The following is a 57,671-nucleotide window of genomic DNA, read 5'->3' as shown; positions in this document are numbered from 1 at the left end:
CCGACAGCGGCTCCCTCAAGGTTGGCGAGACGGTGCAGTTCAGCTACGTCGACCAGACCCGCGAGGGCCTCGACGACAAGAAGAACGTCTGGGAAGTGGTCTCCGACGGGCTCGACTACATCAAGGTGGCCAACTTCGAGATGCCCTCGCGCGCGTACGTCGCGTCGTTCGGGTTCAAGGGGCCCGACCAGCAGAAGATGTCGGGCGTGCTCTCCGGTGGTGAGCGCAACCGTCTCAACCTCGCGCTCACGCTGAAGCAGGGCGGCAACGTGCTGCTGCTTGACGAGCCCACCAACGACCTTGACGTCGAAACCCTGCAGTCGCTCGAAGACGCACTGCTGGAGTTCCCCGGCTGCGCCGTCGTGATTTCCCACGACCGCTGGTTCCTCGACCGCGTCGCCACCCACATCCTCGCGTGGGAAGGCACCGACGAGAACCCCGCCAAGTGGTTCTGGTTCGAGGGTAACTTCGCCGACTACGAGGCCAACAAGATCGAGCGCCTCGGCCCCGAAGCGAACCGCCCGAAGTCGACCGCGCACCGCAAACTCATGCGCTGACCCGGCGCCCAAACTTCACAATCCATACGCAGATTGAGTGAACCCCCTGATTTTGGGGGCGAGGGCTCATCTGCGTACGGATTTTGAAGTTTTTTGGGTGTGTAACCCTCCCGCAGGAGTTTTCCACAGGTGGCGATGAGGGTCTTCCCTTGCGTTCCATCTTGGGGTGAGGTGGTGCCATGCACCCCGAACTCCAGCGACTGCTCGCGGCCGACGGCGCCGTCTCTCGCCGCGAGCACCCCGAGCTCGCCAATGCCATCCGCCATGCGCTGCGCACCGGCGCGCTGATTGCGCTGTTGCCGGGCACCTACTCCTTCGATCGCTCATTCGAGACACTCGTCGCGGCAGTGAAGCTCTGGGATCCCGACGCGGTGTTCACCGGCGCCACCGCTGCGAAGCTGAGCTGGTGGCCAGAACTCGAGGTTCGGGAGGTGACGGCAGTGGTGCGGCGCGCGAGCGAGCGTGCGGTTCCGGGTTTGCGGCTGAGTCGCGGAGACATAGACCCCGACCTCGTATTTGAGCAGAACGGTTACCGGCTCGTGCATCCTGCCTGGTGCGCACTGGAGCTCACCGACACGCTGGGCGGCGAGGCCATCGACCATGCGCTGCGTCGACGTGCGACCAGCCTGAAGGCGATGCGCTGGGCCATTGGGGTGATGGCCAGGCGAGCGGGCAACGTCGAACGGCGACGGTTACTGCTGGAGTCCCGAGACCAGCCGTGGTCCGAACTGGAGCGTGACGGCCACCGGATGTTGCGTCGCGCCCGAATCAAAGGGTGGAAGGGCAACCAACGGATTGTGCTTCCCGATGGCACGGTGCGCTACGCCGACATCGCGTTTCGTGGGATGAAGCTGGCGGTGGAGCTGGATTCATGGGAGCACCACAAGTCGTATGAGTCGTTCGTCGATGATCGACGCAAGGATGTCCAGCTCATCATGCAGGGCTGAACGGTGCTGCGCTTCACCCATGCGACGCTGCCAGACCTGGTGCCGACGATCCGGGCGATGCTCCAAAAACTTCACAATCCGCACGCAGCTTGAGGTAACCCCCTGTTTTCGGGGGTGAAGATCAATCTGCGTACGTTTTTTGAAGCTTTGGCCGGGTCAAGATGTCAGAACGCGAGCTGGATGGCTGCAAGGACGGCGGTCACGACGGGCACGACGAGGTTGGGCGCCATGGAGCCCAGCAGGTTGGCAGGCTTGGTGATCTCGGTGGGGCGGACGATGGGATCGGCGTCGACGCCGCGCATTGCGCGCTCGATGCCGAGCATCACCCCGATGGCCAGCAGGGCGATCCCAATGCCCAGCACCCACCACCCGGATACGGCGGCGAGTGTCCCAGGGATGAAGCCGGCTCCGATGCACGCCACGAAGAACGCTGCAGCCCAAGCAACTCCGACGACCGGCCGGCTGGTCGCTACGCGCAGGATGGGCGTCGGCCACGTGGCCAACGTCACGAATGCGGCGACCAGCAGCGCTGCCATGACGAGCAATCCGACGGTGAGCTGTACCCCGTCGCCGTGCCGCAGTGGCCACACCGCCTGCAGCACAGCGAGCATGCCGAAGACCTGCAGCGCGGGCGGGAGAATCACCTTTGCAGAGCCGGTCCCGGCTGCCGCGTCTGCGGGGAAATGGTGCGCGTAGGCCTTCGGGTCTCCGAAAGCCTCCTCGGCGCTCTGCCCGGAATCGACGACGTGCGCGTCCACCTCGGCCAGCGCGTCGCCGATGACGGTCCCGAGCACGCCGCGCAGGCGCGCTGCGAGGATGAACGCCTCGCTCCAGGCAGGGTCGACGTGCGGAGCCAGACGCTGCTCGAAGGAGTGATCGGCCATGTCAGTGGTCCTTTCCGATGGGGGAGACGTGGTTGGTGACGGCAGCGGAGAAGCGCCGCCAGACGTCGGCGAGTTCGTCTCGTCGCGCGCGGCCCAGCTCGTTGAGCTCGTAGAACTTGCGCCCGGGCCCGCCCTCACCCGGGCGCCACTCAACGACGACCAGCCCGCCCTGCTCCAGACGCTTGAGCAGCGGGTACAGCGTCCCGCCCTTGACCTCGCCCAGCCCGGCGTCGGCCAGCCTCGAGGCAATGTCGTAGCCATAGGTGGGGCCATCGCCGATGATGCGCAGCACGCACAGCTCGAGAATGCCGCGCTGCCAGTCGGCTGGCCACTGGATTTCTTCCATGACTAGAGCGTAACACACACTAGATAGACAGGCAATATACATGTGCGGCGCAGGGTCCTTGTGGCGGAGATATTCCGACTCGGCGCGCCAGCGCGTCAGTGCGTGGCGAGGAGCTCGGCGAGCGACATCGAGTCGCGGTTCGAGAGGGAACGCATCTGGGTTTGGCAGGAGAATCCGTCGGCGAGGACAATCGCGTCGGGGTTGCTTTCGAGCGCGGGCTGCAGGTTCGACTCGTACACCTTCACGCTCACCTCGTGGTGGCCGCGCTCGACGCCGAAGTTGCCGGCCAATCCGCAGCACCCGCCGACGACGACCAGCTCCGCGCCAGTTGCCTCCAGCAGCTTGCGATCCTCGCGCCAGCCGATCACCGATGCATGGTGGCAGTGCGGCTGCGCGACGATGGTGTGGCCGGAGAGGTCCGGGGGAGTGAAGTCAGGATCGTCGGCAAGGAATTCAGCCAGCGTCCGCACCTTGCCCCGAAGCGCCGCCACATTCTCGTCGTCCGGCAACAGATCAGACGCATCCCCGCGCCACACCGCCGTGCAGCTTGGCTCCACGCCGATGATGGGGGTGCCATCCGCGACGTACGGCGCGAGCACCGCTGCCGCCTTACGCAACTGAGTGCGAGCACCGTCGAGCTGCCCTGTGGAGATCCAGGTGAGCCCGCAACACGCAGTGCGGTCGAGCACGGTGGGTTCGTAGCCCAGCTGGCTCAGCACCTGCACCATCGCGGCGAAGGTGTTCGACTCGAAGCAGTTGGTGAAGGAGTCCACCCACAGCAGCACCCGCCCCTTGTCAGCACGTGATTGTGGCGACGAGGCCTCCTCCAGCGCCGACGTGGCGCGCCGCTTCGCGAACCGCGGAATCTGCCGCCGCCCGTCCACGCCCGCGGCCCACTTCAACGCGTTCCCCACGACGGGTGCCGCGCCGATAGCGTTCACCACACGCCCCAGGCCGGGCACCGACGTGATCAGACGCCCCCACCGTGGCAGCCAGCCCAGCGCGTAGTGATTGCGCGGTCGGAGCCTGCCCTTGTACCGCTCGTGTGTGACCCGCGCCTTATACGCCGCCATGTCGATGCCGGTTGGGCAGTCGCGCGCGCAACCCTTGCATGACAAGCACAAATCCAGCGCCTCGGCAACCTCAGGCGAGCGCCAACCCTGCGTGATGATCGACCCGTTCACCATCTCCTGCAGCACTCGCGCGCGGCCGCGCGTCGAATCCTTCTGCTCGCGCGTGGCGTGGAAACTCGGGCACATCACCCCACCCGACGGCGCATTGTCGGCAAGGCACTTTCCAACGCCCGTGCACTGGTGCACTTCCCGCACGAACTCCGGGTCGCTCAGGTTCAGAGGCGACGAGGCCGCCGCCACCATGCGAGCGTCGGCCTCCACCGGCACTGGGTCGACGAGGATGCCGGGGTTCAGCAGATTCTGTGGATCGAACAGATGCTTGACCTGCGCAAACAGCTCGAGCGCCTCGTCGGAGTACATGTACTTCAGCAGCGCCGAGCGAGCTCGGCCGTCGCCGTGCTCGCCGCTCATCGAGCCACCGAAACCCGCGACGATCTGCGCGGCCTCCTCAACGAACGCGCGGTAGCGCTCCGGGCCATCGGGCTCGTCGAGCGGGAAGTCGATGCGGCAGTGCACGCATCCGTCGCCGAAGTGCCCGTAGGGAAGGCCCTGCAAACCGTGCCGCTCAAGGCACGCGTCGAACGCCCGCAGGTAGTCACCGAGATGCTCCGGAGGCACCGCGGAATCCTCCCAACCGGGGTAGGCGGGCTTCTCCAACGACACTCCCGCCAGGCCCGCACCGTCGGCGCGGATCTGCCACAGCCGGGCAGCCTCGCCGGGGTTGTCGACGATCCAGCCGTCGCAGGCGCGGGCCGTGCCCAGGAGCTGCTGCGCCCGGGTTTGCAGCGCGGCAGGGTCGTCGTCGGTGAGTTCGAGCAGCATCCAGCCGTCGCCTGTGGGCAGCGCGCCCACCGCGTCGGGGCCCTTCTGGCGGATGACCACGTCGACGATGCGTCGGTCGAGACCCTCGCACGCGGTGGGGGAGAATTGGAGCAGATTGGCGATGTCGTCACCAGCGTCCGCCATGGTGGGGTAGCCGAGGGCAACCATCAGCTTGTGCGGCGTATCCGCGACGAGCTTCACCGTCGCCTTCGTGATCACACCGAGCGTGCCCTCGGTGCCGGCGAAGAACTTCGCGACGTCGAAGCGGTGCTCGGGCAGCAGGTGCTCCATCGAATAGCCAGAGACCTGCCGCGTGAACCGGCCGAACTCGGTGCGGATCACACCCAAATTAGCTGCCACGAGGGCCTTGAGTTCGGGGAACTCGTCGCGGCCCAGCGTGCGCAGTTCGCCGGTGCCGTCGATGATTTCCAGTTCGACGACGTTGTCGGCCATGCGCCCATACCCCAGCGCGCGAGGTCCGCAGGCGTTGTTGCCGATCATGCCGCCCACGGTGCATCGCGACGACGTGGACGGGTCGGGACCGAGGCGCAGCCCGTAGGGGGCGGCCTCCCGCTGCAGCTGGTCTTGCACGACGCCAGGCTCGATCACGGCGGTGCGGGCATCCGCGTTGATGGCGTGGATGTGGGTGAGGTGGCGCGACACGTCGATGATCAACCCAGTCCCGACGGCGTTGCCGGCGCACGAGGTACCCGCACCGCGCACGGTGATGGGTAACTGTTCGCGGAGCCCCCAACGCACCGTTTCTATCAGCTCCGCCGTGGTTCGTGGCGTCGCCACAGCGGTGGGCTCAACTCGGTAGAGGGACCCGTCGGAGGTGTAGAGCGCACGCGTGAGCGGCGAAGAATCTAGGTTGGGCACGCACCCCATCCAACCACGCCTTACCGCTTGCCGGTTGCCTCGTCCGCGACCTTGAGGATCGCTTCCATGCATCGTCCGAGCGCCTCCAAGTCTTCGGGGGAAACGGCGTCGATGAGCACTTCGCGCACGGAGTCGACGTGGTGAGGCGCGGCCTCGCGTAGCACGCGGAGACCTTCGTCGGTGAGTATCGCCTGGACGCCGCGCCCGTCGCTGACGGTTGGTTCACGGCGGACGAGGTTGCGTTTCTCCATCCTGGCGATGGTGTGTGTGAGGCGGGAACGGGAGTGGCGCACGCTCTCGGCGAGCTCGCCCATGCGCAATGTCGTGTCGGGGGCTTCGGACAGGCGCACGAGCAGCTCGTATTCGTCGAGACTCAGCCCGTACTGTCTGAGTACGTGGTCGAGATATTCGCTCATCCTGGTCTTGGCAAGGAGCGAACTTCGCCAAATTTTTTGCTGATCTTCTGTCAGCCAGCCACGCTGGGGGGTGCTCATGGACGCCCATACTATGCGGTGGGTAGGCCGCAGAAGCAGGCTGGGGCGGATTAATGTCCCAAGTCGCCCAGTGATGGTCGTATAGGCTGCCAGGTGAGCATTTCGCAGGAGGAATTGATGACCACCTACTCGGACGAATTGGAGCGCGTCTCCAAGAGTTTCGGTGACTACTTTCGCTGGCGTGTAGCGGAGAGCCCGGATTCCTTGGCGTTTAGTTGCCCCGACTACGCTGCGGAGGGCCCGACCACGTGGACGAAATATACGTGGGCGCAGTCACGCGTCATCGTCGACGAGCTCGCCGCCGGTTTCTTGGCGCGCGGCATCAAGCCCGAGGAGCGCATCTCCATCTGCTCGTCCACCCGTCTCGAGTGGATTTTCATCGATTTCGCGATTTCCTGCTCAGCCGCCGCGACGACGACGATCTACCCCAACACGGGCGAAGACGAGATGCGGTACATCATCACCGACTCCGACTCGAAGATCCTCGTCGCTGAGAACGCCACGCATCTCGAGAAAGTGCTGCACGACGACGCCATCACCCAGCAGGTGCACACCGTAGTGATGCTGGACACCGAGGGGGTCACTCTCGATGAGCGCGTGATCAGCTACGCCCAACTGCGGGAAGCCGGCCGCAAGCTACTCGCCGAGCAGCCCACCGCCGTTGACGACGTGCTGGCCACCGTGAAGATCAGCGACCTCTCCACATTGATCTACACCTCCGGCACGACCGGACGCCCCAAGGGCGTGCGCCTGCCGCACCGCTGCTGGTTGGCGGAAGCCGTCGGTTCCATGGAACGGCGTCTGCTGCCTCACGAAAGCACTATGTATCTGTGGCTCCCACTCAGCCACGTCTTCGGCAAGACGTTGCTCGCGTGCTCTATGGCCTACAACATTCACAATGCTGTTGACGGGCGGATCGACCGCATCGTCGACGGACTGCAGGACACCAAACCCGACGTCATGTGCGGCGTGCCGCGTATCTTCGAGAAGGTGCGCGCCGCCGTGATCACCGGCAAGGGAATTAAGGGCCGTATTTCGCACTGGGCCTTCGCCGTCGGCCGCGATGCCATGGCGGCGCGCGAGAAGGGCGAATTGAAGGGCCTGCTGAAGTGGAAGCATTCGCTGGCTGACAAGCTGGTCTATTCCAAACTCAAGGAACGCCTCGGCGGAAATATCCGATACATGATCTCCGGCTCCGCAAAGCTGAACCCGCAGGTGCAGAGCTGGTTTGAATCGGCTGGCATCCGCATCATCGAGGGCTACGGCTCGACAGAAACCTCAGCCATCGCCACCGTGGATGACCCGAACGATCCACGACTAGGCACCGTCGGGCTGCCTCTGCCGCGCGTGGAGACGCGGCTTGCGGAGGACGGCGAACTCCTGCTGCGCGGGCCGTCGCTGTTCGACGGGTACCACAATCTCCCTGAGAAGACTGCCGAGGTGCTCGAAGCGGACGGCTGGTATCACACCGGCGATATCGCGGAGATCGACGAGACTGGGCGCGTGCGCATCACCGACCGTAAGAAGGACCTCTTCAAGACTTCCGGCGGTAAGTACGTCGCGCCACAGAAGGTCGAGGCAGCGATCACCACGAACATCCCGTACGTGTCGCAGGCCATCGCGGTGGGTGAGGGGCGTAAGTATGTGACGGCGCTGGTCGTCATGGAGCCTGCCCTGCTGCGCGCCTGGGCGGACAAGCGCGGAATGGGTGGGCTGAGCTACGCAGAGCTCACGCAGCGCCCCGAGATTTATGCGTCGGTGGAGAAGCAGATGGCGAAGGCCAACGCGCGCTTGGAGCACTGGGAGACGGTGAAGAAGTTCGCCATCCTCGACCACGAACTCACCGTCGAAAACGGTGGAACCACGGCGAACATGAAGATTCGACGAAGCATCGTCGCGCAGGAATACCAAGATATCGTCGACGGGCTGTACCCGAAGGAAGACTGAGCGTGCACGCGCCCATCCAACTGCGCTGGTCGGACATGGATGCGCAGCGTCACGTGAACAACGCGCGCATCGTCGACTATCTGCAGGAGGCGCGCGTGCACCTGTTGCGCGACTCCGGCATTCTCGAACATGGCGTGGTGGTCGTGGGGCAGCAGGTGATGTTCCGACGGTCAGTTGAGTACTCACCCGAGCCGCTCGACGTCGAGCTCGTCATCACCGACGTCGGCGCGGCACGCGTGCAGATTGGCTACCTGCTTCGACAATTCGACGAAGTGGTCGCCGAGGCACGTACCGTACTGGCGTCGTTTGATTTCGATGAGCAGCGCCCCGTGCGCCTCACCCCGGATATGCGCGCCTACTTTGAACAGCACCGGGCTTCGTGGGAGCCGTTTCCGGAGCTCACGGCACCGGCCATCGCCGGGCGTGGCATCGCGACGCGACACCACACCAGGTGGACCGACCTCGACCGCTACGGACACGTCAACAACATGCTCGTGTTCGAGTACTTGCAGCAGGCGCGCATCGAGGTATCACCACGGTGGAGCCCGACGTTGGCTCGCCCTGGCAGCGGCGAGGCCGAGTATTACTGGCTCGTTGTTCGGCAAGATGTCGACTACCTGGCTCAGATTCACCACAGCTTCGAGCCACTTACCGTGCACACAGCGCTCACCCATCTTGGGCGCACCTCGCTGACATCGGCCGCTGAGGTGTGCTCGCCGGATGGAACCTTGTTGGCGCGCGGGCGCACCGTCGTGGTGTGTACGGACGCAGAATTCCGTCCGTGTGCGTTGCCGGATCGGGAATCGTTGGAGCGGCACCTGGTGGCGTGATCCGTGCCAGGATGAAGGCATGGCACGGATCGTCATTCTCACCGGTGCAGGCATTTCGGCGGAGTCAGGCATCAGTACCTTTCGCGACGCGAACGGGCTGTGGGAGAACCACGACATCGCTGACGTGGCTACTCCCGAAGGGTTTGAGGCGGATCCCGTGTTGGTGAACGAGTTCTACAATCAGCGCCGCCGTCAGCTGTGCTCGGATGCGGTACGACCGAATGCCGCCCACGAGGCGCTCGCGCGGCTGCAGCGCGAACTTCCAGGCGAGGTGTTCATTGTCACGCAAAACATTGATGACCTGCACGAACGCGCCGGTGCCACCGATGTCGTGCACATGCACGGCGAGTTGCTCAGCCAATGGTGCCTGGCTCGCGGCGAGCGCACGCGTACCCGCGACGACATCGTCGAACGCACCTCGTGTCCTGCCTGCGGGGCACGGGGGAGGCTGCGCCCCGACGTGGTCTGGTTTGGTGAGGTGCCCTACGAGATGGATCGCATCAGCAACGAGCTCGAGAGCTGTACGCTGTTCGCTGCCATCGGCACCTCAGGGGAGGTGTATCCCGCTGCTGCGTTCGTGCAATACGCGATTAGTGTGGGCGCCCACACCGTCGAGTTGAATCTCGACGCGTCGCGAGTGTTCAGTTACTTCCACGACGTTCGCCAGGGCCTGGCGTCGGTGGAGGTGCCGAAGTGGGTTGACGAGGTGCTAGCCGCCAGCTGACCGGTCAGCACAGCACCTGACGTGTACGTGAGAGCCCGAGTTCCGCAATCAGCGCGAGGTAGAGCTCCGCGCACGCGAGCGCATCCGCCAACGCATGATGGGCCTTATACGTAGGCAGCCCGAAGCGTCCGCGCAACGCCCACAGCCGCAACGAACCGCGCGGCACGGCCGCCTGTTGGTGCAGCACGAGGTCGTGGCCGAGTTGCATCGTGTCCGCGACGGCGAACACCGGCGCAGCGCCAAACACCTGTTGACAAGCCCGAGTGATGAACTCCACCTCCATCCGAGCGTAGTGAGCGAGCAGCACCCGACCTTGAAGCGCCGCGAGGATGATGGTGAGCGCTTCCCGCAGGCTGACGCCGGCGGTGAGGGCATCGTCGGTGATGCCGTGGAGCGTGGCGGAGGCTCCTACCGACGTCGCCTCGTCGCGGCGTATCACCACGTGTTGCGCGCCACCCAGGGTGATCGCCTGGCCGTCGACGGGGACGAACCCGATGCTGAGGACGCGGTCATCGACGGGGTGCAGACCGGTGGTTTCCAGATCGATGGCCAGCAGCGGTAGGGCTGCCAGCGGGAGGTCCGCCGTCGGGAATGGCGTAGAGAGGAAATCCCGCACCGGACCCTCGGGGGTTCGGGCGAGGCGACGGCGACGTCTCGCGTCGGGGGACCTGCGGAAGAGATTCAGCTCCATGTCACTGCATCAGGTGGGTGTGGAACTGGTAGGCAAGGGTTTGCTGGGCCTGTTTCACGACGGCGAACGCTTCGCGCAGGTTACGGCGCTCGGCGGGGGTGAGCGCGTCGGGCGCGATGAAATTATCGGGCTGCTCGTCGCGCGTGGCTAGCTCGATGTGGCGGCGCAGACGGAGCAACTGCATGAAGCAGAAGGCGTCGGTGAGCTCGGTGGCATGGTCGACGCTGAGCTGGCTGGCTGCTTGGATGGCCTCGATGCGGGCGAGCGTGGTGGTGGCAGTGATCCCCTGCGCCAAGGCCAACACACGCACCAGCTCGATCACAGCGTGGATGCCGCCCGTCTTGATGTCGAGTCGATCCGCGTGCTGGCCGGAACGTTCCACCACGAATCCTCGAAAGAACCCCAGGGGAGGCTCGCGACGCACAGCCATCGTCGCGAGATGCCCCAGGAAACGTTTCGACGCCGCGGCCTGCGGCCACACAACCTCCCGCAGCGCGGTGTAGAGGGCCTCGTCACCGTGCACCGGATGCATATCGAAGAAGATCTGCGAGTGCAGCACGGCCTCCGAGGTGGGTTGTAATACCCATTCCCGCATCTGCTGCTTCCACTCATCGAGCGGCATGCACCAGCGGGTTGCCATGGTGTTGCCGGGGCAACGAGGGTAGCCGCAACGCTCCAACCCGGCGGTGACGCGCTCGGCGAGGGCACGGTACCAGTCGAGATCGGTAGCGGTATCAGCGACGATGATGGCGTGGTCTTGATCCGACCCCAGCGCCAGCTCCCGACGCGCTTGCGACCCGAGGCTCACCCAGCACCACGCATGCGGGGCGGGGCCGAGCTCATCTTCTGCCAGCTCGATGAGCCTGGTGGTTGCTGCATCGGCGACGGTGGTCAGCACGGCGGAGATCTCGTCGGCTGTTGCGCCCCTGGCAAGGAGTTGTGCCGCCAGCCTTGTTCGGCGGTCGGTGACGTCAGTGAGCCCATCGACGGTGGTTTGTTTGGAAATATCGCCAACGAGATACACCGGGTTGGAGGTCTCCAGGCGCATGATGTCGCCCGCCGAAACCAGCCCGAGCACCTCGCCGTCGCGGATCACGGGCAGATGGTGCACGTGCTGTTGGGTCATCACCATGAGCAGCTCGAAGGCTTTCGCATCGGGTGCGACAGTGGCTGGGCGGGTGGTCATGACGGTCTCGATGGGCTGGCAGACATCGGTGCCGGTGAGCACGACGCGGGAGCGAAGATCACGGTCGGTGACGATGCCGCGCAGGCGCTGGCGCTCGTCGGTGAGGAGCAGCGCCGAGACGCGCGCTGAGGTCATCGTCTGCGCTGCCTCTTGGATGCTGATCGTGGGCGGAGCCGTGACGGGTGGCCGCGTGATGAGATCCTTCGCGCGCAGCGTCACGATGGGGGAGACGCCGGTGAGGAGGGCCTCCGTGGCGCGGCGAAGCCGGCCACGTTGGCGCGGGGTGAAGTGATCGGCCACCTGCTGATGGGCTTGGAATAGCTCGACGAATTGCTCGCCGGGCAGGATCAACGCCAGGGTGTCTTCGATGGCCGTGGCGGAGTACGTCGACGGCTGCCCACCCATCACCGACAACGAGCCGAAGGTATCGCCTGGGGCATTGCGGTCGATGAGGAGCCCGTCGCGGTCGGTGAGGTCGACGGCGCCCGAACGGATGAGAAACAGGCCCGGAGCCACCGCATCAAAGGCGAGCAGAACGCTGCCTCGTCGGAAATACTGCATGCGCATGCCGCGAGCCAGCGCGGCGCGATCGGCGTCGGGAAGCGCGTCAAAGGGTGCATGCTGGGCGAGGAAGTCGACGACCTCAAAGACTTCGATGTCCATAGGCACCATGGTGGCGGACAAGCAGCAACCGCACGGCACCTTTCACAGAAAATCATGGACCGTGCACAGCTTGGCAACCCGTAGCAACGGGCGTATGCGCTTCGTTCTTCGGGTACGATGCAGCCATGATCCTCCTCGAAACTCTTCCGGGTTGGCCTGAAGCCGAGCCGTTGTCTGCGCTGTTTTACTGGATGCTGCTCGTGATTGGGCCGCTGGCCTTCGGTGCCCTCATCACGCTGCTGGTGTTCGCCAAAGACTGGGGCAAGTCGGAGTAACGCACATGGCCCAGGGCATTGCACCCAGGGCCATGTCGTTCAGCGTTTCGTCACTCAGCGTTTGCTCGCTTCCTGTGCTCGCAGTGCGCGCTTCGCATCGTCGAGCTGTTCCACCACCAGACGCAGCACCTGCTGCGCGGGCTGATGCTCATCAACCCACTGCTGAATGCGGTTGATGACCTCCTGGGTGGCGACCGGCGTCGGGAACAGCCACCTCACCGCGGCAGCGATGGCCGCGTAGCCGCGCTGCTCCCACGAGCCGGTACGGTTCGACACCACGTCCAACAGCTCGAGGTAGCGGTCGGTGTAGTCGATATCTTGGCCGTACTGCCAGAATCCCGCGCACACCTGGCGGTGCGTCTCATTCGGGATGTCCGGTTCATCGGTGGCCCGCTTCCACGCGAGCTCCTTCTCCTCTGCGCTCGGCAACGCTGCACGCGCACCGGCGGCCTGTTCGGCGCCGGCAGAGGTGTCGTCGTGTTCCGCCTTCTCGCGCTCGATGTCGTCGGCGGAAATCTTGCCGAGGCTGGCCAGCGACTTCACAATCGACCAGCGCATCGCCGTGTCGATGTCGAGCCCAGCGGGCACCTCTTCCCCGGCGAGCCAGCCCTCGATCAGAGTGACGGCGTCGTCGGATTCAACGCTCGCGATCAGCGCCTTGGCGAATAGGACCTGCTTGTCGGAGCCCGGTTCACTGTTGCGGAGTAGTCGGGCCAGACCCGCGACGAGATGCTGGTTGAGATCCTCGCGCAGCTCCGGCGCCGTGTACGCCGACCCAGCGGTACGCGCCTGGTTGAGCAGCGTCGAGGTGGCGGCCATGTCCGTCTCTACAGGGAGCCCGGCGAGCACTAGGTCGATGTAATCGCGCGAGGGCAACTCGCCGTCGCGAGTCATGTCCCACAGCGCGGTCCAGCTGACGGCACGAGCCAGCGGATCGCTCAGCGGCGTGCGCAGCGCGGCGAGGGTGGCCTCGTCGAGGCGCACCTTCGCGAACGTGAGGTCGCCGTCGTTGACGAGCACCACCTCTTCGCGCGGCTTGCCGACGAGCGCCTCCACTGGGGTGCGTTCGTCGCGGACGTCAACCTCGACGTACTCCTTGCGTTGATCGCTTGAGTACAGGCCGATGCCGACGCGGTGCGTGCGCAGCGTTGGCCACTGTTCGGGAGCGCTCTGCACGATCTCGAAACGAGTGAAGCGGCCCTCGTCGTCGACATCGAAGTCGGCGCGTAGGGTGTTGACTCCCGAGGTTTCTAGCCACTGTGAAGTGAACCATGAGAGGTCCTTGCCCGAGGCGGCTTCGAGCTCGGCGAGGAGATCGCCCAGCACCGTGTTACCGAAGGCGTGCTTCTTGAAGTACTCGCTCACTCCGGCGATAAACGCCTCCTGACCGACGAAGCTGACGAGCAGCTTCAGCACCGACGCGCCCTTCGCGTAGGTGATGCCGTCGAAGTTCTGCTCCACCTTCTCGATATCTGAGGAATCGGAGGCGATGGGATGCGTGGTGGGGTACTGATCCTGGCGGTAGGCCCATGCTTTGCGCTCGTTGGAGAACGTCACCCAGGGGTTGGCGTCGCCGCCGTGGCGCTTCTGGATTTCTACCTGCGCGAAATGCGACGCCCACTCGGCAAACGACTCGTTCAACCACAGGTCGTCCCACCACTGCATCGTGACGAGGTCGCCGAACCACATGTGGGCGAGCTCGTGAAGGATCGTGTTGTCGCGAGACTCCATTTCACGCGCCGTCACCCGCGAACGGTAGAGATACTCGTCGCGGAACGTGATGCAGCCGGCATTCTCCATGGCGCCGAAGTTGTACTCGGGCACGAAGATCTGGTCGTAGGTGCCGAAGGCGTAGGGGACGCCGAAGGTCTCTTCGAACACCTCGAACCCACGCTGCGTGGTTGCCAGGATGCGCTCGTGGTCGAGGTACTGCGCGAGCGACTGGCGGCAGGCCACCTGTGCGGGCACCTCGCCGGCCGCCGAGCGGATGGTGGAGGACACGACGTGGTACTCGCCGGCCACCACCGCGGTGATGTAGGTGGCGAGGGGCTTCGTCGGCTCGTGCGTCCAGCGTGAGAATCCGTCGCCGATCTCCTCGGGCTGCGCCGCCGGGGCGTTGCTGAAGACCGTCCAGTGCGACGGTGCGTCGACGGTGAACTGGAACGTCGCCTTCTGATCAGGCTGCTCGAAGTTGGCGTAGACGCGGCGAGCGTCGGGCGCCTCGAACTGCGAGTAGAGATAGATGCGGTTATCGGTGGGGTCAACGAAGCGGTGCAGACCCTCGCCGGAGCGCGAGTATCGCATCACGGAGGTGACCTTCAGCACGTGCTCACCCGCGCTGACACTGAGCGGGAGGCGGTAGCCATCGAAGCGAGAGATATCGACGGCCGTGCCGTCGAGCGTGGCGTGGCGCACCTCGTCGCCAATGAGGTCGACGTGGAGCTCGCCGTCCTTCGAATCGAATGAAAAGGTGGTGTGGGTGATGAACTGTCGCTCGGCATCGGCGACGTCGCGTCCGGTGAGGTCGATATGCACCTGATACGAACGTGCGGTGGCCAGCTCGGAGCGTGCGCGAGCCTCGTCGCGGGTGATATTGGCTGTGGACATAAGGCCCAGCCTAGTGCAGTGGGCATGATTCGGGCATGCCATAGTTGATCCATGCGCGTACACATTGCTACAGACCATGCTGCTTTTGAGATGAAGAACTACCTCGCCGGGCGTCTGCGAGACGCGGGGTACGAGGTGGTCGACCACGGCGCCACTACCTACGATGCCCTCGATGATTACCCCACCTTCATCATTCCCTGCGCTGAGGCGGTAGCCGCTTCCGGCGAATTGGGCATCGTGCTGGGTGGCTCCGGAAACGGTGAGCAAATCGCCGCTAACAAGGTGAAGGGCGTGCGCGCGGCGCTCGCTTACAACCCTGAGATTGCTCGGCTCTCGCGTCAACACAACAACGCCAACGTGCTGTCCATTGGAGGACGGTTCCACGAGGAGGAAGAGGCCTGGCAGATCGTGCGAGCCTTCCTCGAAACCCCATTCTCCCGCGACGAACGTCACCAGCGTCGCATCGACGCCGTTGGGGCATACGAAGCCTGAGCTAACCCAATATCCACACGCGTTGGCTGATAGGGGCCGTTTTGGGCCTCGTTCGCGAACGCGTGTGAATATTGGGTTGGTTGCTCGAGGTACCCATGCCCGAAGGTCACGTCATCCATCGCCTGGCGCGCGACTTCACCGACGCGTTCGGCGGACGCGAAGTGCGTGTTAGTTCCCCGCAGGGGCGATTCGCCGACGAAGCAGCGGCCCTCGACGGGTCAGAGCTCATCCGCGCCGAAGCGGTGGGCAAGCACTTGTTCCTGCAGTTCGACGTGCCTGGGCCGCAGTACGTACACATTCATCTGGGGCTCATCGGCAAGCTGCGGCTGCACCCCGTCGCACCGCCGCAGGGGATGGTGCGGTTGCGCATCTCCGACGACACCACCGCCGCAGATCTACACGGACCGCAATGGTGCCGGCGCATCGACGAGGAACAGTACCTGGGCGTGCTGGCGAAATCGGGCCCAGACCCCATCCGGGACGACGCGGATCCCGAGGTCGGGTTTGCGCGACTGCACCGCTCAGGGAAGTCGCTTGCCGCGCTGCTGATGGACCAGCGGATAGCGGCGGGTGTCGGGAACATTTTTCGTGCGGAAGTGCTGTTTCGCCTGGGGCTCACGCCGACGACGCCGGGGCGCGAGGTGCCTCGTCGAACGTGGGATGCGGTGTGGGCCGACCTGGTGGAGTTGATGCAGGCGGCGGTGGTCGTCGGGCGTATCGATACGGTGCGGCCCGAGCACTCGCCCGAGGCGCAAGAGCGGGCCCCGCGGGTGGATGCGCATGGCGGTGAGGTATACGTCTACCGGCGCGCCGGCCAGCCATGCCTGGTGTGCGGCTCTGAGGTGCGCACCCGGGTGCTCGAAGGCCGCAAGCTGTACTGGTGCCCGCGCTGTCAGCGTCGCAAGACTCCCCGCTGATCGGCACAGGCCCCGGCTAGTGGTCGCCGTTCTCCCTTGCTGCCGGGCAGACGTAACCTGTGCGGCTCAGTTCCGGAACATGTGTCACCTGCCTAGCTGCGACGAGGCGCCGTCGGGAGGCAGGTGACACTTGATCCGCTCAGTTGCCGCACAGGTTGCACGTGCCTGCGCGACGGGCGCCCCCCCCAGACGGTACGGCGAACCGGTCGGGTTGCAGGGAGGAGCCACTAGGCTTGCGGTATGGATTGGAGCGCACACGAAGCTGCACTGTTCGACCTCGACGGGGTTATCACCCCCACCGCTGAAATTCACATGCGAGCGTGGAACGAAATGTTCAACGCATTCCTCGACGCTGACCAACCTCGATACACCGACGATGACTACTTCCGTTACGTCGACGGCAAGCCCCGCTACGACGGGGTCCGCGACTTCCTCGCCTCGCGCGGCATCATCCTCCCCGACGGCGACCCCTCCGACGAACCCGACGCGCGCACGGTCTGCGGCTTGGGTAACCGCAAGAACCAGCAATTCAACCTCATCATCGAACGCGACGGCATCGCCCCGTACCCCGGCTCCAAGCGGCTCATCGAGGCCCTGGCCGAGCGAGGCCTCAAGCTGGCTGTCGTGTCTAGCTCGAAGAACGCCCCGGCCGTGCTGCGGGCGGCGAAGATGGACCACTTCTTCAAGGTGATCGTCGACGGCAACGTCGCCGCTCGCCAGCACATCCCAGGCAAACCGGCCCCCGACATGTTCCGGCACGCCGCTGAGCTCGTGCAGGCAAACGAGCGCCGCTGCGTCGTGCTCGAGGATGCCATCTCCGGCGTGCAAGCAGGCGCGGCGGGAGATTTCGCGCTCGTCGTCGGCGTCAACCGCGGGGTCGGCCCCGACGAGTTGCGCCAGGCCGGCGCTGACATCGTCGTGGAAGACCTGGAGGAGCTGCTGTGATCCGGGGAATTAGCACCGATCCTCTGAACCGCACGCGCTTCCCGGTCGAACCGTGGCGCTTCGTCGAGCGTGAATATAACTCCGCCGACCTCGGCACCACAGAAACGCTATTCGCCATCGGCAACGGGTTCCTGGGCATGCGCGGCAACCCGGGGGAGGGTCGCCCGTCGTATGCGCACGGCACCTTCGTCAACGCCTTTCATGAAACCTGGCCCATCCACCACGCCGAGGCCGCGTTTGGGTTTGCTGAAACCGGCCAGACCATCATCAACGCCCCGGATGCGAAGGTCATCAAGATTTATGTCGACGGCGAGCCCCTCACGCTGAGCATCTCCGACCTGGAGTATTACGAGCGCGCGCTTGACTTCCGCGCCGGTCGGCTCACTCGCGACATCATCTGGCGCACGCCCGCGGGTAAGCGGGTGCGCATCCGCTCGTCGCGGATGGTGTCGTTCACTGATCGTTCCATCGCGCTGTTCGATCTGGAAGTGGAGATGCTCGACGGCGACGCGCCCATCGTGCTGAGCTCCCAGATCGTGAATCGCCAAGACGGTGGCTCCGACTATTACTCGCCTTCCGAAGCGAAGGAGGGGTTCGACCCTCGCCGCTCCTCGGGCTTTGGCTGGCGGGTGCTGGAGCCGCAGCTGCAATGGTCAGAAGACACCCGAATGCTGCTCGGCTTCCGCGCGGCGCATTCAGGGATGACGTGCCTCGTCGGCGCCGACCACCACTTCGAGACGGACAACCCATTCGAGGTCGACACACACATCGACCCCGACGTCGCTAAGGCGGTGTTCCGCATCGAAGCCAAGCAGGGCACCCCTGTTCGGCTGCGGAAGGCAGTGGCTTACCACACGTCCAGGGGCGTCATCGTGCCGGAACTGGCCGACCGCGCGAACCGCAACCTCGACCGCGTCCGCGACCTCGGTTTCGAGCACTTCGAGCAACAGCAGCGCGCCTGGCTCGACGAGTTTTGGGCCAACTCCGATGTCGAAATCGGCGGGCGCCCAGCCATCCAGCAGGCCGTGCGTTGGTGCCTGTTCCAGCTCGCGCAGGCCACCGCCCGCAGCGACCAACTCGGCATCGCGGCTAAGGGTGTCACCGGCTCTGGCTACGAAGGGCACTATTTCTGGGACACCGAGATCTATCTCGTCCCGTTCCTCATCTACACCAACCCCAACGTCGCAAGGAACGCCCTGCGCATGCGCGTCAACATGCTCCCGCAGGCGCGTGAGCGCGCATCGGTGATGTCGTTGCGCGGCGCGCTGTTCCCGTGGCGCACCATCAACGGTGAGGAAGCTTCCGCCTACTACGCGGCTGGCACGGCGCAGTTCCACATCGACGCTGATGTTGCCTACGCCTTCACCAAGTACGGGGCCATGACCGGCGACAGCCAGTTCCTGTACCGCGACGGTGTGTCCGTCCTTGTGGAAACCGCACGCATGTGGGCCGATCTCGGCTTTTGGCGCACCGACGCCGACGGCACCGAGCGTTTCCACATCCACGGCGTGACGGGCCCCGACGAGTACACCGCCGTCGTGAACAACAACTTCTTCACCAACGTGATGGCGAGGGCGAACCTGCGCAACGCGGTGCAGCTGCTCGAGGAGATGGCCGCCACCGACCAGGCTGCGTTCGAGCGCGCGGCGGAGGCGTTGGAGTTCACACAAGACGAGGTCGACTCCTGGCGTCGCGCTGCGGATGGCATGGTGATTCTCTACGACGAGAACCTCGGCATCCACCCACAGGACGAGAAATTCCTCCAATCGGAGATGTGGGACCTCGAGAACACTCCCGACGAGAAGCGCCCGCTGCTCCTGCACTTCCATCCGCTCGTCATCTACCGCTACCAGGTGCTGAAGCAAGCCGACGCGGTGCTCGCCCTGTTCCTGCAAGGCGACGAGTTCACCGACGAGGAGAAGCGCTCCGACTTCGAGTACTACGACCCGATCACGACGGGCGATTCGACGCTGTCGGGCGTGGTGCAGTCGGTGATGGCTGCCGAGGTAGGCTACCAAGAGATGGCCATGGACTACTTCCTCTCGGGCCTCTACGTCGACCTCGCGGACCTCCACTCGAACGCCCGCGACGGCGTGCACATTGCGTCCACCGGCGGGGTATGGAACGCGCTGATCTACGGTTTCGGAGGCCTGCGCGACCACGGCGGCAACCTCACCTTCGACCCCCGTCTGCCGAAGGGCTGGCAGTCGCTTAGCTTCCAGTTACAGGTGCGTGGATCGAAGATGAAGGTCAACCTGACTAGGGCGAGCATCGCCTTCGAGGTGGTTGCGGGCGGCCCGGTGGAACTGTCGGTGCGCGGCAAAGCCGTCACGGTGCAGCCGGGTGAAGTCAGCTCCGTCGTGCTGGATGGGCAAGGGCCTGAGCTGCCGACGTTGCACGGCACGCACCCCGTCGTCGGGCACCGTCGCGCGGATGGCTCCGTCATCCAGGCGGTGTTGCCGGAGGCGGGCGAAGATTGATTCGCGTCCACGGCCTCGACGCCGAGCTGCTCGTCCCCGACGAGTGGCGTGAGGTGCCCGCGGAGATCGGGCGACGGTGGGAGCATCCGTCGGGGCTGGCGCTCGTCGCGAAACTCCACGACGGTGACCGCGCGCGCATTGAGGTGTCGGTGCTGCCTGCCGACACCGTCGCGATGGCCCCCGCGCCGCGGGCCAAGGTGACCTCCGGGCACCATCTCATCGGCTGGCTGGGCGGTGCCAGCGCGGAGATCACTGCCCCGACGGCCAAGGGCCCCGTCTTCGCGCAGCAGCGCCGCGGGTTTGCCGTCGGGAATCTGGAATCCATGGGCCTGTTTCCCGAGCCGCTCGTGGTGGCACCGGGGCATCCGCAGACGTCGGTGTGGGTGGTCGAACAGCTAGCCGGCGACATGTTCCAGCTTCCTCCCGAGCCCGACTGGTTGCCCGCCCGCAGGCACGTGCCCTACGGCGATGAGTTGATGCTTAGGCTGCCCGACGCTGTGGTCACGGGGGTGGACGCCGTCGCTCACGACGATAGGCACGAGCTCGCGGGGGAGCCGGGGCTGCACACCGTCGAGGTGGGCGACATGGCGGGGATTTCGCGCCTCGAGGTGGGCTGGCACAGTGATTGGGACGATTTGGTGGCCGGCGCCAGAAACGGGGCGCCCGACGACCTGTGGTGCTACCTCACCACGCTCACCCGCGAACCCGACCCCGACGATATGGCACCCCGGCTTGCGCGAGCCCTCGAGACGCCGACGCTGTGGGCAGCGCTCGCCGCCGCGCACACCGTCGATATGGGGCTGGCAAGCCTCGACGACGCCCGCGCGGCAGCGGAAGCGGTGCTGCCCACCGCGGATGTAGCCACGGCGGTGGCGCTGGTCAGCCGAGGGCTCGCGACAGTGGACTCACTCGTCGGCCTCAAGCTCGGCCAGGTGGCCTACGACGGGTTGCTGCGTTTCGGGCTTGGGCGCGTGATGTCCGACTACCCCGACGGTGCCGAGCGGCATCTGGTGCCGGTGTGGCTGTGGCTGGCAGGCATGGGGGAGAGCGAGGCGGCGGCGCGGATCGGCGGCATGGTCGGGCTGGCGCAGGCGCGCGCGCTGTGCCGGGCCTCGGAAACGCTCGACGCTGAAGCGGTGGCGTGGTTGTCGCTCAGCGGCTGACGAGCACCGGTTGCTTCTCCCGAGATAATTAGAACGCCGGCGTAGGATGGCCAGCATGGTGAAACCGCTTGTCGTGATGGTGCACGGCACGCACGAATCGAAGGCGGAGTGGGACGGCTACGACGCGCTTCTCCCCGACGCGGAGATCCTCGCGATCGACCTTCCCGGTCACGGCGATGCCGCACACCAACGATGCACCCGCAGCAACGTCGTCGCTGCCTTCGACGGAGCCTTCGCGCGAGCCGCACCGGGTCAGCCCGTGGTGCTGGTGGGGCACAGTCTGGGCGGATACTTCTCGGCGCTGTATGCCAACCACCTCGCCGACGAAGGCCGCGACGATCTCGCCGCGCTCGTGCTCGTGGGTACCACCGCCGACCCGTCGAGCCTTGTCGCGCTCGGCTACAAGGGGTTTTTGTGGTTGATCTCCGTCCTCGGGGTGCAGCGCATGACCACCATCTCGAACGCCTTCTACCGACTGATCGGCAACAGGGGTGATCTGCCCGGCCCGGAGTCGTACCAAGCGCTCGCCGACGGGTGGCGCGTGGTGTTCGATGAGTGTGGCCCGGCCAATCTGCGCGATGTTCAATGCCCCGTCGTGCTCGTGAACGGGCAGTTCGACCAGATGCGCGTGCACGCCAAGCGGTTCGCCAGTAACGCATCGCATGTGTCGGCTCACGTGGTGCGCGGGGCTACGCACCAACTGCCCAAGACGAACCCGTCGAAGCTGGCGGCGATCATCGACGGCGCCCTCGCCGGGCTGCGCAGCTGAGCTGCGCTACGTCACCAGCAGCAGTACCAGCGCAATCGCTAGGAGCACGGCGCCTGGGTGCTGCTACGCCGCCTGAGCTAACCCGATATCCACATTCGTTTTGAGAAATGGCCTGATCTGCGAGGAACTGGCAAACGAATGTGGATATCGGGTTAGCCACCCGCCGTATGCTGGGCGAGCATGGAGCTCTACTTGATTCGCCACGGTGAATCCACCTGGAACGTGGAGGGGAGGTTGCAGGGTCAGGCGATGCACGTGCCGCTGACCGCGCTCGGCGAGTTGCAGGCCGCTCAGGCGGCGGAAGAGCTCGCTGGGGAGGGCATCGTCGCGCTGTGGTCGAGCGACCAGCTTCGTGCCGAACAGACCGCGCGCATCATCGGCGAGCGGCTGGGCATTTCGCCGCGCTGCACAGCGCTCTTGCGCGAGCAGGGTTTGGGGGAGCTGGAAGGGAGGCTCGCGAGTGAGCTACAGCCAGAGCCAACGCCACCTGGGAAGCACATTTCCGAGGTGGCGTGGGGTGGGGGAGAGTCGATCTGCGACGTGCATCGTCGGCTCCAAGGGTTGTGTGCCGTACTTCGCGAAGAGCACGGGCCTGACGAGCGCGTCGCGCTCGTCTCGCATGGGGACACGCTTCGTGTGCTGCTCGCCGTGTTGCAGGGGAGGGGGCATCGAGACGTGGATTGGGTGCCGATTGCGAACGGCAGCGTGACGCAGGTGCGCTGGGCGGGGCGGGGGACGGTTAGTCGACGAAGTGGTCCTCGTCGATGGTGGCCTCGAGCGGCTCGGCGTCGTGGGCGCGGCGGGTGACGAAACGTCGTGGTACGCGATCACGTTTGTAGGTGACGGTTGAGTAACCGTGTGGCTTGGGCTCGCCGTTTTCGTCGAGGGCCACCATGACTATTTTGTCGATCGTGATGATCTTCTCGCCGGTGAACACGTTGCGCACCACGGCTTTGAGGGTGAGGCTGGTGGTGCCCCAGTGCACGACGGCCAGTCCCATTTCGATGATGTCGCCTTCGCGGGCAGAGGAGACGAAATTAATCTCGCTCATGAATTTCGTGACCGTGCGCTCATTGCCCAGCTGGATGATGGCATAGATGGCGGCTTCCTCGTCGATCCAACGCAGCAAGCTGCCCCCGAAAAGGCTCTGGTTGGCGTTGAGATCTTCAGGCTTCACCCATTTGCGGGAGTGGAAATTCATATTCGGCACGCCCTGATCGTAGCCGCAGCGGCTGGTTGAAAAGCGCCGGAAGGGCGGTAGTGAAGGAGCTGCTGTTCTCGGTGGTTGAGCAGCCCATATAGCGGGCGCATTGAAAGCGGCAATGCATCTCGCTACTACTCGATGATCAGGCTCAACGCCAGGTGGGAGTGGTCGGGGCGACAGGACTCGAACCTGCGGTCTCCTGCTCCCAAAGCAGGCGCGCTAGCCACTACGCTACGCCCCGTTCCCTTGAAGGGACCAAGGCAGTCTACTGCATTTCCTGCCCGGGCGCTTCGCGTCGTGCCGCACACTCCTCCATCGTGGCCACTATCGTAATCGGCAACGTCGGAGGAAGGACGCTGCGCATGACATCCAAAGACAGGAATCGCACGGGCGTGGAGAAACGAGCTGCCCGGCAAGCCTTGATTGCGCAGACAGTCATCCGCAATGGGCGAGCCACAATCGATGAATTGCAAAAAGCTACAGGTGTCTCGACGATGACCGTCTACCGTGACATTGCCACCCTCGAGCGGCGCGGGATTCTGCAGCGGCATCGAGGCATCGTCGTGGCAATTGCAAGCGGTGTGCATGAAGCTGATGCCGAATATCGGCTTGAGCGCAGCAACGCGCACAAACTTGCGGTGGCCAAGGCAGCGGCAGATTTGGTGCGCCCGGCCACCTCGGTGATGGTGGATGACTCCACCTCGGCGGTATGGCTTCTGCGCGCGTTAGAGGGGCTCGATGCCATTACTATCGTCACGAACTCATTGCTCGTAGCCAGAGAAGTCACTGGCGAGCGGCGGGCAGCAAAGCTCATCGTCGTGGGCGGTGACTACCAGGCTTGGGCGCAGGCCTTGACAGGCCCAGTTGCGCTCGCACAGATCCGAACCATGAGTGTGGGGCAGTGCATCCTGTCAGCGTCGGGCATTGATGGGTTGGGGTGCTATCACCCTGATGCAGGAGTCGCCGCTGTAAAGCAGGCCATGATCGCACAAGCAGAGGAGCCCATCTTGCTGCTGGAACATGAGAAGTTTCAGCGTCGCGCGTTGCATCAGTTCGCGACGCTCACCGACTTCGCACATGTAGTGGTCGACAGCGGCATACCCGACGCCTTGCGCACGCATCTGCTTGACGCCGGGGTGCCGCTCACTGTGGTTGGCGTGGGAGACTAGCCCCATATAACAGGGCCCCTGTTTGAAGTAACACGTTCTGTGTTACATTGATGCTCAGTTCACAGTGCCGTGCAACTACGGCACCCCAGCAAAGGAGCAATGGAGAAGACATGGGTTTGAAGATCGTTGTCGCCGCCGACCCGGCAGGCGTGAATTACAAGGAAGCAATCAAGGCCGACCTTGAGCAGGACCCGCGCGTCGACGAAGTGATTGACGCAGGCATCACCCCGGGTGAAGACACTGCGTACCCACATGTCGGATTTGCGGCGGCGAAGAAGATTGCCGCAGGCGAGGCAGATCGAGGCATCTTCGTCTGCGGAACGGGCATGGGCATGGCCATCTCGGCGAACAAGGTGCCGGGCGTGCGGGCGAGCACCGCACACGATTCCTTCTCCGTGGAACGTCTCATCATGTCGAACGATGCGCAGGTGCTCTGCTTGGGCGAGCGCGTGATCGGACGCGAGCTTGCCCGTCGACTGGCGAAGGAGTTCCTCAGCTACGAGTTCGACCCCTCTTCACACTCGAAGGGCAACGTCGATCTGATTTGCGGCTACGAACAAGAAACCCTCGGCTGCTAAAGGTAAAGTACATCACACTATCTCTCGCAAGGAACGACGATGTTCACTAGCTCACTCGGAGTTTTCCTCTTCGGCTTAATGGCTGCCATAGCAGGCGGCGCGGTGGGTGCCGCAATTGGCGGTAACTACGCCTTCGTGCTCACCGGCTTCTGCGTACTCGCCTCATGGGGCGTCTTCGCCGCCACGGGCTCGACCTTCGGATTCGACTACCTGGCGTTCGGCCCGTTCATGGGACCGCACATCACCTTTGCCGCAGGCGTCGGAGCAGCCACCTTCGCTCGATACCGGCGCTACTTCGCCGACGCCAAGGACGTCAATACACCCCTGGCCGGCCTAGGTCACCCTTCTGTGCTGCTGTGCGGTTCGGCTTTCGGTATCTTCGGCTACCTCGTGCAGATTGGGATCAGTAACATTCCCTGGTTCGGTTCCCACACCGACTCTGTGGCACTCACCGTCCTGATCTCTGGTATCACCGCACGCCTCATGTTCGGCGGTGAGCCGGGGAAGGGCCTGTTCAAGGGTTCGCTGCATAATCCCGAACTGTTTCATAAGGACAGCAACAAGCTGTTGGACCGAATCAAGCCCGGTCCCAATGGCCGCTGGCTAGAATGGCAAGAGAAGCCGAGCCAGCTGCTCACCATCGGTTCACTGTTCGGCATCCTGGCGGGCGGCGCCTCCCTGTTCCTGGCGGCCAACGTCGGAGCCCGCTTCACCGAACTGGGCATTCCAAACCAGCTTGCTGCCGCGAACGCCCAATCGTTCACGTTCGGTATCTCAGCGGTCATCATCTTGTTCTTGATTACCAACCGCAACATGCCCGTGCAGCACCACGTGACCATTACCTCGGGGCTTGCCGCAGTGCAGTTCTACCCCCTGTTGATGGGCTCCACCTTCGCCGAGTTCACCTGGGTGGCAACCAGCGCCTGGGATTCGCATGCATGGCTGATGGCTTCGGTTGCGCTCATCCTCGCGGCCATGTTCGGCGTGATGGCAGCAGCGTTCGGCGAGTTTTTCGCGCGGCTGTGGTACGCCCGCGGCGTCAGCCACATTGACCCCCCGGCCGCTGCGATCTGGATTTCAAACACCATCGTTGTCAGCCTGGCAGCACTGCTGTCGTAAGTCGTAAGGAGTGAGAGTGTCCACACCCACCACTAGCCGTCCGGAAGAGTTCTGCCAAGCCTACGTCTTCGACCTCGACGGCACGATCTATCTCGGCGACGAGCTACTGCCCGGTGCACAGCGCATGCTGGGAGAGCTTCGCCGTCGGGATATCCCCGTCAGGTTCTTGTCGAACAACCCCACCAAAGATCCCGAGATGTATCTGGAGAAGCTTCAGCGCTTGGGGATCCCCGCCAAGATCGAAGAAATCTCGAACACAGTGGTCACGACGGTGAACTGGCTGAAGCACCATCACCCGGATTCCACGTTGTTCGTGGTGGGTGAGGAACCGCTCCAAAACGCCCTGCGCGCCAATGGTTTCACCTTGAGTGAAGACCCGGAGAAGATCGACGTGGTCGTCGCCTCGTACGACCGCTCCTTCGACTACCGCAAACTCCAGATCGCTTTCGACGCCATCTGGTACCACAAGCGCGCGATCCTGATTCAGACGAACCCCGACCGATTCTGTCCATTCCCGGAAGGCCGCGGCGAACCCGACTGTGCAGCCATGACTGCCGCTATCGAAGCCTGCACGGGGGTGCAGTGCTCGGCCAGCATGGGCAAACCGTCGCCCATTATGCTCGAGGAAGCCCTCGCCGGTCTCGACGTGAACCCGGCGAGGTGCGTCATGGTGGGCGACCGCCTTCAAACGGACATCAAGATGGCCGTCGACGGTGGCATGCGCTCGGCATGCGTGCTGACGGGTGAAGCGAAGGCTGGCGACGCCGAACGTCTCCCCGAGTCTGAGCGCCCCACGTGGGTTCTCGAACGTATCGACCAGTTGATTCCGGCAAGCGTCTGGGACGAACTGGGTTGGACGGAATAGGCACCTCGGTTCCCACACCACTTTTCAATACCTCAAAGGAGAGCACCATGATTCCTGAAGGCCCGTACCTCTTGGGCATCGATTACGGCACCGAATCCTGCCGTGTCGCCATCTTCGACGTGCAGGGGCGCCCGTTGACGTTCGCCGCGACGCCGTACAAGACCACGCACCCGCGTCCCGGCTATGCCGAGCAAGACCCGGACGAATGGTGGAAGGCACTGCAGGCCTCCTGCCGCAAGGCGCTGGAACTCTCTGGCGTGTCGCCCGCAGAAATTGCAGGCATCTCCTATGACGCCACCACCCTCACGATGGTCGCGATGAATGAGAAGGGCGACGCGCTACGTCCGGCCATCATGTGGATGGACGTGCGCGCCACCGAGCAGGCAGCTAGGGCCGAGCAATCTGACTCAGTGGCACGCCTCTACAACGGGGCAGGCACAGCCCCGGCCATCGCTGAGTGGTACCCCTTCAAAGCAGCATGGTTGCGCGAGCATGAGCCCGAAACCTATAAGCATGCATCACGCCTCGTCGACGCTCCGGACTGGCTCACTTTCAAGCTCACTGGTGAGTGGACGACGAACATCAACTCGGCGGCGCTGCGGATGTACTACAACCGCAACAAAGGTGGTTGGCCAGTCGACTTCTACGAGACCATCGGCTGTGGTGACGTGTTCGACAAGATTCCCGAGCGGGTGCTCGACATCGGAGAGCCCGTCGGGACGCTTGGCACCATTGCTGCACAGTTGTTGGGATTGCGCCCTGGCATCCCAGTTGCGCAGGGCCTTGCCGATGCCTGGGCGGGTCAGATTGGCTTGGGTGTGCTCGCGCCCGGATCGATGGCGCTCATCACCGGCTCGTCGCACGTGCTCACCGGTCAGTCCGCCGAAGAGATTCACGGAAAGGGATTCTTCGGTGCCTACACCGACGGTGTAGTGCCTGGCCAGTACACTGTCGAAGGCGGTCAGGTGTCGACGGGTTCCGTCATCAAGTGGTTCCGAGACAACTTTGCGGGCGACACGGTGCACGCGGCCGAGAAGATCGGCCTGAATCCATACGACGTGCTGAACGAGCAAGCTGCGCATATTCCACCCGGCTCTGACGGTCTCGTCGTCAACGAGTATTTCCAGGGCAACCGCACGCCGTACTCGGATTCGAAGGCGCGGGGCACCATCACGGGGCTTTCGCTGATGCACACGCAGGCGCACGTGTACCACGCGCTGCAGGAGGCGGTCTGTTACGGCACAGCCCACAACCTGCGCGCGATGACTGCTGCCGGCTTCGACGTGACACGAATGGTTGCGTGCGGCGGCGCCACGAAGAGCCGTAACTGGATGCAGATGCACGCAGACGTAACCGGCGTGCCGATCTCAGTCACTGAGGTGGGAGACGCGGTGGTACTCGGCACCTGCATGATCGCGGCTGTCGGTGCAGGGATCTACAAGGACCTGCCCGAAGCTGCGAAGCACATGGTGCACGAGATCGACGTGTACGAGCCGAATCAGGAAATTCATGAGGAATACCAGTTCTATGTTGATCGCTACTGCGAGACCTACCCGCAGTTGCAGCCGACGATCCACCAGATCGTTGACCACGAGTCCGCACGGTAAGCACACGAAAGTACAAGGAGTGACAAGGCATGTCTGACTTGATTGAACGAGCCCTTGGAGACTGCGACGACACCGATGTCGTAGTGATGGGACACGATGTTCTCGACGAGACCGGACGGGTGTTCGTCGAAAACTTCCCCGGTGCGCGCGGAGTGCTTATCTACGATGGCAACACGTGGGCCGCAGCTGGCGAACCCGTGAAGGCCTCGCTTGAGGCGGCAGGCGTGGATCTGGCAGACCCGCTGGAATTCCCGGCAACGCCGACTGTGTACGCGTCGTATGACAACGTCGGGGTAATTCGCGAGTTTCTCGCCAAGGAAGAAACCATCGCCGTAGTCATCGGTTCTGGCACGCTCAACGACATGGTGAAGCTCGCCAGCCACGAGCTCGGCCGCCGCTACATGGTGGTGTGCACCGCAGCATCTATGGATGGTTACGCGGCCTTCGGGTCCTCGATCACCGAAAACGGCTTCAAGCACACCATGGCCTGCCGCGCACCCAAGGCCATCATCGGTGACCTTCCGACGATGGCCGCCGCCCCCCAGCGTTGCACTGCAACCGGTGTGGGTGACCTGATTGAAAAAGTTCCGGCGGGTGCGGACTGGATCATCGCCGACGAACTGGGTGTTGAGGCCATTGACCAGGAGGTGTGGGACCTCGTCCAGGGGCCGCTGCAGTCTGCCATCAGCGATCCGGAGGGCCTCGTCGAGGGCAAGCCTGAATCATTCCGCGGGCTGGTCGAGGGCCTCATCATGTCGGGTCTGGCCATGCAGAAATACCGCGTCAGCTCCCGCCCAGCATCCGGTGCGGGGCACCAGTTCTCCCACCTGTGGGAAATGGAGCACCTCGGAATGGAGCTCGATCCGCCGCTCACGCACGGGTTCAAGGTGGGGCTCGGTACCATCGCGATGCTTGCGATGTGGGCCAAGGTTCTTGAGACTGACTTCACCAAGCTCGACATTGACGCTGCCGTCGCGAAATGGCCCACCGCTGAGCAGATGGAGGCTCGTGTACGTGCGAACTTCACAGGGGACCAGGTAGAACCCGCTGTGAAGCAAACCATGGGCAAGTACATCGACGACGACCAACTGCGTGCCCGCCTCGAGCTGGTGGCCGAGAAATGGCCGACGATCCGTGAGCGGTGCGCCGCGCAGGTCATGCCCGCTGAGGAAGTGGAAACTCTGCTGAAGAAGGTGGGCGGCATCTACCACCCGTCGCAGATTGGCGTGACGCGTGAGCGGTTCTACGAAACGTACTTCCGTGCCCAGATGATTCGATCCCGCTACACGCTGCTCGACTTCGTGTACGAGGCGGGTCTGCTGGAGGAATTCGTTGACGTGCTCTTCCAGGACGATGGCTTCTGGGGTCAGCGCCCCTGGACCGAGTGACAGCGCAACGTGGAAGGAAGAAATTAACGTGGCCGACGAGCAATACGTCATCGGTATCGACTTCGGAACCCTCTCGAGCCGTGCGCTCGTGGTTCGCGCTTCCGACGGTGCAGAACTGGGTACCGCTGTCTCGGAGTATGCACACGGCGTGATGGACGATGTGCTCACCGCTGCCGACGGGCAGAAGCTGCCCGCTGAGTTCGCGCTGCAAGATCCGAATGATTATCGGATGGCTACCGTGGAAGCAGTGCGCGGTGCGGTGAAAGACGCAGGCGTTGATCCCGCACAAATTGTCGGAATCGGCATCGACTTCACATCAGCGACAGTGCTTGCTTGCAAGAACGACGGCACTCCGCTGTGTGAGCTTGACGAGTACCGCAATAACCCGCATGCCTGGGTGAAACTGTGGAAGCATCACGGTGGTGTTGCCGAGGCAAATCGCATTGTGGAAGTCGCGCGCGAACGTGGTGAAGATTGGCTCGGGCGTTACGGAGGTATTCTCAACTCTGAGATGGGTCTGCCTAAGGCCTTGGAAACCTTCAACAAGGCGCCGGAAGTCTACGAAGCTACTGAGGTGTTCTGTAACGCACTGGATTGGATCATCTGGTGGCTTACCGGGAAGCTTCAGTACTCGGCGGCCAACGCGGGATACAAGTTTAACTGGCAAGATGGCAAGTATCCGTCGGATGATTTCCTTCGCGAAGTTGCCCCTGGATTCGAAGGTATCTTCGAGGAGAAGCTGAATGCCCCGATCATCCCCCTTGGTGCTCGAGCTGGCAGCTTGACCGAGCAAACAGCAGAACTCCTTGGGTTGCGCCCGGGCATTGCTGTCGCCACCGGAAACATCGATGCCCACGTTGCCGCTGCGGCGGTGCAGGGTCTCGAACCTGGCCAAATGACGGCAATTATGGGCACCTCGAATTGCTACGTCATCTCCGACGAGCAACTCGTCGAAGTACCGGGCGTATTCGGGGTGGTCGATGGCGGGATCATCGATGGGCTGTGGGGCTACGAGGCGGGTCAGTCTGCGGTCGGTGATATTTTCGCTTGGTTTATTGATAACTGCGTTCCTGCCTCCTACTTCGAGGAAGCAGATCGTCGAGGTATCAGTATTCATGAGTTGCTGTCTGACCTTGGTGCGAAGCAAGTTGTGGGTGAGCATGGGCTCGTGGGATTGGATTGGCACAACGGCAACCGCTCCGTGCTGTCCGACGCGGGCCTCACCGGGCTGCTCGTTGGGCAGACTCTGGCCACGAAGCCGGAGGAGCAGTACCGTGCGCTCGTCGAGTCTACGGCGTTTGGTGCCAGAACCATCATCGAGTCGTTCCGTAAGGCTGGCATTGCAGTGAACGAGCTCATCGCCTGTGGCGGTGTTACCAAGAACCGCTGGATTATGCAGCTGTACTGCGACATCTGCCGAGTGCCGCTGTCCGTCGCGGAGACCGAGCAGACCGGAAGCCTCGGCTCCGCAGTATTCGCGGCGGTAGCTGCTGGTGTGTACACCGACGCTAGAGCGGCCTCACAGGCTATGGGTGCCAAGAATCCCAACGCGTACACCGTCGATGAGGAACGCGCGGCGAAGTACGACAAGCTGTTCGCGATCTACCAGCAACTGCACGACTATTTCGGGCGAGAGCACAAGGAGATTATGCACACGCTGCGGGGCATGCGCCGCGAAGCACGCGCGTAACCCATCGCAGCCCGCACAGCGCAGGTGGCGGCCAGTTCCGGATAAGGACATGGCCGCCACCTGTGTGTTCGAGCGGATGACGGGAATCGAACCCGCGTAGCTAGTTTGGAAGACTAGGGCTCTACCATTGAGCTACATCCGCAACGCGGATTGATCATAGCAGCGACGAACGTCCTGCGCGATCCACGCGATAAGATCTGCGCATGCGTGAACGGCCGCCACTCGATGCCGAACTGCTCGACTTCCACGCCAAAGCGGCATCGTTCGACGGCAGCATCGCGGTCCAGTACGACGACGGGACGGTCGTCGTCATCACGCTGTCTGGGCCCGAAGTGGGCCCGAAGACCGCCAGAATCGTGGGAACCAAAGGGTTCAATATCAAGACTCTCCACATCGATGAGTTCCCGGAGCTCGGCGACCTTGCTGTCGCCGCTCACACGCGACGCCCAGTCGGGGCGTACAAGCTGCCGCCAGGCAAGCTGATCACGATGTTCAATCCCGCCTATGTTCTTTCGATGTTGGCGGGGTTATCGGCAGGCGGGCTGTTCGGGTTGTGGGCCAGCTACCACATGGGTGTCTCGATACCCCCTCTCGTCTTCATTATGGTCGTGCTCTGCGCGCTCGTCCCTGTTGCGCTCATCCACCCGCATTTCGTCGCAGCACCGCACGTCTATCTCTCTGGTGGCCACGAGTATCAGCTGCACGGGTTCCTGGACGATGCAGGAGCGCGGAAGGACATCGTCGGGAAGGTCAATGCGCTGAAGGCGGATTACGGGCGGTTGGCCTCTGACGTCATCACGCGAATCGAGTACCCGGCACTGTTCGACGCCACGTTGCCGGAGACCCGCCGGTTCACCGAACTTATGGTGCGCTGGGACGCGGAGCACACCCGGTTGTCCAACCCTGAGCGGGCCACGCTGGCGGGGGAGTTGGCCGTTGCGTTTGAAGCAGTGAAAGCGCACGCTGAAGCAGTGGGCATGCAGCACTACCCCGACGATGCCCGCGGCCCGGCAGACACCGCGCTGAAAGCGATGCGACTCGCACAAGACTCTCGGGCGACGCGCGCGGAGCGGCAGGCCGCCCTCGAGCGGGCGGTGGCGATCCTGGAGTCGTTGGCGCTGCACTACCTCCCAACCGTCAGGGAGGCGAAGGAACTAGTCGCGGGCCGACCGCTACGCGCGTTGCCAGGGAGGCTGGAGCTGTGAGCAGCGAAACGTACTGGACACAGGCCAACCTCGACGCTGAACTCGTCGACCTGTCTGGACAGGCCTTCCTGTGGCTTGGCGAACGACGCTCAGTCGCCATGCAAGTGACGGTCCTGCAACACAGTCACTTTCCCTCTGTCACCGCGCGTTGCGTGAACCCGGACGAGCGCCCGCTACGGATATGGACTAGAAGCTTCGTCCTCCGTGGGCAGACGCTCGGCGACGCCAACCCCGACGATGCCACGCCACTCGAGGTGCTGCGCATGCCCCCGTGGGAGCTGGAGGGCAACAACCTGACCGTCGTCCAGGTCCGTCGCTGGAGCCTTCTTCCGATATTAGCGATCATCGTATCGGCGACGGTGTTAGCGCAGCCGCTCGTGCTGCTGGCGCTGTTCCTGGTCCCGCTGCTGGTATGGGCGCGCAAGGCAGTGAACCGAGCCGGTGGCCTCACGGTGCGCTCGCTCGAGGGAATGCCGCTCAATGAGCACAACCTCGTCGACTACGCGTTGGCGCGGCAGCGCGGTGAGAACCCGCGCGGCCTGCGCGGCATCCCACGCATCGAAGAGGCGAGAGAGCGCGTCGAGAAAGTGCGCTCCGACTACGGTGAGCGCAAGAGCGATATCGTTTACCGCATTGAACAGCCTGCCCTGTTTGACGCGTCGGCGCCAACGACCGAGGCGTTCCTCGTCGCGTTGTGGGAATTCGACCAGATTCCCGACGACGCCCCGCCCCGTGAGGCAGAAGAGGCCGCCGCTCGAGTAGAAGTGACCTACGGGCTCGCGCGCCGCCATGCTGAGACCGTCGGGATTAGGCACGTCGCACCAGAGAAAGCCGACGATGTTCGTCGCGCCGCGAAAGTGGCGAGGCTGGCAGTCGCCAGTGGTAGCGAGGGGGAGCGCGCCGCAGCGCGAGCGCAGCTCAGCGCCCTGCTCGCATCCCTCTCACTGCACTTCCTACCCGATGCCGCAGAGCTGCGCGCACTCGACGCCCCCGAAACCGAACCTGGCGGGAATGACCCGATTGACGCGGACCGCTAGGATTGCACAGTCAGAATCGTCCATTTCAGGAGACAAGTTCGTGCCTAGCACTATCGAGCAGCTCAACCCCACCCGGGTCAAGCTCACTGTTGAGATTCCCTTTACCGATCTCAAGCCCCACCTTGACAAGGCTTACAAGGACATCGCCGGCCAGGTGAATATTCCCGGCTTCCGCAAGGGCAAGGTGCCGGCTCAGGTGATCGACCAGCGTTTCGGCCGCGGCGTCGTGCTGCAGGAGGCCATCAACGACGCCATGCCTGGCGCCTACGGTGCCGCTGTCGAGGAGCACAAGCTCTTCCCGCTCAGCCAGCCTGACATCGAGGTCACCAAGCTCGAAGACAACGAACTGGTCGAATTCACCGCTGAGCTCGATGTTCGCCCCGACTTCGATCTGCCTGATTTCAAGAAGATCGACGTCGAGGTCAGCGCCGCGCAGAGTAGCGACGAGGAGCTCGACGAACGCATCGAGCTGCTCCGTAAGCGCTTCGCCACTACGAAGGAAGTGGGTCGCAAGGCCAAGAAGGGCGACCTCCTCACCATCGACCTCAAGGCCAGCCAGGACGGCAAAGAGCTGGAGGAGGCCATCGCTGAAGATCTCGAGTACGAGATCGGCGACGACAAAAACATGCTCGAAGGGCTCAAGAAGGCCGTCACTGGTACCAAGGCCGGTGACGTCGTTACCTTCACCTCGACGCTGCTGGGCGGCAGCCACCGTGGCGAAGAGGCCGAGATTGAGGTCACCGTGAAGAAGGTGCAGCAGCAGGATCTGCCCGAGGTGGACGACGAGTTTGCTCAGATGGTCTCTGAGTTCGACACCGTCGAGGAGATGAAGGACGACCTCCGCAAGGCCGTCGAACAGCAGGCCAAGCAGGAGCAGATCGCCGACGCCCGCGACAAGATCATCGAGGCCGTCGTCGAAGCCACCTCCTTCGAGCTGCCCGAGAAGACGCTTGCCGACGATCTCGCAGCCCGCCGCCAGGGAGTCGAGCAGCAGCTCGCTCGCGCTGGGCTTACCCTGCAGCAGTACCTCGAGGAAGCCGAAGACGAAGAAGCCGAGGATGAGGAATCCTTCTGGGCTGAGCTCAACCGTCGCGGTGAAGAGGCGCTTCGCGCCCAGATCATCCTCGACAAGTACGCCGAGGAGAACACCGTCGACGTCTCGCAGCAGGACCTCACGGAACTCATCTTCCAGAAGGCCCAAATGAACGGCACCTCGCCGCAGGACGAGATTCAGCACATGATGGAGCACAATCACATGGCTGAGTGGATGTCTGAGGTGCGCCGAGGCAAGGCGCTCGCCGCCATCTGCGCCGCGGCGACGGTGAAGGACGGCGAGGGTAACGTCGTCGAGATGCCGAAGCCCGTCGAGCCCGACGAAGCCGCTTCCGACGATGCCTCCGAGGCCACTCCAGCGCAGATTGTCACCGAAGTGGACGGCGAGGAGATCGCCGTCGACACCGAGGCCAAGTAACGCGCAACGCTCAGCAAACGAAGGGCGGTTCCGCACATGCAGGGGCCGCCCTTCGTCGCACGAATTTGCTCTGCCGACGGCGAACAGTTCGGTCAAGTGTTGGGTCGGGCGCCTGGTGCCGGTAGGTTGGGGTCCGTGACTGAACGAATGAACCCCACCGCAGTGGCGGCCGCCGGGGGCCTGGGCATGAACGACAACGTGTATCAATCGTTGCTCGCGAATCGCATCATCTTCCTGGGCTCCGAGGTGCGCGACGAGAACGCGAACGCCATCTGCGCTCAGATGCTGTTACTGAATGCAGAGGATCCGCATAAGGACATCTTCCTCTACATCAACTCGCCCGGTGGCTCCGTTGATTCCGGGATGGCCATCTTCGACACCATGCAGTGGATCAGCAACGACGTCGCCACGGTGGCGATGGGCCTCGCTGCGTCGATGGGGCAGTTCCTGCTGTCTGCGGGCACGCCCGGAAAGCGCTACGCGCTACCGCACAGCCGCATCATGATGCACCAGCCCTCAGGCGGGCTCGGCGGCACGGCATCGGACATCCGCATCCAGGCGGAGCAGTCGCTGCACATCAAGAAGACCATGGCCGAGCTCATCGCGAAGCACACCGGCCAGCCGCTCGAGCAGATCGAAGCCGACTCCGACCGTGACCGCTGGTTCACTGCTGAGCAGGCACTCGAATACGGTTTCATCGACCACGTCTACGAGCGCGCGTCGCAGATCAACACGGAGGCACCGAACCAGTGAGTGAATTCACCCTGCCCGGCGGAATGGCTCCGGCGAGCCCGTCAATGGACTACTACATCCCCCAGTGGGAAGAGCGCACCAGCTACGGCGTGCGTCGCGTTGACCCCTACACGAAGCTGTTCGAGGACCGCATCATCTTCCTCGGCACCCCCATCAGCGACGACATCGCTAACGCTGTGATGGCGCAGCTGCTTTGCCTGCAGTCGATGGATGCCGAGCGCCCCATCTCGATCTACATCAACTCTCCGGGCGGCTCCTTCACTGCGCTCACGGCCATCTACGACACGATGCGCTACATCAAGCCTGAGGTACAGACGGTGTGCCTGGGGCAGGCTGCCTCGGCAGCCGCGGTGGTCCTGGCTGCGGGCACGAAGGGTAAGCGTTTCGCCCTGCCGAACTCACGCATCCTCATCCACCAGCCGGCCACCGAGGGAGGTCGCGGACAGTCGTCGGACCTTGAAATCCAGGCGAAAGAGATCCTGCGCATTCGTGCGCTCATGGAACAGATGCTTGCTGACGACACCGGGCAGCCAATCGAGAAGATCTCGAAGGACATCGAGCGCGACAAGTTCCTCACCGCCGAAGAAGCGAAGGAATACGGCATCATTGACGACATCTTCACGACGATGAAGCAGGTGTGAGGCAGCGCTGATGCGTTGGGGCCTTGGGGAACGTAAGCCTCCCAGGCCCCGGTACGTTGAGGGTGCGCTTGTACACGCAGTCACCATCTGCGAGTGAGCCGCACGCCGGCCGTGCGGCGAGCCATCTGGAGTTGCACGGATGAATCGGTAGGCTTACCTGGAGAAACTACTATGGGAGGAGGCCCGCCGATGGCGCCAGCGAGTGATGTCCGCGAAGTGTTCAAATGCAACTTCTGCGGCAAGTCGCAAAAGCAAGTGCGACGCCTCATCGCCGGCCCCGGCGTCTACATCTGCGACGAGTGCATCGATCTGTGTCGGGAGATGATCGAGGAAGAGTTCCCCGACGGGGGTGACACGCCGGCGCTGTCCGAGCTGCCTAAACCCAGAGAAATCCGCGATTTCCTCGACACCTACGTCATTGGTCAAGATGATGCGAAGAAAACCCTCGCCGTCGCTGTCTACAACCACTACAAGCGCCTCCGAGCCGAGCAGAAACGCCCCCGCCGCGCGAACGCGGAAATCGTCGAGGTTGCCAAATCCAACATCCTCATGCTCGGCCCCACCGGCTGCGGGAAAACCTACCTCGCCCAGACCCTAGCGCGCATGCTCAACGTGCCCTTCGCGATGTGCGACGCAACGGCACTCACCGAGGCCGGCTACGTCGGTGAAGACGTCGAGAACATCCTCCTGAAGCTCATCCAAGCCGCCGACTTCGACATCAAGAAGGCAGAAACGGGCATCATCTACATCGACGAAATCGACAAGGTGGCCCGAAAATCGGAGAACCCGTCCATCACCCGCGATGTGTCAGGCGAGGGCGTTCAGCAAGCGCTGCTGAAGATCATCGAGGGCACCGTCGCCTCGGTGCCGCCGCAGGGCGGGCGCAAGCACCCGCACCAGGAGTTCCTTGAGATCGATACGACGAAGGTGCTGTTCATCGTCGGCGGAGCCTTCGCGGGCCTAGACGAGATCATCCGAGAGCGCGTCGGCAAACGCGCGCTCGGGTTCAGCACTGCCGCAGACGAGGAGCGTGAGCTCGTCGATACCTTCGCGCGGGTGCGGCAAGAGGATCTGCAAAAGTTCGGGCTCATCCCGGAGTTCATCGGACGCCTGCCGGTGGTCACGTCGGTGTCCCCACTCGACCGCGACTCCCTCGCCCGCGTCCTCAGCGAACCCAAGAATGCGTTGATCAAGCAGTATCAGAAGCTGTTCGACCTCGACGGGGTGGAACTCGAGTTCTCCGAAGACGCCATCGATGCCATCGCGGAGAGCGCACTCGAGCGCAACACCGGGGCTCGTGGGCTGCGTTCTATCTTGGAAGCGCTGCTGCTCGACGTCATGTTCGAGGTGCCGAGCAATGACGACATCACCACGGTGCGCATCACCGCAGCCACGGTGCGTGGCGAAGAACGACCTGAGTTGATATCGCGGGCCGAGATCGAGGCTCATCGGGGCCTGTCAGCCTGATTTTCTAGGTTCGCGCGGGTGGTTGTCGCCCCCAGTGCGTGACTAAGCTGGGGCCTTATGACTTATGGCTACCGGCGTTACCCGCATGTTCACGACAAACACATTGTGTTCGTCGCCGATAATGATGTCTGGCTAGGGGAAACATGCGGTGGTACGGCGGCCCGATTGACGCGCGGAGAAGACACGCCACGCACTCCGAGATTCGCTCCCAACGGGCGCGATATCGCGTTCGTTTCCACCACCGGCGGTGGTTGGGATCTCTACCTCACGGGTGCCGACGGTGGCGCGCGCAGACTCACCTGGCTCAGCGCGTCGAAGATGCAAGTATCCGGATGGATCGACGACGCGCACGTCATGATTGCCTCGTCGCACGAGACGGTGGCGCGCGGGCTGACGTACCTATACTCCGTCTCACTCGACGGGCGCATCACCCGACTGCCCTACGGCCTCGCCATGGATGCGGCTGTCGGAAGAGCGGGTACCGTCGTCGCGAGCCCGAACTTCCACGGCCCGCACGATTGGAAGCGCTACCGCGGCGGCATGGCGATCAGGCTGTGGATTTCCGCCGACGGCCGCTCCGACTGGAAGCGGGTGTTGCCCGACACTACGGCGAGCCTCGCAGGCCCTTGTTGGTTCGGCGACCGCATCATTTTTACCTCTGACCGCGGCGACGCCGTCCGCGGCCAGGCACAGCTGTGGTCAGTCACCGCCACCGGCGGAAACCTGAAACAGCACACCAAGCACGGCTTTGAGCAGGGTTACGTCCGTGACGCCACCACCGACGGCAAGAGCATCGTCTACCACGCTCGCGGCCAGCTGTACCTCATCACCTCGCTCGAGGGCCGCCCGGAACGCCTCGACCTGCGTACGGCCACCGGACGCCCACAGCCCGTCTCCATCACCCCTAGCGAGCGTCTCGAGGCCGTCGTGCCCGATTACGGCGGCGACGGTTCCTTGCTCGAGTGGCGGGGGGCGGCATACTTCCTCACCCACCGTTCCGGCCCCGCGCGCGCACTCTCGGATGCCCCAGGCGTGCGCATCCGTGAACCCCGACTGCTCGGGCGCACAGGCAAAGCCATCTGGGTATCCGACGTCGAAGGCGAAGACTGCCTAGAGATCAGGGGCGTCGACGGTGACGGGCCGGCGCGCCGCCTCGCGCAAGGCCGCGTCGGGCGAGTGGTGGCGCTGCAGCCCAATGCGCAGGGCTCGAAGGTTGCCGTCGGATCGCACGACGGCACGATCTATCTGCTTGACGTAACCCGTGGGTCGTTGAAGAAAATCGGGCGCTCTCCCAATGGTGAGCCCAGCGGATTCACCTTCTCTCCGGATGGGTGTTACCTGGTGTGGCGCGAGGCGATTGCCAACGAAGGCATGCTCGGCAGACTCGTCGGCTACAACCTCACCGAGGATGCTGCCTTCACACTCACCAGGGGCCAGTTCAACGACTATTCGCCGCAGTTTTCCACCTGCGGCAAGTACCTCATCTTCTTGTCTTCACGCACCATCGACCCCAGCTACGATGAGCTCACGTTCGACCTGTCGTTCACCAACACCGTGCGCCCATGGCTGGTGCCACTGAGCGCCGAGGAGCCTTCGCCGTTTGGTGTGAGCGCCGATGGCTGGCAGATCAGCGAGCCCGACGATGAATCCAGCGCCGACGGTGACGCCAAGAAGGGCGACCAAGACAGCAATGAACTCCCGCAGGTCATGCTCGATGAAGCTGGATTCGAGGACCGCCTCTCAGTATTTCCCGTACCCAGCGGGCAGTTTCGTGGTGTATTTCCCGTCGCCGACGGCGTCATTTGGACGCGTTCCACCGCCGGCAGTGCGGTGCTGGGCGACGGGCGCGTCGGCACCGAAGACACCAAAGACCTCGCCGAGCACTTCTCGTTCAAACAGCGCAAGACGACGGTGGTCGTCGACGCCTGCGACTCCGTGGCCGTCTCTGGGGACGGCGAGCACCTCGTCGTGCGTTCCGGCGACGAGGTGTGGGTGCAACCGTCTGGCTCGAAACCGGATGATGACGGCAGGATTAGTGTGGACCTCAGCAGACTCCGCCGCGAGATCGACCCCGTCGCTGACTGGCGGCAGATGTTCGACGAGACCACGCGCCTCATGGCCAGCCACTTCTGGCGTGAAGACATGGACGGCGTCGACTGGGAATCGGTCGTGGCCCAGTACCGCCCGCTCGTGGCTCGGCTCGCCACCTACGACGACCTCGTCGATCTGCTGTGGGAAGTTGTCGGCGAACTGAACACGTCGCACTGCTACGTGATTCCGCCGGATTCCGGCGAGCAGTCGCCCGTCGGCTGGCTTGGTGCTGAGTTCCGGCGCAACTCTAAGCAGGAGATCGTTATCGATCGCATCCTGCCTGGCGAGGCTTCCGATCCCCGCGCGCGCTCCCCGCTGCTGGCGGCGGGCGTCGGCGCAGCGCCCGGCGACGTGATCCTCTCCATCGATGGGCACCCCACCGCGGAGGCGAAGCACATCGGCGAGCTGCTCGTGGGGACCGCCGAGAAGGCTATTGAGTTGACGCTTGCTCGTGGCCGTATGAAGCGCCGCGTTGCGGTGGTGCCGGTTGCCTCCGAGGTGCCGCTGCGCTACCACGAGTGGGTGAAGCACAATGTGCAATACGTCGACCAAGGGTCTAACGGCGCGCTCGGCTACGTGCACGTACCCGACATGACCGCCTTTGGCTGGGCTGAGTTCCACCGGCTCATCGGCGAGGCCACGGGGCGCGACGGCATCGTCGTCGACGTGCGGTACAACGGCGGCGGCCATACCTCCGAGCTCATACTCGAGCGGCTCATGCGCAAGGTGGTTGCGTTCACAGGCGCGCGCCACCTCGACGGCTTCGGCACTTACCCTGCTCAAGGTATGCGAGGGCCCGTAGTGTTCGTCACCAACCCGTTCGCTGGCTCCGACGGCGACATCGTCACTCTCGCAGCCCAGGAGCATGGACTCGGGCCGGTGGTGGGGGAACGTTCCTGGGGTGGAGTGATCGGCATTGACGGCCGCTTCCAGCTCGTCGACGGCACCGAGGTTACCCAGCCGCGCTACTGGATCCAGTTCGAGCGCTCCGGGATGCGCGTCGAGAATCACGGCGTCGACCCCGACATCGAGGTGGAAATGACGCCCGATGTCTGGGAATCCCACAAAGACCCTCAGCTCGACGCAGCCATTGAGGAGGCGCTGCGGTGGCTCCAGCGCGTTCCGGCCAAGGAGCCAAAGCCGCTGGGCGCACCGCGCTTCGCCTGACCCGACGATCTGGGCGCGAGCACTCTAGGCTCCCGACAAGTGGGGCGGGTTCGGTTGTAGCGCCTACTGTGAATCCTGTGGCGCGTCTTGTGCCCTGGACTCCACCACGAGATTGTACAACTCGCGTGCCCGCTCGTCGATGGCGGTGAGCGCCTGGAACTGCCGGTCGTTGAGCTTCGATTTCGCGTCCCGCATGAGACGGGTGGCGTGCCCGCGGGCGTGTCCTGCCAGCTCGGGGTGCTGGTTAGCACCCTCGATCTGCCACGCCATCTGCACGAGCGCGCCGTAGACCGTGTGGTCAGCCGATAGGTAAGGATCGAGCTGGAGGAACGGTGCGTCGATGAGCTCCTTGTGGGATGGAGGGCGCCAGAACACGTGCACGGCCCCGTCCTCCTCGCGGATCGCGCCGTGAAGCAGCGGGGCGCGCACCAGTTCGACGAACGCCGATGTGAGCTCGTCGATAGCATTCACCGCCGTCGCTGGGTCGTTGGTGCCGGGCGACAGAGCCCTGACGGCTACTTCGATCACATCGCCCAGTGCCCGGTGCACGTCCGCGTCGGACTGGCGGCTGGAATCGAGATCCAGTGCCGCCCGGACGGCGTCTGCGCCTGCCTGCGAAGCATGGGAAATGCGCGCGATCACGCCACCTGGGTAGACCCTGTCGCCGATGGCCGCTTCCAACACCACCCACACGTGCTCGTCGCGGGCACAAGATACCAGCGTGTCCAGGTCCACCGCGCCGACGTAGCCCCCGCGCTCCGCGAGGACGACGTGCCCTCCCACCGGACGCGTGGTGTCACAGTCTGTGTCAGCATGCCGGCGCAATTCGGTTTCGATCACGGTGTCGAGCCGACGTACCGCGGCGTCGGTCATGGCGCTCACCCGCGTCGAGGCCGCCATGTGATGCAGAAACGAGATGAGCAGGAAGACATTGACCACGCCCAGCATCAGCGCGACCAGCACAGCTAGCCGGGGCACGAACGTGTTGCCGTCGTCGCTGCCGGAACGCAGCCAGCGGGAGACGAGGATGGTGTAGACGAACGTGGATACGAGGATGCCCAGGGTGAGCTGATTGCGACGGTCGGCCATGAAGTTGCCGACGAGCCTGGGCCCGTAGCTGGTGGATGCGGTGACGATCACCGAAATGGTGATGGAGAATGCTGTCGCGGCCGCGCCGAAGGTGCCGCCGCCGATCGCGGTAAGCAGTCCGCGTGAGCCGTCGACACCAAAAGCAAGCGCCGAACTGGCCCACCACGCGGGCTCATGGGCGCGCAGCCAATGGTCAACGGCAACGAGCGTCTCCGCGGAGACGATGGCCACCAGCACGCACATCGCGGGGATGAACCAGAAGCTGGCCATCATGTGCTGCGCCCGGCGGCGCATGCGACGCAAGGTCGTCACTGCTGCGCGGCGAGTTGCACGTCGACGCTGAGCTCGTCGCCCCCGTCGGTCCACGTCACCTCACCGACGATGCGCCCGACGGCGCGCAGGTCGCTTTCGATGGCGCGCAGGCGCTCCAGCACGTCGGCGGGGCCACTGAACGCGGCCTTCACCACCTCCGTGCGCATCGACACCTTCGCATTCGACTTCGCGCCACGCACCGCGATCAGCGCCGAGGCCACGTCGTCCATGAGCTCGGTGTCTGCCTCCGGCAATTCCTCGACGGTGGGCCACACCGAGCGGTGAATGGACCCGTCGCGGAACCAGCTCCACGCCTCCTCCGTCACGTACGGCAAGAACGGGGCCAGCAGGCGCAGCTGCACGTCGAGAGCAAGCTGCAACGCAGCCTTCGCGGAACGCGAACCCTCGCCGTCGGAGTACGCACGCTCCTTCACGAGCTCGATGTAGTCGTCGCAGAACGCCCAGAAGAACTGTTCCGCAGCCTCGAGCGCCGACGTGTAGTCGTACGCGTCGAACGCCTGGGTGGCCTGCGCAACCACTTCACGCAGCGAAGCGAGCATCGCGCGGTCGAGCGGGTTGGTGACCTCATCGACGGTGAACTCGCCCTCCGCTCGGGACAGCGCGAACTTCGATGCGTTTAGCACCTTGGTCGCTAGGCGGCGGCCCACCTTCATCTGCGATTCATCGAAGGGGGAGTCGAGCCCCGGGCGCGCCATCGCCGCACGCCAGCGCACCGCGTCGGAGCCGAACCTGTCGAGGATCTCGGTGGGCACCACCACATTGCCCTTCGACTTCGACATCTTCTTGCGGTCGGGGTCGACCACGAAGCCCGAGATCGTGGCGCGCTTCCACGGCAGTGAGTCGAACTCGAAGTGGGAACGCACGACGCGGGAGAACAGCCACGTGCGGATGATGTCATGGGCCTGCGGGGCTACGTCCATCGGGAACGTGAGGTTGAACAACTCCTCGTCGCGCTGCCAGCCGCAGGCGAGTTCGGGGGTGAGCGACGACGTCGCCCACGTGTCCATCACATCCGGGTCCGCTATGAAACCACTTGCCTGACCGCGTTGGGATTCGTCGTAGCTAGCGGGTGCCTGCGACATCGGATCGACGGGGAGCTCGGCCTCATCGGGCACGATTGGGTGGTCGTAGTCGGGCTCGCCCTCGGCGTCGAGCGGGTACCAGACGGGGAACGGTACGCCGAAGAAGCGCTGACGGGAGATCAGCCAGTCGCCGTTCAAGCCCTCCACCCAGTTGTCGTAGCGGTGGCGCATGTGTTCCGGCACCCACTGCAGCTCCTCGCCGCGGGCACGCAGCTTGGCCTTGAGTTCGTCGTCGCGGCCACCGTTGGAGATGTACCACTGCCTCGTGGCGACGATCTCGAGCGGTTTGTCGCCCTTCTCGAAGAAGTTCGCCTTACGGGTGGTGGCCTTCGGTTCCTCGGTCATCGCACCGCTCTCGCGCAGCATCGCGACGGTGGCCTCGCGGGCGGAGAACACCGTCTTGCCGGCGAGCTGCTCGTAGGGCTCGGTGTTGATGACCCACTCGGGCGTCTCGCGCGCGAAGCGGCCGTCGCGGCCAATCACCGTGCGAGTGGGGAGGTTGAGCTCGCGCCACCAGGTGACGTCGGTGAGATCACCGAAGGTGCAGCACATGGCGATACCGGCGCCTTTGTCGGGCTCCGCGTCGCGGTGGGCGAGCACGGGAATCTCCACGCCGAACACCGGCGACGTCACCGTCTGCCCAAACAGGTCCTGGTAACGCTCGTCGTCGGGGTGTGCGATGAGTGCACACACGCTCACCAGCAGCTCGGGGCGGGTGGTTTCGATAAAGACGGGGGAGCCGTCGGCCTTCGTGAAGGCGACGCGGTGGTAGGCGCCGGGGTAGTCGCGGGCTTCGAGCTCGGCCTGCGCGACGGCGGTCTGGAACGTCACGTCCCACAGCGTCGGCGCGTGGTTCAGGTACGCCTCGCCGCGGGATAGGTTGCGCAGGAAGGCCTTCTGGGCGATGCCCTGGGTGTCGCGCCCGATTGTCGTGTAGAGCAGATCCCAGTCCACCGACAGCCCGAGCCGGCGCCACAGCGCCTCGAAGACCTGCTCGTCGATGGCCGTCAGTTCCTCACACAGCTCGATGAAGTTGCGACGAGACACCGCCACCTGGCGCTTCGGGTCAGGTTTGGTGGGAGGCTGGAAATCGGGGTCGTAGGGCAGCGACGGATCGCAGCGCACGCCGTAGTAGTTCTGCACGCGGCGCTCGGTGGGCAGACCGTTATCGTCCCAACCCATCGGGTAGAACACTTCCTTGCCGCGCATGCGCTGGTAGCGCGCCACAACGTCGGTGTGGGTGTAGCTGAATACGTGACCTACGTGCAGCGAGCCGGAGACGGTGGGCGGCGGGGTGTCGATGGAGAACACGGCTTCGCGGGAGGCCGGGCGACGGAATGCGTACGTGGCTTCGTCGCTCCACACCTTGCCCCACTTCTCCTCGAGGCCTTCGAGGGACGGCTTGTCGGGGATGCGGGATTGCAGTTCGGTCATGCCAGCGATCTTAGTGGCAAGCCCCGAGCCACGCAGTTTCGCTCAACCGTGAACGCGCTCGAGAGCCCGCAGCCAAGGTGGCGGACGGGCTCTCAACGGGCGGTGTAGTTACTCTTCTTCGCCGAGTGGCCTGTGGGTGGGGGCCTCCGTGCCCTCCTGTGCCTTGGTGATGGCGTCCAGGAGCGACGCGGCGTCGGGCTGGATAAACCGCTGCTTGGTCTCAGGGTCGCCGAATACCAATCTTTGACCGTTCACCACGTAGGTGGGCGTGCCGGTGGCGCCGGAGTTCAGGAAGTCGTCGTGCGCCTTCTTCGTGAAGTCCTGGTACGCCCGCGTGCGCAGTAATTCCTGGAACTGCTTCAAATCCTCGCCCTCGATGCCTGCCTGCTTCGCGAAGGTTTCACGCAGATCTTTCTCGGGGAAATGCGAGTTCTGGTTCTGGAACAGCACATCCGCGTACTGTCGGTACTTCCCGAAGGCGTCGGCCGTCGCCGCAGCGATCGCGGCGCGGTGCGACGCCCCAGGCTTGTCGCCATCCAAGAAATACGCGGTGCGGTGTTCAACGGTGATCTTGCCCTGCTCAACAAGCTCGGCGAATGCCGGGCCATAGGTGGCTTCGTATTCCGCGCAGTACGGGCACTGGAAATCGGTGTACACGATCACGTTGGGCACCCCATCGGTGGGCATCTTGCCATCTTGCATGATGCCGCCCGCCGCGGTGGCGTTCGGGGGTGTCTTCTGATCCTTCGTCACCTCGATGCCCCGGTTGTTCAGGATCGGTGGGATGGCCACCACCGCAATCACGACAATGAGTGCCAACGCCACGATGCCGGCGCCGATGCCGATAACTCGGTTCCTGCGGCGTCGCTGCTGTTCGAGTTCCTGCTGCTGGCGCAGCATGGCGCGGCGGCTGAGATTTTGGTTATTCGCCATCGTGGTGTCTCTCCAAGCAATCCTGATTCAGGGTTCAATGAAACGCAACGACTCGCGATGCCGTTTTGTTCCGTATCACTCGAGTTGCAGTGTAGTGGAGCTTGCCTCGTGTTCGACCCTTCGATATCGCCGCCTGTGACCGTGTGCCTCGAAAGTGGGCACTTCCAGGTGTCAGGGCATACGATCAAGGCATCATGCACGAGACGTACCGCGAGCTCACCGCTCAACTCACCGCCCGCTGGCCCGAACACCGGGTGGCGCCCAGCCTGAAGCGTATCGCTGCGCTCATGGACCTCCTGGGAGAACCGCAGCGCGCGGTCCCTGTCATCCAGGTTGCGGGCACCAATGGCAAGGGCTCGACGGCGATTATGATCGACGCGCTCCTGCGCGCCAGCGGGCTGCGCACGGGGCGGTTCTCGTCGCCACACCTCACGGACGTGCGGGAACGCATCTGCATCGATGGCGTGCCCATCTCGCCGGAGGGCTTCGTTGCGGTGTGGGAAGACATCGAGCCCTACGTGCGCATGGTGGACGGTGAGCGCCACGACGGCGTGGCAATGACCTTCTTTGAAGTGGTCACCGGCCTCGCCTATGCCGCATTCGCTGACGCGCCCGTCGACGTGGCCGTGATGGAGGTCGGGCTCGGGGGGCGTTGGGACGCCACCAGCGTCGCTGATCCGCAGGTGGCCGTCATCTGCCCCGTCGGGCTTGACCACACGCACATCCTCGGCTCGACCATCCAGGAAGTCGCAGGAGAGAAGGCCGGCATCATCAAGGAAGGGGCGACGGCGGTGCTCGCGGGGCAAGACCCGGCGGCAGCAGCCGTGCTACTGGAGCGCGCCGTCGAGGTGGGGGCCCGTGTGAAGGCCGAGGGCCCCGACTTCGGGCTCATCGACCGCCAGGCAGCCATCGGCGGACAGCTGCTGCGCATCGCGACGGAGGGAGGCCCCGTCGGCGACGTGTTCCTCCCGTTGTTCGGTGAGCACATGGCGCGCAACGCGGCGCTGGCGGTCGCGGCCGTGGAAGCGTTCCTGGGCGGCAAACCGCTGCACCCGGAGATCATCGTGGAGGGGCTCGCCCAAGTGGAAGCGCCTGCACGGCTCGAACGTGTGCGCACCTCGCCGCCCATCGTCATCGACACTGCCCACAACCCGCAGGCGGCTCTCGCCACCGCGAAGGGATTCAGCGAAGCATTCACCTTCCAGCCGACCATCGGCGTGGTCGCGATGATGCAAGATAAGGATTCCCGAGAAGTGCTGCGCATCTTCTCGGAGATCATGGACATCATCGTCATCACCAAGGTGCAAACCTCACCGCGAGCACGTGAGATTGCTGAGCTCGCCGAAGAAGCACGCGAGTTCTTCCCCGAAGGCGCCATCCACCAGTCGGCAACCATGGCTGAAGCGCTCGACACCGCGGTGATGCTCGCTGACACGCTGTCCGAGCACGCCGGCATCCTCGTCGCGGGCTCCGTGATCGCGGCGGGAGAAGCCCGCGCGCTCCTAGCGAAGGATGCCACCGATGAGGCTTGATCCCACCAACCCCATGAACGCTTCGATGCGGGCCCTGCTCGTCTTCGAGCTCATCGTCGCGTGGCTCTCGTTTCCCGGCATGCTGCAAGTAGCTGGAGCGGACGTGAGCGTGGCGTTGGCGGCGTGTACGGCGGAGACGCTGCTGCTCGTCGCCGCGGCGGGCGGAATCAAGAAACCGTGGGGGTACCCCGTCGGGTGGGCCGGGCAGGCGGGCCTCCTGCTGCTGGGGCTCCTCACGTGGTGGATGTACGTGATGGGTGCGATCTTCGCCCTGCTGTGGATAACCTCATACGTACTCGGCAAACGAATCGAAGCAAAGAAGGAAGCCCAGTGAACGAGACATTCGTCATCATTAAGCCCGACGCGGTGGCCGCTGGACATGTCGGCCACATCCTCACCACCTACGAGGATGCAGGGCTCACCGTCGAAGCCATGGAGCTGCGCACCATCGACGGAGCCTTCTCCGACAGGCACTACGCCGAGCACCTGGAGCGCGATTACTACCCGCCGCTGCGCGAGTTCATGACCTCCGGCCCGCTCGTGGCTGTGATCCTCTCCGGCGACGACGCCATCCAGAAGGTGCGGGCGTTGAACGGCGTCACCGACCCGTCGAAGGCCGAAGAAGGCACCATCCGGCAGCGCTTCGGCACGAGCGTGCGAGAAAACGGTGTGCACGCCTCCGACTCGGAAGCCACGGCAGCCTCCGAGATCGCGCTCTGGTTCCCACAACGCTGACGGCACCAACGCAGACCGCGACTGAGCGCACGCCAGATCGCTATTTTCGCCTTTTTGGAGGCATTTTCGTCGTCTGGTGTGCGCTCAGTCGTGCAACGCGCTGGTAGGTGCCCGCGGATGATTCCCGGCTCGCGCCATACGGCAGTTACAATCGGCGCGTTATGACTGCCACCATGCCAGGACAGACCCTGTTCCCCGAGCTCGAGCCGTTGCTCGCGCAGGTCTCCAAGCCCATCCAATACGTGGGCGGTGAGCTCAACGCCGTCGTGAAGGAGTGGGACGCCGTCGACGTGCGCTGGGCGCTCGCGTACCCCGATGCCTACGAGGTTGGGCAGCCCAACCAGGGCGTCGCCATCCTCTACGAGATCCTCAACGAGCAGGACTGGATCCTGGCCGAACGCACCTACTCCGTGTGGCCCGACATGGCCACTCGGATGCGGGAAGCGAGCATTCCCCAGTTCACCCTCGACGCGCACCGCGCCATCGGTGACTTCGACGTGTTCGGGCTCAGCTTCTCCACTGAACTCGGCTACACCAACCTGCTGAGCATGCTCGACCTGGCAGGCATCCCGCTGCACGCCGACCAGCGTGGCGACGGGGATCCCATCGTCGTAGCGGGCGGGCACGCGGCCTTCAACCCGGAACCCATCGCCGACTTCATCGACGTGGCAGTGCTCGGCGACGGCGAAGAAGCGTCGCTGCACATCTCCGACATCGTGCGCGAATGGAAACAGGAGGGGTGCCCCGCAGGCCGAGACGGGCTGCTGGAGCGGCTAGCCGAAACGGGTGCGTTCTATATTCCGCGCTTCTACGACGTCGAATACTTGGACGATGGCCGCATCATGCGCGTTGCTCCGAATCGCCCGGCCGCGCCCTTCCAGGTGCGCAAGCACACGCTCATGGATCTCGATGCCTGGCCCTACCCGAAGAAACCTATCGTGCCGCTCGCAGAGACAGTGCACGAGCGCTACTCGGTGGAGATTTTCCGCGGCTGCACCCGAGGGTGCCGGTTCTGCCAGGCGGGCATGATTACCCGCCCAGTGCGCGAACGCAATATCCAGACCATCGGCGAGATGGTGTCCGGTGGCCTGCAAGCCACCGGACTGGAGGAAATCGGCCTGCTCAGCCTCTCGTCGGCAGACCATTCGGAAATAGCCGAAGTCACCAAACAGCTCGCCGACCGCTACGAGGGCACCAACGTGTCGCTCTCGTTGCCCAGCACCCGCGTGGACGCGTTCAACATCGACCTCGCCAACGAGCTCAGCCGCAACGGCCGACGCTCCGGGCTCACCTTCGCGCCCGAGGGTGGCTCGGAGCGGATGCGCAGAGTCATCAACAAGATGGTCACCGAGGACGACCTCATCAGCACCGTCGCTACGGCGTTCAGCAACGGATGGCGGCAGGTGAAGCTGTACTTCATGTGCGGCCTGCCCACGGAGACCGACGACGACGTGCTCGCCATCGCGGACATGGCGGCCAGAGTGATCGAGACCGGACGGGAGGCGTCCGGGACGAAGGACATCCGCTGCACGGTGTCCATTGGCGGGTTCGTGCCGAAGCCGCACACCCCGTTCCAATGGGCCGGGCAAGCGAGCGCGGAGACGGTGAACCGTCGGCTCCACGCGCTGCGCGACAAGATCCGCGAGAATCGTCACTACGGCAAATCGATCGGGCTTCGCTACCACGAGGGCGAGCCGGGCATCGTCGAAGGACTGCTGAGCCGTGGTGACCGTCGCGTCGGGAAGGTCATCGAGCGCGTGTGGCGTGAGGGCGGGCAGTTCGATGGATGGAGCGAGCACTTCAGCTACGAGCGGTGGGTGCAGTGCGCCAATGAAGAGCTCGCGCCGTTCGGTGTTGACCTCGATTGGTTCACCACGCGCGAGCGCGAGTATGAGGAAATCTTGCCGTGGGATCACCTCGACTCCGGCCTCGACCGCGACTGGCTGTGGGAGGACTGGCAGGAAGCGCTCGACGAGCAACCCGTCGACGACTGCCGCTGGACGCCCTGCTACGACTGCGGCGTGTGCCCACAGATGGGCACGGACATCCAGATCGGCCCGACGGGGCAGACTCTGATTCCACTGAGCGTCGTGAAACGTGACCTCAGCTGACGCCATACTAGTTGTATGCGTGTGATCCGAGGCATTGTCGCCATTGTGGCTGCTCTAGCTTTGGCGAGTTGCGGCGTGAATAAAGACAGGCAGGAATCCCAGCTTGTTTCGGAGCTGGGGGCCATCGACGGCGTGGACCGCGTCGAGGTGACGTTCCACGCCACGGCAGGCGGGTTGGCCAGTGCGCCAGCCCCGAAGGTGCACGGACGTGACGATCTGAGCCCGGCTGAGGCGCAACGAGTGGTTCGACGCGCGCTTGAGCGAGTGGCGGATCTGGACATGGGCGTAACGCAGTTCCGGTATCAGCAGCGCATCGGAACAGGTACGTTCGACCTATATGTGTACAAGCAATTCCGTGAGCCTCCCTTCGACGGTGCGACCTTCTCGTCACTGTTCGACGAAATCGGTCGGGGCGCTCAGGAAGTCAAGTGGGACAGTGGACGCTGCGACATGGCCGCCCACGGGCCGGCTCCCCAGCTGAGCGAGTGGTTCGACGCGCCACAGCCTAAGGGCTGCGCAATCAGCGTTAGGACGTGGTCTGATGGGGGAGGTGAGGTACGCAATGCGGGTGGCCTTCTTTCCCTGCAGCAACTTGCGCCCATTGTTGAAGACGGAAAGGTTGGGGTGGTTGAGGATGGGGACCGCATGCTCAGTGTGCATCCCGCCGACGGCGTGAAAGCCGAGCAACTTGCCGAGCAGATCGCGAGCGTCGTGGGTGACTTACCGTCGGGCCACGTTATCTCAGTTTCCAACGAGGAACTGGTTGTCGTCGCCGACGGCAAGGTGGCCCTGCGGCCCGACTGGCAGAATGTGGAATCAAAAGCACTCGTCGAAGCGATCAACGCGCACCTGTGACGCAGGGCATCTTCCGGGGCGCTCGCGCCCGGTAGAGTGATGCCCCGTGAGTAAGCGAAAGCAGCCTCCCCAACAGCCACCCCCGGTGCAGAAACTTCGCCTCCGCTACGCTAAACGCGGTGCCGCGAGGTTCACGTCGCATCGTGATTTTGGCCGCGCACTCGAGCGCGCGCTGCGCCGGGCCGATGTGCCGATGGCATACTCGTCGGGCTTCAACCCGCACCCGCGTATCTCCTACGCCAACGCCGCGCCCACCTCTGCCGCGTCTGAGGCGGAATACGTAGAGCTCGGGCTGGCCCAGCGCTGCTCGCCGGAGAAGGTGCAGGAAGCGCTGAACTCGTCGCTGCCGAACGGTTTCGTTGTCATTGACGCGGCTGATGCGGTGCCGGACTCACTCGGTGACCTGCTGCAGGCCTCAGACTGGGAGGTATCGCTGCCCGATGTCGACTCGGCCACGCTGGAGGGCGCCGTCGCGCGGTTCCTCACTGAAGGCAGTCACGAGGTGCAGCGCATGACGAAGAACGGCCCCCGCACCTTCGACGCGCGAGCCGCAGTGCTGCACTGCGCCACCGATGCTCAGCTGCTGACGATGCGCTTGCTGCACACCGTGCCGCTGGTTCGCCCCGACGATGTGGTCACCGCCCTGCGCTCGCTGGAGCCCGCTCTCGTGGGGCAGCCGTTGCTGCGACGCATCTGCCAGGGCCCGCTCGCAGGCGGTGAAATCGGTGACCCGCTGCGCCCCTGAAGATGCGCGAAAGCGCTGAGAGGGTCGCGTCGATGTGGCACATCTTTGGTTTCGTGTGCGAAGATGGCTGCAGGTCAAGGCGCCGCCGGCGCCACCGGGAAGCACTGGGCTGCACCGCGACATGGGTATGCACGCGACTGCCACGTAGCGCCTGGGGATCATAGGTTTTCGGCACAACACGGTTGTGCCCGTCCGCGCATCGAGCGCGTAAGGAGTTTCTCCATGACCGACGAGGTCGTACCCGAATCTAACGAGCCATCTGAATCCGCGCGCCCGCGTCGTCGACGCGCCGCCTCGCGCCCGGCAGGCGCCCCGGCGAAAGTGGAAGTGAGCGTTGCGGAGGCGCAAACTAGCGCGGCGCAGGTGGAATCCGACGCAGCGCAGCCGGCCGCGGCAGTGAGCGAGGAGGCACCTAAGCGCCCCGCCAGGCGCCGCGCCACCCGCAAGACCGCGCCAGCCGCGGCAGACGAGGCCGTCGTTGTCACCGGCGACGCGCCGAAGCAGGCTGAAACACTCGCCCAGGAATCGGCGTCTGCCGAGGAGCCCGCAGCCGAGGAGAATAAACCGACGCGCCGTCGAAGCTCTTCCAAGCGTGCGGAAGAAACCGCGGCGGATGTGCCGACGGAGGAGGCTCCTGCGGAAGAGAAGCCCAGCCGGAGTCGTCGCAGTCGCTCGTCCAAGAGTGAAGCCCCAGCCGAAGATACGCTGACGTCGTCCACCGAGGCCACCCAAGATGAGGTTGCGGGAGAGAGCGACGAGGAAGACGACGTGTCGGCCAAACTGGCCGAGGCTGAGAAGCTGGCGCAGACTCGTCGCGAGGTGGTCGCCAACCCGTTCATGAGCAGCGAGGACCGCGACAAGCAGCTCGCCGAGCTTGCGGGGGCAATCGCTGGCGGTGACGATGACGAGGACGACCAGTCCGACGACGAGGATGCCGCCGACAAGGCGCAACAGTCCGACTCCAGCGACGAGAACGACGAGAACGACGAGTCCGAGTCGCAAGACAACGACTCGAGCGACGACAATCAGTCGGAGGACAAGCCGTCGAGGCGCCGTCGTCGACGCGGCGGCCGGCGCCGTCGTCGCGGTAACAACAACCGCGACAACGACGACAACGATGACGATTCCGACGACAACAGCGACGACGACTCCGACGACAACGCGGAGAAGTCGAGCGATCAGTCCGACGATGGCTCCGACGACGAGAAGAGCAAGGACGACGAAGACAACGGCGACAACGGTGAGCACGCCACGTCGCGCCGTCGCAGGCGTCGCCGTCGCCGGGGAGGAGGCGGCAGCTCCGATTCGGGCGACGATGAGGTCACTGGCATCGAAGGCTCCACGCGGATGGAGGCCAAGCGTCAACGTCGCAAGGAATCGCGTGCCGCGGGTCGTCGTCGCGCCCCCATCCTGAGCGAGGCCGAGTTCCTCGCGAGACGTGAATCCGTCAACCGCAAGCTCGTGGTGCGACAGGGCGAGGAGTACACGCAGCTCGCCGTGCTCGAGGACGACATTTTGGTTGAGCACTACGTCGACCGCCCGTCGGCGTCGTCGCTGATTGGCAATATCTACCTTGGCAAGATCCAGAACGTGCTGCCGAGCATGGAGGCGGCCTTCATCGACATCGGACGTGGACGCAATGCTGTGCTGTACGCGGGTGAGGTCGACTGGGAGTCCTTCGGCGTGACGGGCGAAGACCGCAAGGTTGAGAATGTGCTCAAGTCCGGGCAGACCATCGTCGTGCAGGTCACGAAAGACCCGGTGGGGCAGAAGGGCGCCAGGCTCACGCATCACATCTCGCTGCCTGGCCGCTACATCGTCTATTCGCCGGGCGGCCACCTCTCCGGCATCTCCCGCAAGCTGCCCGACACCGAGCGTTCACGCTTGCGCAACGTGCTTAACAACCACATCTCCGACGAGGAGTCGGTGATCGTCCGCACGGCGGCCGAGGGCGTCGGTGAAGAAGATTTGGTGCGTGACATCAGTCGACTGAAAGCGCAGTGGGAGGTCATCGAGAAGCGCTCGAAACAAGGGGGAGCGCCCCACGCGCTCTACACCGAACCCGATCTCACGCTACGTATCATCCGCGACCTTTTCACCGAGGACTTCGAGCAGATTCAGGTTCAGGGCGACGGCGGGCCCGAGGACGCCTACGACGCCATCTCGGCGTATGTCGGGCACGTCGCTCCGAACCTGCTGGATCGTGTGCGACGTTACGAGCCGGGCGAGGATGGCAAGGACGTCTTCGCGGTGCACCGCATCGACGAGCAGATCGCCAAGGCGCTTGACCGCAAGGTGTTCCTTCCCTCGGGCGGCTCGCTCGTGATCGATCGCACCGAGGCCATGACGGTGATCGACGTGAACACCGGACGTTTCACGGGTTCGGGCGGTAACCTCGAGGCCACGGTGACGTCAAACAACCTCGAGGCTGCTGAGGAAATTGTCCGCCAGCTGCGGCTACGCGACCTGGGCGGCATCATCGTTGTCGACTTCATCGATATGGTCCTCCCCAGTAACCGCGAGCTGCTGCTGCGACGCCTCATTGAATGCCTCGGCCGCGACCGCACCCGTCACCAGGTGGCGGAGGTCACGAGCCTCGGCCTCGTGCAGATGACGCGCAAGCGCATCGGCACCGGCTTGGCCGAGGCGTTCACCGAGGAGTGCGAGCACTGCCACGGTCAGGGCTACATCAAATTCGAGGAACCCACCGATTCCCAGGCACCAGCAGACGGCGGCGACCGCCCCCAGCGTCGGCGTCGCAAGCGCTAACGGTAATGACCGTTTTCCTCCACTCCTGCCGAAAACTCTTGGAACACGGGCAGTGTCGGCTGCGTGTGGAGGATAACGGTCGGATTTGTGCGGGCGAGCGAATTCAGGTTAGGCTTGTGCGGTTGCCTGAGCGCAACGCCCCGTTCTATCAAGGAGATTCTGATGGCTGCCGTGTGTGACATCTGCGCCAAGGGTCCCGGCTTTGGCCACAACGTCCCTTGGTCCAAGAAGAAGACCAAGCGCCGCTGGAACCCCAACATCCAGCCGGTGAGCGCGTCCGTCAGCGGGCGTGCCAAGAAGATCAACGCCTGCACAGCGTGCATCAAGTCGGGCAAGATCCTGGCAAAGTGACGCTGCATAATGCGTAATAAACGAGGCGGTCTCTCGAGACCGCCTCGTTTCGTATCTCGGTAGGCTTTCACTTATGTTCCGCACCCCGATCTACCGCGAACTCGCGCGGAGCCTCCCCGACGTTGTCGGGGCCGCCACCGCGAAGAAGCTAGCCGCCATCGGGCTGCACACCCTCGACGACCTGCTGCGCCACGTGCCCCGTCGGTACATCTCGGGTACGCAGATGTCGTCGTTTCAGAACCTGCGCGAGGGCGAGGACGTGGCCGTCATCGCCAAAGTGGTGCATTCTTCCGTCGTGTACGGCCGCAAGACGCGCGTCGTCGCCACTATCGCAGACGAAGCGGGGCGCGAGCTGAGCGTCACGCTGTTCGTGCCGGGCGCCAAGGCACAATTTCTTGCAGATTACTGGAAGAACCTCCTCCGGCCGGGAGACCGCGGGTTGTTCGCCGGCAAAGTGAGCGTGTTTCGAGATCAGCTCCAGCTGAGTCATCCCGACTTCGTCATGCTCGACGGCGCCCGCATCACCGGCAGGAAAGACCGCAAGCGCTCAGCGAAACAGCAAGCCGGGGAAGACAACCGCCAAGCGATGGGGCGGATGGCGCAGCGGGCGACGATGGTGGGCATCTACCCGGCCACATCGACATTTCAAACCTGGATGGTGGCCGAGACCATTCAGATGCTGCTGCCCACCATCGACGGCGAAACCTTGCCGCAGTGGGTGCTCGAGGAAGCGGGGCAACCAACCTTCGAGGAGGCGCTGCGCAGCGTGCATGAGCCCGTCGACGTGGCCGAGGCGGGGCGAGGCATCGATCGACTGCGCTTTGACGAGGCGTTCGGCATCCAGCTGGCGATGGCCCACCGTCGTGCGACCATGGCTTCGGAAGCTGCCTCGCCCCGCACGCGCACCGCCGGCGGGCTCCTCGATACGCTCGACGAACGCCTGCCCTTTGCGCTCACCGACGACCAGCGTAGCGTCGGGGAGACCATCTTCGACGAGTTGGCGCGCTCCACTCCGATGCACCGACTGCTGCAGGGGGAAGTGGGTTCTGGGAAGACTCTCGTCGCACTCAGGGCTATGTGTGCGGTGGTCGACGCCGGTGGGCAGGCCGTGCTCGTCGCGCCCACGGAGGTGCTTGCCAAGCAGCATTTTGGCTCGATCAAGACCATGCTCGGAGAGCTCGGTGAGGGGCGCACTCTGGCGCAGCCTCGAGGCACGCACGTGACGCTGCTCACCGGCTCCATGTCGACGGCGGAGAAGCGCGAGGCGCTCAACTGTATCGTCACCGGCGAGGCGGGCATCGTCGTCGGTACGCACGCGTTGTTCTCCAACCCGGTGACGTTCTTTGACCTTGGGCTCGTCGTGATTGACGAGCAGCACCGCTTCGGCGTCGAACAGCGTGCGGCATTGAGCAAGAAAGCCTCCCACAAGCCGCACACGCTCGTCATGACCGCCACCCCGATTCCTCGCTCGATCGCCATGACGATTTTCGGTGATCTCGCCGTCTCCGAGCTGCGGCAGCTCCCACGGGGCCGCGAGGACGTGCAGACCGTGTTCGTGAACACTCTGCGGCACCCTGCCTGGGTGGATCGCGCGTGGGAACGCATCCGGGAAGAGGTTGCCGCCGGGCGGCAGGCCTTCGTCGTTTGTCCTGCGATCACCCCGGAACAGACGTCCATCAAGGGCGACGAGCAGCGCATGCTGGCGTCCGTGACTGAGCTGGCCGCCAAGCTCGAATCTGGGCCGCTCGAAGGTTTGCGCATCGGCATGGTGCACGGTCAGCAACCCACGGCAGAACGCGACGAGACGATGCGCGCCTTTTCAGCGGGTGAGGTAGACGTGATCGTGGCGACCACCGTCGTGGAGGTTGGCGTCGACGTGCCCAACGCGTCGGTGATGGTGGTACTGGATGCGGATCGCTTCGGTATCTCACAACTGCACCAGCTTCGCGGGCGCATCGGAAGGGGCTCCCACAAAGGGCTGTGTCTGCTCATGGCGCCACTGCGAGACGAGGATGAGCAGGCCCGCACGCGCCTCGAGGCCGTCGAGGGGTCGCGTGACGGATTCCACCTCGCGGAGGTCGACCTCGAGCTGCGGCGCGAGGGTGACGTGCTGGGCGTGGGGCAGTCGGGCGGATCGTCGCTGAAGATCTTGCGGATCGCCGACGTTGAACTCATCCAACAGGCGAAGGTGCTGGCTGAGCGGGTGGTTGACGACCCCCGCGCGGGCGACGACCCGCTGCTGGCAGACCTGTTGGATCAGGCCGCGCAGGTGGCCGCCGGCGAGTGGTTGGAGAAGGGATGAGCAGAATCATCGCGGGCAGCGCCAAAGGGCGCCGGCTCGCCACACCCAAAGGCGACCGCACCCGCCCCACCACCGACCGCGTTCGCGAAGCGCTCTTCTCCGCGTTGGCAAGCTGGTTTGGCACCGCCGACGAACCCGCCGACGAGCACCTCGCAGGGTTGGCGGTGCTCGATCTCTTCGGCGGCTCCGGGGCCATC

48 protein-coding genes and 2 tRNA genes (1 of these 50 running past the window's edge) are annotated in these 57,671 nt (G+C 64.2%); 37 read left to right on the top strand and 13 right to left on the bottom strand.

Annotation, left to right across the window (positions count from 1 at the left end):
- Both ettA and Q0X61_RS01475 read left to right on the top strand, forming a co-directional pair.
- Positions 1 to 557 carry the final stretch of an energy-dependent translational throttle protein EttA gene (gene ettA, locus Q0X61_RS01480; protein WP_297739630.1) on the top strand. It extends 1,123 nt beyond the left edge of the window, so only the last 557 of its 1,680 coding nucleotides appear in the window; its start codon lies off the left edge, out of view; the stop codon is at positions 555 to 557.
- 179 nt (positions 558 to 736) lie between these two features.
- A complete protein-coding gene (locus Q0X61_RS01475) occupies positions 737 to 1,504 on the top strand; it encodes a hypothetical protein (protein WP_297739629.1) in 768 nt (255 codons plus the stop codon).
- Positions 1,505 to 1,668: 164 nt separating this feature from the next.
- Here Q0X61_RS01475 and Q0X61_RS01470 read toward each other — a convergent pair whose 3' ends face one another.
- The 4 genes from Q0X61_RS01470 to Q0X61_RS01455 form a co-directional block, all read right to left on the bottom strand.
- Positions 1,669 to 2,388, bottom strand: a complete 720-nt coding sequence (locus Q0X61_RS01470; RefSeq protein WP_297739628.1) for a hypothetical protein — start codon at positions 2,386 to 2,388, stop codon at positions 1,669 to 1,671.
- A gap of 1 nt (position 2,389) precedes the next feature.
- Positions 2,390 to 2,734: a PadR family transcriptional regulator gene (locus tag Q0X61_RS01465; RefSeq protein WP_297739627.1), complete on the bottom strand. Its 345-nt coding sequence runs from the start codon at positions 2,732 to 2,734 to the stop codon at positions 2,390 to 2,392.
- Positions 2,735 to 2,829: 95 nt separating this feature from the next.
- On the bottom strand, positions 2,830 to 5,577 hold the full coding sequence (locus Q0X61_RS01460) for an FAD-binding and (Fe-S)-binding domain-containing protein (protein WP_297739625.1): 2,748 nt from the start codon (positions 5,575 to 5,577) through the stop codon (positions 2,830 to 2,832).
- A gap of 11 nt (positions 5,578 to 5,588) precedes the next feature.
- A complete protein-coding gene (locus tag Q0X61_RS01455; protein WP_297739623.1) occupies positions 5,589 to 6,062 on the bottom strand; it encodes a MarR family winged helix-turn-helix transcriptional regulator in 474 nt (157 codons plus the stop codon).
- A gap of 93 nt (positions 6,063 to 6,155) precedes the next feature.
- Between Q0X61_RS01455 and Q0X61_RS01450 the strand changes: the two genes are divergently transcribed.
- The 3 genes from Q0X61_RS01450 to Q0X61_RS01440 are packed head-to-tail and all read left to right on the top strand — an operon-like array spanning position 6,156 to position 9,563.
- Positions 6,156 to 8,009, top strand: coding sequence for a long-chain fatty acid--CoA ligase (locus Q0X61_RS01450; RefSeq protein WP_297739621.1), 1,854 nt, complete (start codon positions 6,156 to 6,158; stop codon positions 8,007 to 8,009).
- Positions 8,010 to 8,011: 2 nt separating this feature from the next.
- On the top strand, positions 8,012 to 8,839 hold the full coding sequence (locus tag Q0X61_RS01445) for a thioesterase family protein (RefSeq protein ID WP_297739619.1): 828 nt from the start codon (positions 8,012 to 8,014) through the stop codon (positions 8,837 to 8,839).
- A gap of 19 nt (positions 8,840 to 8,858) precedes the next feature.
- A complete protein-coding gene (locus Q0X61_RS01440; RefSeq protein ID WP_297739617.1) occupies positions 8,859 to 9,563 on the top strand; it encodes an NAD-dependent deacylase in 705 nt (234 codons plus the stop codon).
- 4 nt (positions 9,564 to 9,567) lie between these two features.
- On the opposite strand, the gene Q0X61_RS01435 is transcribed toward Q0X61_RS01440, so the two are convergent.
- Together Q0X61_RS01435 and Q0X61_RS01430 are read right to left on the bottom strand one after the other, a co-directional pair.
- On the bottom strand, positions 9,568 to 10,254 hold the full coding sequence (locus Q0X61_RS01435; protein ID WP_297739615.1) for an exonuclease domain-containing protein: 687 nt from the start codon (positions 10,252 to 10,254) through the stop codon (positions 9,568 to 9,570).
- Between the two features lies 1 nt (position 10,255).
- Positions 10,256 to 12,103, bottom strand: a complete 1,848-nt coding sequence (locus tag Q0X61_RS01430; protein ID WP_297739613.1) for a putative nucleotidyltransferase substrate binding domain-containing protein — start codon at positions 12,101 to 12,103, stop codon at positions 10,256 to 10,258.
- Between the two features lie 125 nt (positions 12,104 to 12,228).
- Here Q0X61_RS01430 and Q0X61_RS01425 point away from each other — a divergent pair, with 125 nt between their 5' ends.
- The gene (locus Q0X61_RS01425) at positions 12,229 to 12,378 is read left to right on the top strand and encodes a hypothetical protein (RefSeq protein ID WP_297739611.1); all 150 of its coding nucleotides are present in this window, start codon (positions 12,229 to 12,231) and stop codon (positions 12,376 to 12,378) included.
- A 54-nt stretch (positions 12,379 to 12,432) separates the two neighbouring features.
- Here Q0X61_RS01425 and pepN read toward each other — a convergent pair whose 3' ends face one another.
- Entirely contained in the window at positions 12,433 to 14,985 is a 2,553-nt protein-coding gene (gene pepN / locus Q0X61_RS01420; RefSeq protein ID WP_297739609.1) for an aminopeptidase N, read from the bottom strand.
- Positions 14,986 to 15,036: 51 nt separating this feature from the next.
- Here pepN and Q0X61_RS01415 point away from each other — a divergent pair, with 51 nt between their 5' ends.
- The 7 genes from Q0X61_RS01415 to Q0X61_RS01385 all read left to right on the top strand — a co-directional run bounded on the left by Q0X61_RS01415 (position 15,037) and on the right by Q0X61_RS01385 (position 22,558).
- Positions 15,037 to 15,477, top strand: coding sequence for a ribose-5-phosphate isomerase (locus Q0X61_RS01415; protein WP_297739607.1), 441 nt, complete (start codon positions 15,037 to 15,039; stop codon positions 15,475 to 15,477).
- A 95-nt stretch (positions 15,478 to 15,572) separates the two neighbouring features.
- Positions 15,573 to 16,394: an Fpg/Nei family DNA glycosylase gene (locus Q0X61_RS01410; RefSeq protein ID WP_297739605.1), complete on the top strand. Its 822-nt coding sequence runs from the start codon at positions 15,573 to 15,575 to the stop codon at positions 16,392 to 16,394.
- A gap of 240 nt (positions 16,395 to 16,634) precedes the next feature.
- Positions 16,635 to 17,339 carry an HAD family phosphatase gene (locus Q0X61_RS01405; RefSeq protein WP_297739603.1) on the top strand — a complete coding sequence of 235 codons (705 nt, stop codon included), beginning with the start codon at positions 16,635 to 16,637 and terminating at the stop codon, positions 17,337 to 17,339.
- Positions 17,339 to 19,819, top strand: a complete 2,481-nt coding sequence (locus Q0X61_RS01400; RefSeq protein WP_297739688.1) for a glycoside hydrolase family 65 protein — start codon at positions 17,339 to 17,341, stop codon at positions 19,817 to 19,819. Before Q0X61_RS01405 ends, Q0X61_RS01400 begins: the two co-directional genes overlap by 1 nt.
- The gene (locus Q0X61_RS01395) at positions 19,816 to 20,982 is read left to right on the top strand and encodes a hypothetical protein (RefSeq protein ID WP_297739601.1); all 1,167 of its coding nucleotides are present in this window, start codon (positions 19,816 to 19,818) and stop codon (positions 20,980 to 20,982) included. Before Q0X61_RS01400 ends, Q0X61_RS01395 begins: the two co-directional genes overlap by 4 nt.
- A gap of 55 nt (positions 20,983 to 21,037) precedes the next feature.
- Positions 21,038 to 21,751: an alpha/beta fold hydrolase gene (locus Q0X61_RS01390; RefSeq protein ID WP_297739599.1), complete on the top strand. Its 714-nt coding sequence runs from the start codon at positions 21,038 to 21,040 to the stop codon at positions 21,749 to 21,751.
- Between the two features lie 180 nt (positions 21,752 to 21,931).
- Positions 21,932 to 22,558 (top strand): histidine phosphatase family protein, encoded by a 627-nt coding sequence (locus Q0X61_RS01385; protein WP_297739597.1) that lies wholly within the window; start codon positions 21,932 to 21,934, stop codon positions 22,556 to 22,558.
- On the opposite strand, the gene Q0X61_RS01380 is transcribed toward Q0X61_RS01385, so the two are convergent.
- Positions 22,491 to 22,952 carry an acyl-CoA thioesterase gene (locus Q0X61_RS01380; protein WP_297739686.1) on the bottom strand — a complete coding sequence of 154 codons (462 nt, stop codon included), beginning with the start codon at positions 22,950 to 22,952 and terminating at the stop codon, positions 22,491 to 22,493. The genes Q0X61_RS01385 and Q0X61_RS01380 overlap by 68 nt on opposite strands.
- 168 nt (positions 22,953 to 23,120) lie before the next feature.
- Positions 23,121 to 23,196 (bottom strand) — tRNA-Pro (locus Q0X61_RS01375).
- 121 nt (positions 23,197 to 23,317) lie between these two features.
- Between Q0X61_RS01375 and Q0X61_RS01370 the strand changes: the two genes are divergently transcribed.
- The 7 genes from Q0X61_RS01370 (at position 23,318) to Q0X61_RS01340 (ending at position 31,371) form a co-directional block, all read left to right on the top strand.
- Positions 23,318 to 24,124 carry a DeoR/GlpR family DNA-binding transcription regulator gene (locus tag Q0X61_RS01370; RefSeq protein ID WP_367270690.1) on the top strand — a complete coding sequence of 269 codons (807 nt, stop codon included), beginning with the start codon at positions 23,318 to 23,320 and terminating at the stop codon, positions 24,122 to 24,124.
- Positions 24,125 to 24,234: 110 nt separating this feature from the next.
- Positions 24,235 to 24,702 (top strand): ribose-5-phosphate isomerase, encoded by a 468-nt coding sequence (locus Q0X61_RS01365; RefSeq protein WP_297739593.1) that lies wholly within the window; start codon positions 24,235 to 24,237, stop codon positions 24,700 to 24,702.
- 39 nt (positions 24,703 to 24,741) lie between these two features.
- On the top strand, positions 24,742 to 25,821 hold the full coding sequence (locus Q0X61_RS01360; protein ID WP_297739591.1) for a hypothetical protein: 1,080 nt from the start codon (positions 24,742 to 24,744) through the stop codon (positions 25,819 to 25,821).
- A gap of 16 nt (positions 25,822 to 25,837) precedes the next feature.
- Positions 25,838 to 26,686: an HAD-IIA family hydrolase gene (locus tag Q0X61_RS01355; RefSeq protein WP_297739590.1), complete on the top strand. Its 849-nt coding sequence runs from the start codon at positions 25,838 to 25,840 to the stop codon at positions 26,684 to 26,686.
- A gap of 47 nt (positions 26,687 to 26,733) precedes the next feature.
- Positions 26,734 to 28,293: a ribulokinase gene (locus Q0X61_RS01350; RefSeq protein WP_297739587.1), complete on the top strand. Its 1,560-nt coding sequence runs from the start codon at positions 26,734 to 26,736 to the stop codon at positions 28,291 to 28,293.
- Positions 28,294 to 28,322: 29 nt separating this feature from the next.
- Positions 28,323 to 29,681, top strand: a complete 1,359-nt coding sequence (locus Q0X61_RS01345; RefSeq protein ID WP_297739585.1) for a sn-glycerol-1-phosphate dehydrogenase — start codon at positions 28,323 to 28,325, stop codon at positions 29,679 to 29,681.
- Between the two features lie 28 nt (positions 29,682 to 29,709).
- On the top strand, positions 29,710 to 31,371 hold the full coding sequence (locus Q0X61_RS01340; RefSeq protein WP_297739584.1) for a ribulokinase: 1,662 nt from the start codon (positions 29,710 to 29,712) through the stop codon (positions 31,369 to 31,371).
- Positions 31,372 to 31,442: 71 nt separating this feature from the next.
- Here Q0X61_RS01340 and Q0X61_RS01335 read toward each other — a convergent pair.
- A tRNA-Gly gene (locus tag Q0X61_RS01335) sits at positions 31,443 to 31,513 on the bottom strand.
- 61 nt (positions 31,514 to 31,574) lie between these two features.
- Here Q0X61_RS01335 and Q0X61_RS01330 point away from each other — a divergent pair.
- The 7 genes from Q0X61_RS01330 (at position 31,575) to Q0X61_RS01300 (ending at position 41,203) form a co-directional block, all read left to right on the top strand.
- A complete protein-coding gene (locus Q0X61_RS01330; RefSeq protein ID WP_297739583.1) occupies positions 31,575 to 32,576 on the top strand; it encodes a hypothetical protein in 1,002 nt (333 codons plus the stop codon).
- Positions 32,573 to 33,613 carry a hypothetical protein gene (locus Q0X61_RS01325; RefSeq protein ID WP_297739581.1) on the top strand — a complete coding sequence of 347 codons (1,041 nt, stop codon included), beginning with the start codon at positions 32,573 to 32,575 and terminating at the stop codon, positions 33,611 to 33,613. Before Q0X61_RS01330 ends, Q0X61_RS01325 begins: the two co-directional genes overlap by 4 nt.
- 40 nt (positions 33,614 to 33,653) lie before the next feature.
- Entirely contained in the window at positions 33,654 to 35,084 is a 1,431-nt protein-coding gene (gene tig / locus Q0X61_RS01320; RefSeq protein WP_297739579.1) for a trigger factor, read from the top strand.
- A 147-nt stretch (positions 35,085 to 35,231) separates the two neighbouring features.
- Positions 35,232 to 35,837, top strand: a complete 606-nt coding sequence (locus Q0X61_RS01315; protein WP_108871548.1) for a ClpP family protease — start codon at positions 35,232 to 35,234, stop codon at positions 35,835 to 35,837.
- Positions 35,838 to 35,860: 23 nt separating this feature from the next.
- Positions 35,861 to 36,478 carry an ATP-dependent Clp protease proteolytic subunit gene (locus tag Q0X61_RS01310; RefSeq protein WP_297739683.1) on the top strand — a complete coding sequence of 206 codons (618 nt, stop codon included), beginning with the start codon at positions 35,861 to 35,863 and terminating at the stop codon, positions 36,476 to 36,478.
- 189 nt (positions 36,479 to 36,667) lie between these two features.
- Positions 36,668 to 37,945, top strand: coding sequence for an ATP-dependent Clp protease ATP-binding subunit ClpX (clpX, locus tag Q0X61_RS01305; RefSeq protein WP_297739577.1), 1,278 nt, complete (start codon positions 36,668 to 36,670; stop codon positions 37,943 to 37,945).
- Between the two features lie 57 nt (positions 37,946 to 38,002).
- Complete coding sequence (locus Q0X61_RS01300; protein WP_297739575.1) at positions 38,003 to 41,203, top strand: S41 family peptidase; 3,201 nt, start codon at positions 38,003 to 38,005, stop codon at positions 41,201 to 41,203.
- A gap of 63 nt (positions 41,204 to 41,266) precedes the next feature.
- On the opposite strand, the gene Q0X61_RS01295 is transcribed toward Q0X61_RS01300, so the two are convergent.
- The 3 genes from Q0X61_RS01295 to Q0X61_RS01285 form a co-directional block, all read right to left on the bottom strand.
- Complete coding sequence (locus Q0X61_RS01295) at positions 41,267 to 42,604, bottom strand: DUF2254 domain-containing protein (protein WP_297739573.1); 1,338 nt, start codon at positions 42,602 to 42,604, stop codon at positions 41,267 to 41,269.
- A complete protein-coding gene (valS, locus tag Q0X61_RS01290; protein ID WP_297739572.1) occupies positions 42,601 to 45,141 on the bottom strand; it encodes a valine--tRNA ligase in 2,541 nt (846 codons plus the stop codon). The genes Q0X61_RS01295 and valS overlap by 4 nt, the downstream gene beginning before the upstream one ends.
- A 108-nt stretch (positions 45,142 to 45,249) precedes the next feature.
- Entirely contained in the window at positions 45,250 to 46,074 is an 825-nt protein-coding gene (locus Q0X61_RS01285; RefSeq protein ID WP_297739570.1) for a thioredoxin domain-containing protein, read from the bottom strand.
- Positions 46,075 to 46,268: 194 nt separating this feature from the next.
- On the opposite strand from Q0X61_RS01285, the gene Q0X61_RS01280 reads away from it, so the two are divergent.
- From Q0X61_RS01280 to Q0X61_RS01235, 10 genes are all read left to right on the top strand, one after another.
- A complete protein-coding gene (locus Q0X61_RS01280; RefSeq protein ID WP_297739568.1) occupies positions 46,269 to 47,606 on the top strand; it encodes a folylpolyglutamate synthase/dihydrofolate synthase family protein in 1,338 nt (445 codons plus the stop codon).
- Entirely contained in the window at positions 47,596 to 47,940 is a 345-nt protein-coding gene (locus tag Q0X61_RS01275) for a DUF4233 domain-containing protein (RefSeq protein WP_297739566.1), read from the top strand. Before Q0X61_RS01280 ends, Q0X61_RS01275 begins: the two co-directional genes overlap by 11 nt.
- Positions 47,937 to 48,341: a nucleoside-diphosphate kinase gene (ndk, locus tag Q0X61_RS01270; protein ID WP_297739564.1), complete on the top strand. Its 405-nt coding sequence runs from the start codon at positions 47,937 to 47,939 to the stop codon at positions 48,339 to 48,341. Before Q0X61_RS01275 ends, ndk begins: the two co-directional genes overlap by 4 nt.
- 173 nt (positions 48,342 to 48,514) lie before the next feature.
- Positions 48,515 to 50,452, top strand: a complete 1,938-nt coding sequence (locus Q0X61_RS01265; protein WP_297739681.1) for a TIGR03960 family B12-binding radical SAM protein — start codon at positions 48,515 to 48,517, stop codon at positions 50,450 to 50,452.
- A 75-nt stretch (positions 50,453 to 50,527) separates the two neighbouring features.
- Entirely contained in the window at positions 50,528 to 51,307 is a 780-nt protein-coding gene (locus tag Q0X61_RS01260) for a hypothetical protein (protein WP_297739563.1), read from the top strand.
- Positions 51,308 to 51,353: 46 nt separating this feature from the next.
- The gene (locus Q0X61_RS01255) at positions 51,354 to 52,052 is read left to right on the top strand and encodes a TIGR03936 family radical SAM-associated protein (RefSeq protein ID WP_297739561.1); all 699 of its coding nucleotides are present in this window, start codon (positions 51,354 to 51,356) and stop codon (positions 52,050 to 52,052) included.
- Between the two features lie 222 nt (positions 52,053 to 52,274).
- Complete coding sequence (locus Q0X61_RS01250; protein ID WP_297739559.1) at positions 52,275 to 54,821, top strand: Rne/Rng family ribonuclease; 2,547 nt, start codon at positions 52,275 to 52,277, stop codon at positions 54,819 to 54,821.
- A 162-nt stretch (positions 54,822 to 54,983) separates the two neighbouring features.
- Positions 54,984 to 55,172, top strand: a complete 189-nt coding sequence (gene rpmB, locus Q0X61_RS01245) for a 50S ribosomal protein L28 (protein WP_108871559.1) — start codon at positions 54,984 to 54,986, stop codon at positions 55,170 to 55,172.
- 73 nt (positions 55,173 to 55,245) lie between these two features.
- Positions 55,246 to 57,474 (top strand): ATP-dependent DNA helicase RecG, encoded by a 2,229-nt coding sequence (locus tag Q0X61_RS01240; RefSeq protein ID WP_297739555.1) that lies wholly within the window; start codon positions 55,246 to 55,248, stop codon positions 57,472 to 57,474.
- Positions 57,471 to 57,671: RsmD family RNA methyltransferase (locus Q0X61_RS01235; RefSeq protein WP_297739553.1), on the top strand; the 201-nt coding region annotated here is incomplete at its 3' end. The genes Q0X61_RS01240 and Q0X61_RS01235, both read left to right, overlap by 4 nt.

This window comes from uncultured Tessaracoccus sp., assembly GCF_947255005.1.
GTDB lineage: Bacteria > Actinomycetota > Actinomycetes > Propionibacteriales > Propionibacteriaceae > Arachnia.
The sequence above is the reverse complement of the archived record's forward strand: the minus strand, read 5'-3'. Positions and strand labels throughout refer to the sequence as shown.

Excerpts from the sequence above, each read along its gene's own strand:
- Q0X61_RS01280 (WP_297739568.1), top strand. The coding sequence starts at position 46,269 with ATGCACGAGACGTACCGCGAGCTCACCGCTCAACTCACCGCCCGCTGG.
- Q0X61_RS01370 (WP_367270690.1), top strand. The coding sequence starts at position 23,318 with ATGACATCCAAAGACAGGAATCGCACGGGCGTGGAGAAACGAGCTGCC.
- Q0X61_RS01390 (WP_297739599.1), top strand. The coding sequence starts at position 21,038 with ATGGTGAAACCGCTTGTCGTGATGGTGCACGGCACGCACGAATCGAAG.
- Q0X61_RS01360 (WP_297739591.1), top strand. The coding sequence starts at position 24,742 with ATGTTCACTAGCTCACTCGGAGTTTTCCTCTTCGGCTTAATGGCTGCC.
- Q0X61_RS01380 (WP_297739686.1), bottom strand. The coding sequence starts at position 22,952 with ATGAATTTCCACTCCCGCAAATGGGTGAAGCCTGAAGATCTCAACGCC.
- Q0X61_RS01410 (WP_297739605.1), top strand. The coding sequence starts at position 15,573 with ATGCCCGAAGGTCACGTCATCCATCGCCTGGCGCGCGACTTCACCGAC.
- Q0X61_RS01265 (WP_297739681.1), top strand. The coding sequence starts at position 48,515 with ATGCCAGGACAGACCCTGTTCCCCGAGCTCGAGCCGTTGCTCGCGCAG.
- Q0X61_RS01470 (WP_297739628.1), bottom strand. The coding sequence starts at position 2,388 with ATGGCCGATCACTCCTTCGAGCAGCGTCTGGCTCCGCACGTCGACCCT.
- valS (WP_297739572.1), bottom strand. The coding sequence starts at position 45,141 with ATGACCGAACTGCAATCCCGCATCCCCGACAAGCCGTCCCTCGAAGGC.
- Q0X61_RS01475 (WP_297739629.1), top strand. The coding sequence starts at position 737 with ATGCACCCCGAACTCCAGCGACTGCTCGCGGCCGACGGCGCCGTCTCT.
- Q0X61_RS01315 (WP_108871548.1), top strand. The coding sequence starts at position 35,232 with ATGAACCCCACCGCAGTGGCGGCCGCCGGGGGCCTGGGCATGAACGAC.
- Q0X61_RS01240 (WP_297739555.1), top strand. The coding sequence starts at position 55,246 with ATGTTCCGCACCCCGATCTACCGCGAACTCGCGCGGAGCCTCCCCGAC.
- Q0X61_RS01415 (WP_297739607.1), top strand. The coding sequence starts at position 15,037 with ATGCGCGTACACATTGCTACAGACCATGCTGCTTTTGAGATGAAGAAC.
- clpX (WP_297739577.1), top strand. The coding sequence starts at position 36,668 with ATGGCGCCAGCGAGTGATGTCCGCGAAGTGTTCAAATGCAACTTCTGC.
- Q0X61_RS01365 (WP_297739593.1), top strand. The coding sequence starts at position 24,235 with ATGGGTTTGAAGATCGTTGTCGCCGCCGACCCGGCAGGCGTGAATTAC.
- Q0X61_RS01435 (WP_297739615.1), bottom strand. The coding sequence starts at position 10,254 with ATGGAGCTGAATCTCTTCCGCAGGTCCCCCGACGCGAGACGTCGCCGT.
- Q0X61_RS01275 (WP_297739566.1), top strand. The coding sequence starts at position 47,596 with ATGAGGCTTGATCCCACCAACCCCATGAACGCTTCGATGCGGGCCCTG.
- Q0X61_RS01425 (WP_297739611.1), top strand. The coding sequence starts at position 12,229 with ATGATCCTCCTCGAAACTCTTCCGGGTTGGCCTGAAGCCGAGCCGTTG.
- Q0X61_RS01385 (WP_297739597.1), top strand. The coding sequence starts at position 21,932 with ATGGAGCTCTACTTGATTCGCCACGGTGAATCCACCTGGAACGTGGAG.
- Q0X61_RS01345 (WP_297739585.1), top strand. The coding sequence starts at position 28,323 with ATGTCTGACTTGATTGAACGAGCCCTTGGAGACTGCGACGACACCGAT.
- Q0X61_RS01460 (WP_297739625.1), bottom strand. The coding sequence starts at position 5,577 with ATGGGGTGCGTGCCCAACCTAGATTCTTCGCCGCTCACGCGTGCGCTC.
- Q0X61_RS01330 (WP_297739583.1), top strand. The coding sequence starts at position 31,575 with ATGCGTGAACGGCCGCCACTCGATGCCGAACTGCTCGACTTCCACGCC.
- Q0X61_RS01440 (WP_297739617.1), top strand. The coding sequence starts at position 8,859 with ATGGCACGGATCGTCATTCTCACCGGTGCAGGCATTTCGGCGGAGTCA.
- Q0X61_RS01430 (WP_297739613.1), bottom strand. The coding sequence starts at position 12,103 with ATGGACATCGAAGTCTTTGAGGTCGTCGACTTCCTCGCCCAGCATGCA.
- rpmB (WP_108871559.1), top strand. The coding sequence starts at position 54,984 with ATGGCTGCCGTGTGTGACATCTGCGCCAAGGGTCCCGGCTTTGGCCAC.
- Q0X61_RS01250 (WP_297739559.1), top strand. The coding sequence starts at position 52,275 with ATGACCGACGAGGTCGTACCCGAATCTAACGAGCCATCTGAATCCGCG.
- Q0X61_RS01465 (WP_297739627.1), bottom strand. The coding sequence starts at position 2,734 with ATGGAAGAAATCCAGTGGCCAGCCGACTGGCAGCGCGGCATTCTCGAG.
- Q0X61_RS01455 (WP_297739623.1), bottom strand. The coding sequence starts at position 6,062 with ATGAGCACCCCCCAGCGTGGCTGGCTGACAGAAGATCAGCAAAAAATT.
- pepN (WP_297739609.1), bottom strand. The coding sequence starts at position 14,985 with ATGTCCACAGCCAATATCACCCGCGACGAGGCTCGCGCACGCTCCGAG.
- Q0X61_RS01350 (WP_297739587.1), top strand. The coding sequence starts at position 26,734 with ATGATTCCTGAAGGCCCGTACCTCTTGGGCATCGATTACGGCACCGAA.
- Q0X61_RS01285 (WP_297739570.1), bottom strand. The coding sequence starts at position 46,074 with ATGGCGAATAACCAAAATCTCAGCCGCCGCGCCATGCTGCGCCAGCAG.
- Q0X61_RS01405 (WP_297739603.1), top strand. The coding sequence starts at position 16,635 with ATGGATTGGAGCGCACACGAAGCTGCACTGTTCGACCTCGACGGGGTT.
- Q0X61_RS01300 (WP_297739575.1), top strand. The coding sequence starts at position 38,003 with ATGACTTATGGCTACCGGCGTTACCCGCATGTTCACGACAAACACATT.
- Q0X61_RS01310 (WP_297739683.1), top strand. The coding sequence starts at position 35,861 with ATGGCTCCGGCGAGCCCGTCAATGGACTACTACATCCCCCAGTGGGAA.